The sequence below is a fragment of the Kocuria sp. LUK genome (assembly GCF_021012935.1).
In the GTDB taxonomy this organism is placed as follows: Bacteria; Actinomycetota; Actinomycetes; order Actinomycetales; family Micrococcaceae; genus Kocuria; species Kocuria flava.
In genome coordinates this window covers 285,786-342,510 of the sequence record NZ_JAJMZI010000005.1, presented here as the reverse complement: position 1 = coordinate 342,510, position 56,725 = coordinate 285,786, and the positions used below count along the sequence as shown (strand labels likewise).

At 76.3% G+C, this 56,725-nt stretch carries 48 protein-coding genes and 2 tRNA genes (2 of these 50 only partly in view); 29 read left to right on the top strand and 21 right to left on the bottom strand.

Annotated features, from left to right (window positions below):
• The 4 genes from LQU92_RS11515 to LQU92_RS11500 all read left to right on the top strand — a co-directional run.
• Positions 1-509, top strand: the 3' portion of a protein-coding gene (locus tag LQU92_RS11515) for an SURF1 family cytochrome oxidase biogenesis protein (RefSeq protein ID WP_230780838.1). It extends 445 nt beyond the left edge of the window; 509 of the gene's 954 nt are visible here — the last part of the coding sequence; its start codon lies beyond the left edge, outside the window; it ends in the stop codon at positions 507-509.
• Positions 506-1,102, top strand: a complete 597-nt coding sequence (locus LQU92_RS11510; protein ID WP_230780836.1) for a DUF3817 domain-containing protein — start codon at positions 506-508, stop codon at positions 1,100-1,102. The genes LQU92_RS11515 and LQU92_RS11510 overlap by 4 nt, the downstream gene beginning before the upstream one ends.
• A gap of 63 nt (positions 1,103-1,165) precedes the next feature.
• Complete coding sequence (gene guaA, locus LQU92_RS11505) at positions 1,166-2,764, top strand: glutamine-hydrolyzing GMP synthase (RefSeq protein ID WP_230780834.1); 1,599 nt, start codon at positions 1,166-1,168, stop codon at positions 2,762-2,764.
• 113 nt (positions 2,765-2,877) lie between these two features.
• On the top strand, positions 2,878-6,693 hold the full coding sequence (locus LQU92_RS11500; RefSeq protein WP_230780832.1) for a hypothetical protein: 3,816 nt from the start codon (positions 2,878-2,880) through the stop codon (positions 6,691-6,693).
• Between the two features lie 455 nt (positions 6,694-7,148).
• Here LQU92_RS11500 and cpaB read toward each other — a convergent pair whose 3' ends face one another.
• The 3 genes from cpaB to LQU92_RS11485 form a co-directional block, all read right to left on the bottom strand.
• Positions 7,149-7,904 carry a Flp pilus assembly protein CpaB gene (cpaB, locus tag LQU92_RS11495; RefSeq protein ID WP_230780830.1) on the bottom strand — a complete coding sequence of 252 codons (756 nt, stop codon included), beginning with the start codon at positions 7,902-7,904 and terminating at the stop codon, positions 7,149-7,151.
• Positions 7,905-8,078: 174 nt separating this feature from the next.
• Positions 8,079-8,408, bottom strand: a complete 330-nt coding sequence (locus LQU92_RS11490) for an FmdB family zinc ribbon protein (RefSeq protein WP_230780828.1) — start codon at positions 8,406-8,408, stop codon at positions 8,079-8,081.
• A gap of 57 nt (positions 8,409-8,465) precedes the next feature.
• Positions 8,466-9,167, bottom strand: a complete 702-nt coding sequence (locus LQU92_RS11485) for a 5-formyltetrahydrofolate cyclo-ligase (RefSeq protein WP_230780826.1) — start codon at positions 9,165-9,167, stop codon at positions 8,466-8,468.
• A gap of 190 nt (positions 9,168-9,357) precedes the next feature.
• On the opposite strand from LQU92_RS11485, the gene galU reads away from it, so the two are divergent.
• The 4 genes from galU to LQU92_RS11465 all read left to right on the top strand — a co-directional run bounded on the left by galU (position 9,358) and on the right by LQU92_RS11465 (position 14,247).
• Positions 9,358-10,272, top strand: coding sequence for a UTP--glucose-1-phosphate uridylyltransferase GalU (gene galU, locus LQU92_RS11480; protein WP_058859303.1), 915 nt, complete (start codon positions 9,358-9,360; stop codon positions 10,270-10,272).
• A gap of 14 nt (positions 10,273-10,286) precedes the next feature.
• Positions 10,287-10,919, top strand: a complete 633-nt coding sequence (locus LQU92_RS11475; RefSeq protein WP_230780825.1) for a GNAT family N-acetyltransferase — start codon at positions 10,287-10,289, stop codon at positions 10,917-10,919.
• A 160-nt stretch (positions 10,920-11,079) separates the two neighbouring features.
• Complete coding sequence (locus LQU92_RS11470; protein ID WP_374229698.1) at positions 11,080-11,994, top strand: hypothetical protein; 915 nt, start codon at positions 11,080-11,082, stop codon at positions 11,992-11,994.
• Positions 11,995-12,246: 252 nt separating this feature from the next.
• Positions 12,247-14,247 (top strand): CYTH and CHAD domain-containing protein, encoded by a 2,001-nt coding sequence (locus LQU92_RS11465; protein ID WP_230780822.1) that lies wholly within the window; start codon positions 12,247-12,249, stop codon positions 14,245-14,247.
• 105 nt (positions 14,248-14,352) lie between these two features.
• Here the strand turns inward: LQU92_RS11465 and LQU92_RS11460 are convergent.
• A tRNA-Ala gene (locus LQU92_RS11460) sits at positions 14,353-14,425 on the bottom strand.
• A 145-nt stretch (positions 14,426-14,570) separates the two neighbouring features.
• Here LQU92_RS11460 and LQU92_RS11455 point away from each other — a divergent pair.
• On the top strand, positions 14,571-15,506 hold the full coding sequence (locus LQU92_RS11455) for a LysR family transcriptional regulator substrate-binding protein (protein WP_230780820.1): 936 nt from the start codon (positions 14,571-14,573) through the stop codon (positions 15,504-15,506).
• A gap of 10 nt (positions 15,507-15,516) precedes the next feature.
• On the opposite strand, the gene LQU92_RS11450 is transcribed toward LQU92_RS11455, so the two are convergent.
• On the bottom strand, positions 15,517-15,837 hold the full coding sequence (locus LQU92_RS11450; protein WP_101851953.1) for an antibiotic biosynthesis monooxygenase: 321 nt from the start codon (positions 15,835-15,837) through the stop codon (positions 15,517-15,519).
• Positions 15,834-16,865, bottom strand: coding sequence for a mechanosensitive ion channel family protein (locus LQU92_RS11445; protein ID WP_101851954.1), 1,032 nt, complete (start codon positions 16,863-16,865; stop codon positions 15,834-15,836). The genes LQU92_RS11450 and LQU92_RS11445 overlap by 4 nt, the downstream gene beginning before the upstream one ends.
• Positions 16,866-16,998: 133 nt before the next feature.
• Here LQU92_RS11445 and LQU92_RS11440 point away from each other — a divergent pair, with 133 nt between their 5' ends.
• Positions 16,999-17,703: a DedA family protein gene (locus LQU92_RS11440; RefSeq protein WP_058859956.1), complete on the top strand. Its 705-nt coding sequence runs from the start codon at positions 16,999-17,001 to the stop codon at positions 17,701-17,703.
• Between the two features lie 7 nt (positions 17,704-17,710).
• On the opposite strand, the gene LQU92_RS11435 is transcribed toward LQU92_RS11440, so the two are convergent.
• A complete protein-coding gene (locus LQU92_RS11435) occupies positions 17,711-18,751 on the bottom strand; it encodes a magnesium and cobalt transport protein CorA (protein ID WP_230780818.1) in 1,041 nt (346 codons plus the stop codon).
• Positions 18,752-19,011: 260 nt separating this feature from the next.
• Between LQU92_RS11435 and LQU92_RS11430 the strand changes: the two genes are divergently transcribed.
• From LQU92_RS11430 to LQU92_RS11415, 4 genes are all read left to right on the top strand, one after another.
• Entirely contained in the window at positions 19,012-19,539 is a 528-nt protein-coding gene (locus LQU92_RS11430) for an NUDIX hydrolase (protein ID WP_308071628.1), read from the top strand.
• A complete protein-coding gene (locus LQU92_RS11425) occupies positions 19,536-20,657 on the top strand; it encodes a glycine betaine ABC transporter substrate-binding protein (RefSeq protein WP_230780816.1) in 1,122 nt (373 codons plus the stop codon). Before LQU92_RS11430 ends, LQU92_RS11425 begins: the two co-directional genes overlap by 4 nt.
• Before the next feature lie 64 nt (positions 20,658-20,721).
• Positions 20,722-21,939, top strand: coding sequence for a pyridoxal phosphate-dependent aminotransferase (locus LQU92_RS11420; RefSeq protein ID WP_058859295.1), 1,218 nt, complete (start codon positions 20,722-20,724; stop codon positions 21,937-21,939).
• A 44-nt stretch (positions 21,940-21,983) separates the two neighbouring features.
• The gene (locus tag LQU92_RS11415) at positions 21,984-22,853 is read left to right on the top strand and encodes a PPK2 family polyphosphate kinase (protein WP_230780814.1); all 870 of its coding nucleotides are present in this window, start codon (positions 21,984-21,986) and stop codon (positions 22,851-22,853) included.
• 14 nt (positions 22,854-22,867) lie between these two features.
• Here LQU92_RS11415 and LQU92_RS11410 read toward each other — a convergent pair whose 3' ends face one another.
• Complete coding sequence (locus LQU92_RS11410) at positions 22,868-23,137, bottom strand: exodeoxyribonuclease VII small subunit (RefSeq protein WP_230780811.1); 270 nt, start codon at positions 23,135-23,137, stop codon at positions 22,868-22,870.
• A gap of 65 nt (positions 23,138-23,202) precedes the next feature.
• A complete protein-coding gene (xseA, locus tag LQU92_RS11405; RefSeq protein ID WP_230780809.1) occupies positions 23,203-24,504 on the bottom strand; it encodes an exodeoxyribonuclease VII large subunit in 1,302 nt (433 codons plus the stop codon).
• Positions 24,505-24,584: 80 nt separating this feature from the next.
• On the opposite strand from xseA, the gene LQU92_RS11400 reads away from it, so the two are divergent.
• Both LQU92_RS11400 and LQU92_RS11395 read left to right on the top strand, forming a co-directional pair.
• Positions 24,585-25,511 (top strand): hypothetical protein, encoded by a 927-nt coding sequence (locus tag LQU92_RS11400; RefSeq protein WP_230780807.1) that lies wholly within the window; start codon positions 24,585-24,587, stop codon positions 25,509-25,511.
• Positions 25,512-25,521: 10 nt separating this feature from the next.
• Positions 25,522-26,604 (top strand): 4-hydroxy-3-methylbut-2-enyl diphosphate reductase, encoded by a 1,083-nt coding sequence (locus LQU92_RS11395; protein ID WP_101853088.1) that lies wholly within the window; start codon positions 25,522-25,524, stop codon positions 26,602-26,604.
• A 21-nt stretch (positions 26,605-26,625) separates the two neighbouring features.
• On the opposite strand, the gene LQU92_RS11390 is transcribed toward LQU92_RS11395, so the two are convergent.
• The 3 genes from LQU92_RS11390 to LQU92_RS11380 all read right to left on the bottom strand — a co-directional run bounded on the left by LQU92_RS11390 (position 26,626) and on the right by LQU92_RS11380 (position 29,673).
• A complete protein-coding gene (locus LQU92_RS11390; RefSeq protein ID WP_101851961.1) occupies positions 26,626-27,885 on the bottom strand; it encodes a DNA recombination protein RmuC in 1,260 nt (419 codons plus the stop codon).
• A 64-nt stretch (positions 27,886-27,949) separates the two neighbouring features.
• Positions 27,950-28,711: an ABC transporter permease gene (locus LQU92_RS11385; RefSeq protein ID WP_101851962.1), complete on the bottom strand. Its 762-nt coding sequence runs from the start codon at positions 28,709-28,711 to the stop codon at positions 27,950-27,952.
• The gene (locus tag LQU92_RS11380) at positions 28,708-29,673 is read right to left on the bottom strand and encodes an ABC transporter ATP-binding protein (RefSeq protein WP_230780805.1); all 966 of its coding nucleotides are present in this window, start codon (positions 29,671-29,673) and stop codon (positions 28,708-28,710) included. Before LQU92_RS11380 ends, LQU92_RS11385 begins: the two co-directional genes overlap by 4 nt.
• Positions 29,674-29,948: 275 nt before the next feature.
• Here LQU92_RS11380 and ychF point away from each other — a divergent pair, with 275 nt between their 5' ends.
• A complete protein-coding gene (ychF, locus tag LQU92_RS11375; RefSeq protein ID WP_230780803.1) occupies positions 29,949-31,034 on the top strand; it encodes a redox-regulated ATPase YchF in 1,086 nt (361 codons plus the stop codon).
• A gap of 23 nt (positions 31,035-31,057) precedes the next feature.
• On the opposite strand, the gene arfB is transcribed toward ychF, so the two are convergent.
• The gene (gene arfB, locus LQU92_RS11370) at positions 31,058-31,498 is read right to left on the bottom strand and encodes an alternative ribosome rescue aminoacyl-tRNA hydrolase ArfB (protein WP_230780801.1); all 441 of its coding nucleotides are present in this window, start codon (positions 31,496-31,498) and stop codon (positions 31,058-31,060) included.
• 106 nt (positions 31,499-31,604) lie between these two features.
• On the opposite strand from arfB, the gene fdh reads away from it, so the two are divergent.
• The 3 genes from fdh to nrfD are packed head-to-tail and all read left to right on the top strand — an operon-like array spanning position 31,605 to position 37,081.
• The gene (gene fdh, locus LQU92_RS11365; RefSeq protein ID WP_230780799.1) at positions 31,605-34,988 is read left to right on the top strand and encodes a formate dehydrogenase; all 3,384 of its coding nucleotides are present in this window, start codon (positions 31,605-31,607) and stop codon (positions 34,986-34,988) included.
• Positions 34,989-35,993: a 4Fe-4S dicluster domain-containing protein gene (locus tag LQU92_RS11360; RefSeq protein WP_230780797.1), complete on the top strand. Its 1,005-nt coding sequence runs from the start codon at positions 34,989-34,991 to the stop codon at positions 35,991-35,993.
• Entirely contained in the window at positions 35,990-37,081 is a 1,092-nt protein-coding gene (gene nrfD / locus LQU92_RS11355) for an NrfD/PsrC family molybdoenzyme membrane anchor subunit (RefSeq protein ID WP_230780795.1), read from the top strand. Before LQU92_RS11360 ends, nrfD begins: the two co-directional genes overlap by 4 nt.
• Positions 37,082-37,352: 271 nt before the next feature.
• Here nrfD and selD read toward each other — a convergent pair whose 3' ends face one another.
• A complete protein-coding gene (gene selD, locus LQU92_RS11350; protein WP_230780793.1) occupies positions 37,353-38,369 on the bottom strand; it encodes a selenide, water dikinase SelD in 1,017 nt (338 codons plus the stop codon).
• A gap of 193 nt (positions 38,370-38,562) precedes the next feature.
• On the opposite strand from selD, the gene LQU92_RS11345 reads away from it, so the two are divergent.
• The 3 genes from LQU92_RS11345 (at position 38,563) to selB (ending at position 41,807) form a co-directional block, all read left to right on the top strand.
• A tRNA-Sec gene (locus tag LQU92_RS11345) sits at positions 38,563-38,657 on the top strand.
• A gap of 46 nt (positions 38,658-38,703) precedes the next feature.
• Positions 38,704-40,020: an L-seryl-tRNA(Sec) selenium transferase gene (selA, locus tag LQU92_RS11340; RefSeq protein ID WP_230780792.1), complete on the top strand. Its 1,317-nt coding sequence runs from the start codon at positions 38,704-38,706 to the stop codon at positions 40,018-40,020.
• A 2-nt stretch (positions 40,021-40,022) separates the two neighbouring features.
• Positions 40,023-41,807 (top strand): selenocysteine-specific translation elongation factor, encoded by a 1,785-nt coding sequence (gene selB / locus LQU92_RS11335; protein ID WP_230780791.1) that lies wholly within the window; start codon positions 40,023-40,025, stop codon positions 41,805-41,807.
• A 305-nt stretch (positions 41,808-42,112) separates the two neighbouring features.
• Here the strand turns inward: selB and LQU92_RS11330 are convergent, their stop codons facing one another.
• From LQU92_RS11330 to LQU92_RS11315, 4 genes are all read right to left on the bottom strand, one after another.
• Positions 42,113-42,397, bottom strand: a complete 285-nt coding sequence (locus LQU92_RS11330; protein WP_101851977.1) for a hypothetical protein — start codon at positions 42,395-42,397, stop codon at positions 42,113-42,115.
• Positions 42,398-42,606: 209 nt separating this feature from the next.
• Positions 42,607-43,455 (bottom strand): SRPBCC family protein, encoded by an 849-nt coding sequence (locus tag LQU92_RS11325; RefSeq protein ID WP_230780790.1) that lies wholly within the window; start codon positions 43,453-43,455, stop codon positions 42,607-42,609.
• A gap of 102 nt (positions 43,456-43,557) precedes the next feature.
• Positions 43,558-43,890, bottom strand: a complete 333-nt coding sequence (locus tag LQU92_RS11320; RefSeq protein ID WP_230780789.1) for a hypothetical protein — start codon at positions 43,888-43,890, stop codon at positions 43,558-43,560.
• Positions 43,891-44,050: 160 nt separating this feature from the next.
• Positions 44,051-44,752: an alpha/beta family hydrolase gene (locus LQU92_RS11315; RefSeq protein ID WP_230780788.1), complete on the bottom strand. Its 702-nt coding sequence runs from the start codon at positions 44,750-44,752 to the stop codon at positions 44,051-44,053.
• Between the two features lie 153 nt (positions 44,753-44,905).
• Between LQU92_RS11315 and LQU92_RS11310 the strand changes: the two genes are divergently transcribed.
• Together LQU92_RS11310 and LQU92_RS11305 are read left to right on the top strand one after the other, a co-directional pair.
• The gene (locus LQU92_RS11310) at positions 44,906-45,535 is read left to right on the top strand and encodes a mismatch-specific DNA-glycosylase (protein WP_230780787.1); all 630 of its coding nucleotides are present in this window, start codon (positions 44,906-44,908) and stop codon (positions 45,533-45,535) included.
• Positions 45,536-45,569: 34 nt separating this feature from the next.
• The gene (locus tag LQU92_RS11305; protein ID WP_230780786.1) at positions 45,570-47,246 is read left to right on the top strand and encodes an amidohydrolase; all 1,677 of its coding nucleotides are present in this window, start codon (positions 45,570-45,572) and stop codon (positions 47,244-47,246) included.
• A 145-nt stretch (positions 47,247-47,391) separates the two neighbouring features.
• Here the strand turns inward: LQU92_RS11305 and zupT are convergent, their stop codons facing one another.
• Entirely contained in the window at positions 47,392-48,177 is a 786-nt protein-coding gene (gene zupT / locus LQU92_RS11300) for a zinc transporter ZupT (protein WP_230780785.1), read from the bottom strand.
• A 128-nt stretch (positions 48,178-48,305) separates the two neighbouring features.
• Here zupT and LQU92_RS11295 point away from each other — a divergent pair, with 128 nt between their 5' ends.
• The gene (locus LQU92_RS11295) at positions 48,306-49,184 is read left to right on the top strand and encodes an aminoglycoside phosphotransferase family protein (protein ID WP_230780783.1); all 879 of its coding nucleotides are present in this window, start codon (positions 48,306-48,308) and stop codon (positions 49,182-49,184) included.
• Between the two features lie 175 nt (positions 49,185-49,359).
• On the opposite strand, the gene LQU92_RS11290 is transcribed toward LQU92_RS11295, so the two are convergent.
• Positions 49,360-50,127: a YoaK family protein gene (locus LQU92_RS11290; RefSeq protein ID WP_101851982.1), complete on the bottom strand. Its 768-nt coding sequence runs from the start codon at positions 50,125-50,127 to the stop codon at positions 49,360-49,362.
• Between the two features lie 295 nt (positions 50,128-50,422).
• On the opposite strand from LQU92_RS11290, the gene LQU92_RS11285 reads away from it, so the two are divergent.
• Positions 50,423-53,260 (top strand): cation-translocating P-type ATPase, encoded by a 2,838-nt coding sequence (locus tag LQU92_RS11285; RefSeq protein ID WP_230780781.1) that lies wholly within the window; start codon positions 50,423-50,425, stop codon positions 53,258-53,260.
• Between the two features lie 12 nt (positions 53,261-53,272).
• Here LQU92_RS11285 and LQU92_RS11280 read toward each other — a convergent pair whose 3' ends face one another.
• Positions 53,273-54,862, bottom strand: a complete 1,590-nt coding sequence (locus LQU92_RS11280; RefSeq protein ID WP_230780779.1) for a cation:proton antiporter family protein — start codon at positions 54,860-54,862, stop codon at positions 53,273-53,275.
• 233 nt (positions 54,863-55,095) lie between these two features.
• Between LQU92_RS11280 and LQU92_RS11275 the strand changes: the two genes are divergently transcribed.
• Together LQU92_RS11275 and LQU92_RS11270 are read left to right on the top strand one after the other, a co-directional pair.
• On the top strand, positions 55,096-56,526 hold the full coding sequence (locus tag LQU92_RS11275) for an MFS transporter (RefSeq protein WP_230780777.1): 1,431 nt from the start codon (positions 55,096-55,098) through the stop codon (positions 56,524-56,526).
• Positions 56,523-56,725, top strand: the start of a protein-coding gene (locus tag LQU92_RS11270; protein WP_230780775.1) for a DNA glycosylase AlkZ-like family protein. The gene runs 1,291 nt beyond the window's last position; 203 of the gene's 1,494 nt are visible here — the first part of the coding sequence; its start codon is at positions 56,523-56,525; the stop codon falls past the right edge of the window. Before LQU92_RS11275 ends, LQU92_RS11270 begins: the two co-directional genes overlap by 4 nt.

Below are 56,725 nucleotides of genomic sequence, written 5' to 3'. Positions count from 1 at the left end.
CCCCGGAGAGCCCGCTGCCGGGGGAGGACCTGCCCGCGGACCAGGTGGCCACCGTCTCCCCGGCGCAGCTGACCAACCGCTGGGACCGGCCCCTGCACGCCGGCTTCGTCGCCGCCTTCGCGGAGAGCCCGGCGGAGCAGGGCCCCCAGGTCGGCGAGGACGGCGCGCTCACCGCCGACCCGCGGCTGCTGAGCCCGGAGCTGTCCCGGCTCGAGATCGACCAGCAGCCCACGGACGAGTCCGTGAACCTGCTCAACCTCTTCTACGCCGTCGAGTGGGTGGTCTTCGCCGGGTTCGCCCTCTACATCTGGTGGCGCTTCGTGCGCGACGAGCACCTGCGGGCCCGGCACCCCGAGGAGTACTACTACCTCGACGGCGACTACCACTACGACGACGCCAGCGGGCGCTACTACTACTACGACCCCGCCGCGGGGGAGTACTACTGGTTCGACGACCAGCCCCGCGACGGACGAGACCGCACCCAGGACAGGACCGGAGCCTCCTCATGACCGAGCCCACGCAGCCCACCCCGCCCGAGACCCCGCGGCCGAAGGAGCGCACCGACGGCGTGCGCGTGGCCCTGCCCGAGGACGCGGCGCCCGAGCGCGCCGCCGCCCCCGGGCGCGTGCCGCGCCGGGCCGCCGGGCTCCAGGCACGGCGCCGCTTCGGCGGCACCGAGGCGCAGATCCGCGGTGCCCTGCGGTTCTACATGGTCTGCGCCTGGATCTCCGGCACGTTCCTGCTGCTGCTCGTCGCGGAGATGATCACCCGCTACGGCCTCGGACACGACCTGATCGCCGGGGGGACCGACAAGCTCACCGGCGCCACCGTGCCCCTGGGCTGGCAGGACCTCGAGGTCGAGAACCTCGCCGGCGGGGTGAACATCTCCACGTGGATCCTCATCGTGCACGGGTGGTTCTACGTGGTCTACCTGATCTCCTGCTTCCGGATCTGGACGCTGATGCGCTGGCCCTTCCCGCAGCTCGTGGTGATGGCCCTCGGCGGCGTGGTGCCGTTCCTGTCCTTCGTTGTCGAGCGCAAGATCCACGCCTCCACGACCGCCGAGCTGCGCGCCAACCCCCAGGCCGCCAAGCGCTACTGAGCCCACGGGCCCCGTCCGCGGCGCGGGCGCGGCCGTCCGCGGCCCCCGGCCGCCTGCCCTAGGATGGAGGGCGTGACCGAGACACCTGAGACCCGCACCGATCTGGAGCAGCGGCCGGTCCTGGTGGTCGACTACGGCGCGCAGTACGCGCAGCTGATCGCCCGCCGGGTCCGCGAGGCCAACGTCTACTCCGAGATCGTTCCCCACACCCTGCCCACCGAGCAGATCCTGGCGAAGAACCCCGCCGCGATCATCCTCTCCGGCGGCCCGTCCTCGGTGTACGCGGAGGACGCCCCGCAGCAGGACCCCGCCCTGTTCGAGGCCGGCGTGCCCGTGTTCGGCATCTGCTACGGCTTCCAGGCCATGGCCCAGGCCCTCGGCGGGACGGTGGCCCACACCGGGGCCCGCGAGTACGGGGCGACCACCGCCACGGCCGTGGACGCCTCGATCCTCGAGGGCGCGCCCGGCACCCAGACGGTGTGGATGAGCCACGGCGACTCCGTGGTCGAGGCCCCTGCCGGCTTCGAGGTGCTCGCCTCCACCGAGACCACGCCCGTGGCGGCGTTCGCCGACGAGAAGCGCCGGCTCTACGGCGTGCAGTGGCACCCCGAGGTCAAGCACTCCGTGCACGGCCAGCAGGTCCTCGAGCGCTTCCTGTTCGCCGGCGCCGGGGTCGAGCCCAGCTGGTCCACCGGCAACATCATCGAGGAGCACGTCCAGCGCATCCGCGAGCAGGTCGGCTCCGCCTCCGTGATCTGCGGGCTCTCCGGCGGAGTCGACTCCGCCGTGGCCGCCGCGCTCGTCCAGCGCGCGGTCGGCGACCAGCTCACCTGCGTGTTCGTCGACCACGGGCTGCTGCGCGAGGGCGAGGCCGAGCAGGTCGAGACCGACTTCGTGGCCGCCACCGGCGTGCGGCTGCACGTGGCCGAGGAGAAGGAGCGCTTCCTCGGCGCCCTCGCCGGGGTGACCGATCCCGAGCAGAAGCGCAAGATCATCGGCCGCGAGTTCATCCGCTCCTTCGAGGCCGCCGCCGAGGAGGTCGCCCGCAGCGCCGCCCAGGAGGGCGAGCCCGTGCGCTTCCTCGTCCAGGGCACCCTCTACCCCGACGTCGTCGAGTCCGGCGGCGGGGAGGGCGCGGCCAACATCAAGAGCCACCACAACGTGGGCGGGCTGCCCGAGGACCTGCAGTTCGAGCTCGTGGAGCCGCTGCGGACCCTGTTCAAGGACGAGGTCCGCGCCGTGGGCCGCGAGCTCGGCCTGCCCGAGGAGATCGTCGGCCGCCAGCCCTTCCCCGGCCCCGGCCTGGGCATCCGCATCATCGGCGAGGTCACCGAGGACCGCCTCGCGGTGCTGCGCCGCGCGGACGCGATCGCCCGCGAGGAGCTCACCCGCGCCGGGCTCGACGAGGAGGTCTGGCAGATGCCGGTCGTCCTGCTCGCCGACGTGCGCTCCGTGGGCGTCCAGGGCGACGGCCGCACCTACGGCCACCCGATCGTGCTGCGGCCGGTCTCGAGCGAGGACGCGATGACCGCGGACTGGTCGCGGCTGCCCTACGACCTGCTGGCCCGGATCTCCAACCGCATCACCAACGAGGTCGAAGAGGTCAACCGGGTGGTCCTGGACGTCACGTCCAAGCCCCCGGGCACCATCGAGTGGGAGTAGCCCCGCAGGGCCCCACCACGCACCACCACCCCCGGTCGAGCGGTCCGCACGGACCGCTCGACCTCGTGCACGACCGGCGCCCGGCCGCGGGGCCGCGGCGCAGGAGGGACACCATGCCGATCGTCTCCGACCGCACCCCGCGGGGTGCCCGGGAGCAGGGACCCGCCCCGGAGCCGACCGGGCGGGTCTCCCTGCAGCCCTGGACCCGGCAGATGGACGCCTACACGGGCCCCGACACGCTGCTGGACTTCAACCAGGTCGACAACGTCTGCCTCGACCTCACCGAGGCCAACTCCTCGGGCCAGGCGCAGCTGCTGATGAGCCGGCCCACCCGGCTGTCCACGATCGTCCACGACCGCGAGCAGTACGCGGCGGCCTCCCGCGCCGCGCGCTCGCTGCGCACGAAGATCCACGAGCTCTCCGTCCACCACGGCCTCGACGCCGCCTACCTCGCGACCGGCACGGCCTCCTGGCTGGCCCGGCCCCGCGGCTCGGACCCCACCGGCTCCGGGCAGCGCCGCTTCATCGCCCCGGTGCTGCTGGCGCCCGTGGCGCTGCGGTGGCGGGCCGACCTGGAGGACTTCGAGCTGCAGATCGTGGGCCGGGCCCGCCTGAACCCCGCCATGGTGCGTCGGCTGGCCGCGGAGCACGGCGTGGACCTCGCCGGGGCGGACCTCGCGCGCCTCGCCCACGGCACGCGCCGGCTGGACCCGGCCCCCGCCCTGGAGACCCTGCGCACCCTCGCCGGCGCGGTCCCCGGGATGCACGTCGAGCACCGGCTGCTCGTCTCGACCTTCGCCGACCTCCACGACCGCCCGGCCGACTCCTCGGTCGAGGCCCGCACCGACGTCGTGCGCGACCTCGCCCGGCTCAAGGACCCCACGGTGGGGCGGATGCCGCAGGCGCGGGAGGTCGTCAGCACGGCCCCGCCGACCGACGAGCGCGACCCCGCGGACGAGCTGCTGCTCGTCGACGCCGACGGCCCGCAGCAGGAGGTCCTCGACCTGGCCGCGCAGGGCCACTCGTTCGTGGTCACCGCGCCCCCGGGCACCGGGCAGATCGACACCGCGGTCAACACCGTGGGCACCCTCGTGGCGGCGGGCCGCACGGTGCTCGTGCTGGGGGAGCGGCGCACCACCCTCGCCGCGTTCCGCCGCCGGGTCGACGCCCTCGGGCTGGGCACCGCCGTGCTGCCGCTGTCCTCGCAGGTCTCACCGGCCGAGGTCGCCGAGCAGCTGATCCGGGCGGTCGCCCGCAACGAGCGCGCCGAGCGCCCGGAGCTGGGGGAGCTGCACGCCGCGCTGCGGGAGTCCCGGGACCGGCTCGCCGAGCACGTCCGGTCGCTGCACACCGTGCGCCCCCGGTGGCAGGCCTCCCCGTACCGGGCGGTGCAGGCGCTCGCCGAGCTCACCGCCCGCCGACCGGCCCCGGCCACCGCGGTGCGCTTCCCGCCCTCGGTGCTCGACGCCCTGCGGGACCGGGACGAGGCCGTGGCCCGGCTCGAGCACGCCGCCGAGCTCGGGGCCTTCGACGCCGGGGTGCTCGCGGGCCCGTGGAGCGGGGCGCGGCTGGTCAACGACGACGAGGCCCGCCAGGCCCACCGGCTCGCCCAGTCGCTGCTGCTGGAGCTGACGACTCTCGAGACCGGCATGCGCCACCTGCTCTCGACCTCGGGGATGCGGGCCGGTGCCACGGTGCCCGAGTGGGGCCGGCAGCTGCGGCTGATGCAGGAGGTCCGGGACTCGCTGACCCGCTTCACCCCGGACGTCTACGACCGCCCGGTCACGGACCTCGTGGCCGCGACCGCCCCGGCGGGGTGGCGGCGGGAGCAGGGGATCGAGATGACCGGCCTGCAGCGCTCCCGCCTGCGCAAGGCCGCCAAGGAGTACATCCGCCAGGGCGTGCACCTGTCCGACCTGCACAGCGCGCTGCTGCGGGTGGAGTCCGAGCGGCAGCGCTGGCAGGAGTGGGCCACGAGCCGGCGCCACCCGGCGGTCTCCGAGCGGGTCGACGAGATCGCGGCCGTGCACGCCCGGTTCGTGGAGGACCTCGAGGGGCTGTCCATCGCCCTCGAGGGCGCGCCGGCGGGGGCCGGGCTGCTCGGCCGGCCCGTCCAGGAGCTGCGGGAGGTCCTCGACGCCCTGATCAACGACGAGGCCAACCTCGAGCGCCTGCCCGAGCGCACCGTCCTGCTCGACGAGCTGCGCGGCCGGGGCCTCGGCGAGCTGATCGACGACCTCGTGCGCCGCGGCGTGCCGCGCCACGAGGTCGCGGCGGAGTTCGACCTGGCCCGCTGGCAGTCGGTGCTCGAGGCGATGGTCTCCGGCGACGAGTTCCCCGCGGCCGAGGGCGGGCCCGCGCTGCGCCGGCTCGAGTCGGCCTTCCGCCGTGCCGACGCCGCGCACGTGGCCTCCGGAGCCGGGCGGCTGCTGTGGCAGCTGGCGGAGCGCTGGCGGCGGGCCGTGCGCACGGGCCCGCGGGCCGCGGTGGCGCTGCGCGGGATGCTGCGCGCGGGGGCCGCCCCGCTCGAGGACGTCCTCGCCGAGGCGGGGGAGCTCGTGGACGCGCTCGTGCCCGTGTGGACCGCCAGCCCGCTCGTGCTCTCCGCGGCGCTGCCCGAGGAGCACGCCTTCGACGCCGTGGTGGTGCTCGACGCGGAGAGCTCCCCGCTGGCGGCGGTGCTGCCCGCGATCACCCGGTGCGAGCAGGTCATCGCGTTCGGCGACCCGCACGTGGGCCGGCCCCGGCCGTTCACCGTGGCGCCCACGGCCGGGTCCTCGGCCCAGCCCGTCGTGGAGGTCGACAGCGCCTTCGACGCCCTCTCCCGCGTGGTCCCCGGGCGGCTGCTGCGCACGATGCACCGCTCGATGGACCAGCACGTCTTCGACCACCTCAACGAGCACTTCTACGGGGGCCGGCTCACCCGGCTGCCGCACGGGGAGTCCCTCACGGGCACCACCCCCGTGCTCGACGTCGAGTACGTGCCCGACGGCATCGGCGCCCTGACCGCCGGGATCGAGGGCATCCAGGCGCCGGCGGCGGAGGTGCGCCGCGTCGTCGAGCTCGTCTTCGAGCACGCGGCCCGTCACCCCGACCGGTCCCTGGCCGTGGTCACGCCGAGCGCGGTGCACGCCGCCCGCATCGCGGAGGGCGTGCGCCGCCGGCTGCGGGAGGAGCCGGACGCGGCCGCGTTCTTCGCGCCCGGGCCCGAGTCCTTCCGCGTGGTGGACCTGCACCGGGCGGCCGGGATCGTGCGCGACACCGTGATCCTGGCCCTCGGCTTCGGCAAGACCGCCAACGGCCGCACGGTGCCCTACCTCGGCCAGCTCTCGGAGAAGCACGGGCGCCGGCACTTCGTGCTCGCCGTCACCCGGGCCCGGCACGCCACGCGGATCGTGACCTCCCTGCACCCCGGGGAGGTCGAGAGCAAGGGCCTCCAGCACGGCGCCCGCGACTTCGTGCGCGTCCTGGCGGCCCACCTCGGGAACGGGGCCGACGACGCCGGGCGCACGACCGCCGGCACCCACGAGGACGCACTCGTGGTCGACCTCGCCCGCCGGCTCGAGCGGCAGGGCGCCTCCGTGCGCCTGGACGTGGCCGGGGAGCTGGACCTCGTGGCGTGGGCGCAGACCGAGTCGCTGTCCGCCGGGGCCCTGCCCGCGCGCCGGGGCGGCGCCGGGCCCCTGCGCATCCCCGTCGCCGCGCAGTCCGACGGCTCCCGCACGGAGCTGTCCGTGCGCGAGCGCTCACGGCTGCGCCCGCAGCAGCTCGAGCGCACGGGCTGGAACCACCTCACGCTGTGGACCGTCGAGGTCTTCACGGACCCCGACACGGTCGCCGACCTGATCCGCCGCTACCTCGGCCTGCCCCCGCGCCCCGGGGCCCGGCCGGGACCTGATGCCGGGGAGCAGGACCGACGTGCCGGCTGAGCCGCCGGCCGGGCACCGGGAGCAGCCGCGGGACCTCGCCGGCCGCGGAACCGGGCCCGGTGCACCGGCGGACGGGGACGAGGCGGCGCGTTCCGGCGCCGGCGCTCCGGCCGCACCGGACCCCGGCGCGCCGGCGGAGGCGCCGCGCGCCGACGCCCCGTCGGCGCCGGCCGCCGGACCCGACCCCGACGCGGGCACTCCGGCCGGCCCGGCCGCCGGACCGGAGTCCGAGACCGGCGCCCCGGCGGGCGGCGCCGCGGCGGGGGCAGCGCCCGCCGACACCCCCGGGAGGCCGCTCGCCGGCGGCCCGGTCCGGCGCCGGCGCGGACCGCGCCGTGCGACCGGCGGCACCGCGGCCGGCGCCGAGCCGCGGCTGGCGGGCCTGGGCGCCCCGCCGCCGGTGCCCGAGGAGGACCGGGAGCGCGACCGGGACGGGCACGCCCGCGAGGAGTGGCTCAGGGCCCAGCGGCCCCCGCACTGGGACTGAGCGCGCCGGTCCCGCCCGGACCCTCCGGCCCGGACGGCCCGGGCGCGGGCACCAGCACGACGGTCGTGCGGCCGCCGCCCGCGGCGCCGGCCAGGCGCACCGCGTCCTCGTGGGCGGCCCCGACCACCAGCAGCCCCCGGTCCGCGGCGGCCCCGGCGTCCCCCGCCAGCAGCCCGCCGTCGCCCGGCGGCGGGTCGGCGGCGACCCAGAGCACCGGCAGCCCGCGGCCGAGGACGTCGCGGTGCGCTCCCGCGGCGTCGGGGGAGTGCACGACGTCGACGTGGTCCCCGGCGCGCACGTGGCGCAGCGCGCCGGGGTCGTCGATGCGCAGGGTCACGGCGGTCTCCCCCGGAGGTCGTCCGGCCAGGAGCCCGGGTCCCACCACGGCGGTCGCGGTCAGCGGCTGCCCCGGCACGACCGCCCCCGCGAGCGTTCGGCCGGCCAGCTCGGCCGGGTCCGCCGCGGCGCCCTCGGGGGCCAGTGCGCGGGGGTAGGCGGCGACGGCCAGGTCCTCCGCGGTCACGGGGCTGCCGGCGGGCAGGGTGCGGACGGCGACCACCACGGGCACGGTCGGCCCGTCCGGCGGGGCCAGGCGCAGCACCGCGAGGGTCAGAGCGGTGCTGAGCAGGGCCGCCGCGACCAGGCGCCGGCGGCGGGAGAGCGCGGTGCGCAGGTGCAGGGAGAGCGGATAGCGGCGGCGCGGGGAACGGGCGGTGCGGCTCATGCGCCGGACGCTAGCGCCGCCCGGCCCACGGCCGCCGCGCGGCAGCGGTCCTGGGGGAGCCGGCGGCCGCCCGGGCCGCGGTGGAGCGCGGACGCCGGGCCGTCGCACGGCCGGGCCCAGGGGTCCCCGTGCGGGGTCGGTGCGGGCACCGCGCCCCCGCACGGGGACCGGGGCTCAGGACGAGGAGGAGGCGCTCCCGGCGGCCGCGGGCGCGGGGGTGCTCCCGGCCGAGCCGGCGGAGGAGCCCGAGGAGGACGAGGCGCCCTCCGCGGCCCCGGTGGACGTCCCCGAGGACGACGGCGCGGCGGAGGAGCTCCCGGAGCCGCTCTCGCGGGAGTCGGTGCGGTAGAAGCCGGAGCCCTTGAAGACCACGCCCACGGTGTTGAACTTCTTGCGCAGCGCGCCGCCGCACTGCGGGCACTCGGTCAGGGCGTCGTCGCTGAAGGACTGGCGGATGTCGAAGGCGTGGCCGCAGTCCTTGCAGCCGTAGGCGTAGACGGGCATGGATCCTCCTGGGACGGTCGGCGCCGGACTGGCACTCGAGGGATGCGAGTGCTGATTCTACCGTGCCGGGGCGCCCGTCCACGCCGCGGGGCCCTCGCCGCCGGGGGCGCCGTCCGCGCCGTCCCGGAGGATCTCGGTGCCGCCCTCGGTGAGGGCGAGCCCGACCGGGGCGTCGAGCGGCTCGAGGGGCAGCCCGCCCGCGGGCAGCACCTCGTCGGCGAACACGCACACGGCGGTGCGCAGCTCGGGGTGGGCCGTGCGCGGCAGGTCCGCCAGGAAGCGGTCGTAGTAGCCGCCGCCGAAGCCCAGGCGCCCGCCGTCCCGGGAGACGGCCAGGGCCGGGACGAGCAGCAGGCCCACCGAGCGCATCACCTCCGCCCCGTGGCGGGTCCCGGCGGGCTCGCGCAGCGCGGCGAGCCCGCCCTCGTGCACGGCCGTCCCGGGCGTCCACCGGGCCCAGGCCAGGCGCCGTCCGGGCTCGCACACGGGCACCCACACCCGGTGCCCCCGGCGGTGGGCCGTGGTCAGCGCCGGCTCCAGCGGCGGCTCCGTGGGCATGGGCAGGAAGGCGGCCAGGTCCAGGTGGGACCGGTCCGCGAGCAGCTCTGCGACGTGCCGGTCGAAGCCCCGGGCGGCGTGCTCCCGGGCGGCCCGGGACCGGCGGGCCCGGGCCGCCCGCAGCCGCCGGCGCAGGCGGGCCTTGGCCTCGGCGGTGTCCGCGGGGGCGGCGTCGTGGGCGGGGGCCTCGGGGTCGGTCATCGTCGTCCTTCGCTGCTGCGGTCGGGCCGGCGCCCGGAGGGGTCGGCTTCCGCCGGGGCCCGCCCCGGCAGGAGCGGGCCCGGCGGGCGGGCGCGCCGGTGCTGTGAGGCTAGCCGCGGCCCCCGCGCCGTTCAACCGGCGCGGCCGGTTCCTCCGCTGGCCTGGAGCGCCGATCCGTTAGCCTGTGCCCATGAGTGGAAATCCCAACCCCCGCACGGTCCGGAAGGCCGTGATCCCCGCCGCCGGCCTCGGCACCCGGTTCCTCCCCGCCACGAAGGCCATGCCCAAGGAGATGCTCCCGGTCGTGGACCGGCCGGCGATCCAGTACGTCGTGCAGGAGGCCGTCGACGCCGGGCTGGACGACGTCCTGATGATCACCGGCCGCTCCAAGCGCGCCCTCGAGGACCACTTCGACCGCGTCCCGGTCCTGGAGCGCCAGCTCGCCGAGTCCGGCAAGGAGAAGCTGCTCAAGGAGGTCGAGCACGCCTCCGAGCTCGGCGAGATCCACTACCTGCGCCAGGCCGACCCCAAGGGCCTGGGCCACGCGGTGCTGCGCGCGAAGATCCACGTGGGCGACGAACCGTTCGCGGTGCTGCTGGGCGACGACCTGATCGACGCCCGCGAGGACCTGCTGCGGGAGATGATCGCGGTGCAGGAGCGCACCGGCGGCTCCGTCGTCGCCCTCATGGAGGTGCCCCGCGACCAGGTGAGCTCCTACGGCTGTGCGGCGGTCGTGCCCGTGGAGGGCGAGGAGTACGTGCGGATCGAGGGGCTCGTCGAGAAGCCCTCCCCGGAGGAGGCCCCGTCCAACCTCGCGATCATCGGCCGCTACGTCCTCCACCCCGGCGTCTTCGAGGTCCTCGAGAACACCCCGCCGGGCCGCGGCGGGGAGATCCAGCTCACCGACGCGCTGCAGACCCTGGCGACCCGCGAGGGCGAGGGCGGCGGGGTCTACGGGGTCGTGTTCAAGGGCCGCCGCTACGACACCGGCGACAAGCTCAGCTACCTCAAGGCCAACATCATCCTCGCGACGGAGCGGGACGACCTCGGCCCGGAGCTGTCCGAGTGGCTCAAGGAGTACGCCCGCTCCCTGCCGGCCGGCTGACGGACGCGCCGGTCGTGGCAGGAGCGTTCCGCTGGCCCGTGACCGTCTCCTGGGGGGACCTCCGGCTGCGCCCGCTGGGCCGGGGGGACCGCCGGGAGTGGGACGCGGTGCGCTCGCGCAACCGCGAGTGGCTGGACCCGTGGGAGGCGACCAACCCCGTCCCGGGCGGCGGGTCGCCGAGCTTCGCGCACTTCGTGCGCACCCTCGACCAGCAGGCCCGGCAGGCGACGGCGCTGCCGTTCGTGATCACCGAGCGGGCCCCGGGCACCGACCGGTTCGACCTCATCGGACAGCTCACGGTCTCCGGGATCTCGTGGGGGTCGTTCCTCTCCGCGACGCTGGGCTACTGGGTGGACCAGGAGCAGGCGGGCCGCGGCGTGGCGCCCATGGCCGTCGCGATGGCCACGGACTACTGCTTCCAGGGCCTCGGGCTGCACCGGATGGAGATCAACATCCGCCCGGAGAACACCAAGTCCCTGCGCGTCGTGGAGAAGCTCGGCTTCCGGGACGAGGGGCTGCGCAAGGACTTCCTGCACATCGGCGGACGCTGGACCGACCACCGCAGCTTCGCGCTCACCGCCCCGGAGGTGCCCGAGGGGCTCGTCCGCCGCTTCACCGGCTCGGATCGGCCCGCCGTGTGGCGGTGAGCGCGCCGCGCGTCCACAGGTGCCGTCCCCGCGGACCGGCGCGGTAGTAGGCTGTCGCTCACGGGAGCCCCGGCCCCCGCACGCGCCGGCGGGTCCCGTCGGCGTCCGCACAGCGCCCGCCCGTCCCGGCGGGCGGACGAACGAGGCAGGACCGCGAACGATGATCTGGGTGAGCAGCTCGGCCGTGCTGGCGGTGGTGTGCGCCCTGTCCCTGTACTGGGTCGTGCCGCGATGGCAGCGCCGCCGGACGGAGCCCCCGGCCGGTCACGGCGCCGCGCCCGTCGACGTGCTCCCCGCGGCGGGAACCGCGCCGCCCCAGGACGACCCGGCCCGGCCGGGCGCCCCCGTGTCCCTCCGACGAAGGACGACCATGGCGACCAACGACACCTCCCCCCGGCGCCCCGGCGGCGCCGCCTCCGCCCGCCCCGGGCACCTGCGCGTGAAGTGGGACCGGGTCGGCGTCCTCCTGGCCGGGTGCGCGGCCCTGCTCGCCGCCGCCGTCACCGCCGTCGTGGCACCGTTCTCGGCGGCCGTGGGCTGGGCGTGGCCGGTGCTCCTGCTCCTGCTGGGCACAGGCTGCGTCGTGGCGCTGCGCCGCCTCGCCGTGCGCGAGCACGCCGCCGCCCGCAGGGCCCGCCCCCGTCGCGCGGTGGCGGCTCCCGCGGCGGAGGACCCCCACGCGCCGCGCGAGGACGTCGCCCTGTTCGACCACGAGCACGCCGTGGCCGAGGAGGAGCGGGCGCAGGGGCTGCGCCGGGACCAGGAGCTCGACCTGCCCGCCGAGCACGAGCAGCCCGTGGCCGGCCCCGCCTTCACGGTCGAGGAGCTGCGGGCCGAGGCGCTCAAGGTGGCCCGCGCCGCCGACGGCGAGCAGCGGACGTGGGAGCCCGTGCCCGTGCCCCGGCCCACCTATGCGCAGGCCCCGGTGGTGCACCGGCCCGAGCCCGAGCCCCTGCAGGTCCCGGAGCGCCCGGCCGCCCGCTCGAGCACCCTCAAGGACGCCGCGCGCGCCGGTGCGGACGACGGCCGGAGCACCCTCGACCTGGACGACGTCCTCCGGCGCCGCCGGGCCTGAGCCGCACCGCCCGCCGGAGACCGCCGGCCGCAGCGCCCCCGCCCCCACCGGGTGGGGGCGCTGCCGTGTCCGGGTCCCGCGGTGCGTCGTGGGAGAGCGGCGGGTCGAGGCCGTGCGGCGGGTCGGGAGGTGCCGTGCGTCGGCACCGGGTGCCCGGGCCCGGGCCGTGCTGCGGGTCCGGGCGCCCCCGGTATCATCGCGGCAGACCCGGCGGGCGGCCCGCCCTCCCGGCCGCGACGCAGGAGGCAGGACATGACCGCAACGACCCACCGCGAGATCGAGCGCAAGTATGAGCTGCCCGAGGGCGCCGGGACCCGGGTCGACTGGGGCCTGCTGGAGGGACTGGGCGTCGCCGCGGAACCGGTCGAGCACCGCATGGAGGCGGTCTACTACGACACCGAGGACATGGCCCTGGGCCGCCGCCTGGTCGCCCTGCGGCGCCGGCGCGGCGGCGCCGACGACGGCTGGCACGTCAAGCACCACGAGCCCTCGGGCCGCCACGAGCTGCAGGTGCCCCTCCTGCGCTCGCCGGAGCGGATGCCGGCGGCCGTGCGCGGGCTGCTGGCCGGGCTGACGGGCGGGCGCCCGCTGGTCCCGATCGCGACGCTGCGCACCGTGCGCCGCGTCCTCGTGCTGCGCGGTCCCGAGGGAACCGACCTCGCGGAGGTCGCCGCGGACGACGTCGAGGCCGTCGACGAGCGCACCGGCACCGTGCGCACCTGGGCGGAGTGGGAGGTCGAGCTCCTGGACGGCACCCTCCCCGAGCAGCGGCAGGAGGAGGTCTTCGCCGCGGTGGAGGCGGTGCTGCGCGCCGCGGGTGGGAGGCCCTCGGCCTCCCGGGCGAAGATCGCCCGCGCCCTCGGGGCCGAGGACCCGGAGGAGGGGACGGCGGTCGACGACGACGGTGCTGCCGTCGCCGCGGCCGCCGCCGACGGGGGCGGCCGGCCGCAGCAGGGCAGCGGCACGGAGGGCAAGGGCACGAAGGACAAGAAGGACAAGGGCAAGGACAAGGGCAAGGACAAGGGCAGGGGCGAGAAGGGCGAGAAGAGCAGGGGCGGGAAGAAGAGGAGCATCCGTCCGGAGAGCAGCGGCACGACGGGTGACGGCACGGACAGCGGCGCGAAGCACAGCAGCACCCAGGCCGGGGGGAAGGACAAGCCCGGCGCGGAGCGCGTCATGACCGGGGCGGCGGACGCCGGGAGCGCCCCGGCGAACGGGGCGGGTCCCGGGACGGGGGAGGAGCTGCTGCGCACGCTCCTGGGCGAGCTGGCCGAGCGCCTCGTGCTCTGGGACTTCAAGGCCCGTCTGGCCGTGCCCGACGCCGTGCACCAGATGCGGATCGGGTCCCGGTCCCTGCGCAGCGTCCTGCGGGCGGCGGCGCCGCTGCTGGAGGGCACGGCCGGGGATGAGCTCGCCCTGCGGCTGCGCGAGCTGGCCCGCGCGCTCTCGGCGGCCCGGGACGCCGAGGTGACGGCGGAGCTGCTGCCCGCCCGGGCGGCGGAGCTCGGCGGAGGCGTGCCCGCCGCAGGGGTCGCGTCCCTGCGGCGCACCGCCCAGGAGCAGGCGGAGAAGGCGACCGCGGGGGTCCGCCGCCGGCTCGGCGGCCGGGAGCACCTGCAGCTGCTGGCCGACGTCCAGGCGTTCGCGGCCGCCCCGCCCGTCACGGACGCAGCGCGGGCGCTGCCGGCGCGGGACGCTGCCGACCGGATGCTGGTGCGCTCCCTGCACCGGGTCGAGCGGGTCGCCCGCCGGGCGCTCGAGGAGGAGGCGGCAGGAGCGCCGGGCGCGGCGCAGGACGCCGGAGCGGACCCCGGGACGGCGGCCGGAGCGCCGGGCGCGGCGCAGGACGGCGGCCGGCCCTCCGGCGCCGGGCCGGCCTCGGGCACGGACGCCGGCGCGGATGCGGAGCTGCGGTGGCACCTGGGACACCTGCACTCGGTGCGCAAGGCGGTCAAGCGCGTCCGCTACGTCGAGGCTGCCCTGCGCGACGCCGGGGTCCGGCCGCACAAGGCCGTCCGCCGCGCCGCCGCGGACGCCCACGAGTACCAGGACGCACTGGGGCGGATCATGGACGCCGTGGTCCTCGAGCAGTGGCTGGCCCGCACCGCCCGCTCGCTGCGCACGGCGCGGCAGGACCGCTACGCGGTCGGGCTGCTGCACGGCGCCGAGCTGGTCCGCCTGCGCACCGGGGCCGACGGCGGCCGGGAGCTGCTCGAGGTGCTGCTGGCCCAGCTGGAGGAGGACCTCGGCTGAGGCAGGAGCCGGCCCGGACCCGGGCCGGCGCGCCGCCGGAACGCCCCGGGACGGACGACGGCCCCCGCCCGGCGAGGTGCCGGACGGGGGCCGTCGTGCTGTGCGTGGAGCTAAGGGGAATCGAACCCCTGACCTTTTCATTGCGAACGAAACGCTCTACCAACTGAGCTATAGCCCCGGAAGCAACGTCGTTCATCTTATACATCCGCCCGCCTTTTCGCATCCCGGGTCCCGGGCGCGCCGCGGGCCCCGGCGGCGTGGGCGGCGCGGGCCCGGGCACCCGCGGACCGCGCGGTGGCCGGGCAGTCGGTAGATTGGCGGCCATGACCGCAGTGCCCGGGCCGGGACGGCCCGCCGACGAGACCCCCACCGGGGACACCCCGCCCGAGAACGCCCCCGCCGGCGAGGACGGTGCGAGCGGCGCCCCGGCGCCCGCGGACCTCGCGGTCGCCTTCGTGCCGGGGGTGATGCCCGGCAAGTGGTTCTTCCGCTGGCGCGACCGCAACCCCGGGCGGACCCTCGAGGAGCTCCCGCTGGAGACCGAGGACTGGGCGGCGGAGCTGGCCTCCGGCCGCGCCCACGCCTGCTTCGTCCGGCTGCCGGCCCATCCGCGCCCGGGCGTCGACGACCTCGCCGCGCTGCGCCGCGAGCACCGGGCGGTGGAGCTCTACGCCGAGCAGCAGGTCGTCGTGCTGCCGCGCGAGCACGAGCTGACCCTGCTCGACGAGGTGCCCGTCACCGAGCTGGTCGGCGAGGTGCTGCTGCAGGACCCCGCGTCGCTGCCCGAGCGCCAGCGGCTGCGCCCGGCCGGGGCCGCCGACCCGCCCCTGCCCGCGGTCGAGCGGGTCCGGGACGTCATCGAGCTCGTCGCGGCCGGGCTCGGGCTGGTCGTGGTCCCGATGTCGGTGGCCCGCCTGCACCACCGCAAGGACCTGGAGCACCGCGTCGTCCCGGACGCGGCGACGGTGACCGTGGCGCTGGTCTGGCCCCAGGACCTCCCCGACGAGCGCGAGGAGCTCGTGCAGGACTTCGTGGGCGTGGTCCGCGGCCGCGGGCGCAACAGCTCCCGCGGCGCCCGCACCGACCCCGCCCGTGACAGCGGCGCGGAGCGGGGGCGGGCGGCGGCGTCGTCGGCCCGGGGGAGGAGCGGTGGCGCCAAGGACGGCCGGGGCGCGGGACGCGGGACCGGGCGCGGCCCGCGGCCGGGGGGCGGCCGGGGCCGGCGGAGCGGTCAGGGCCGCGGCTCGGGCCGGCGCTGAGCCCGGGCGGCTACCGGCTCAGGGCCACCGTGTAGGACCACAGCTCCGAGGCGGTGCCCACCGGGCGCGGACGCCCGCCGTCCCCCTCCGCGGACCCGCCCCCGTGGGAGCGGGCGAAGTGCTGCGAGGAGGTCCACGCGGCGAACGACTCCTCGTCGGCCCAGCGGGTCAGCACGAGCCACTGGGTGCGGCCGTCGGAGGGGCGCAGCAGCTCGAAGCCCTCGAAGCCGGGCACCCCGGCCATCGAGTCGCCGCGGGCGGCGAAGCGCCGGCCCAGCTCGTCGCCGGAGTCGGCGGGGACGGTGATGGCGTTGATCTTCACGATGCTCATGCGCCCGATCCTGGCACACCGCCGTCCCGGCGCACCGGGCGCAGCTGCCCCGTCTCGGGCGGACCGGCCGGGCCGGCCCCGTCCTGGCGCAGCACGGTCTGGTTGACCAGGGGGATGTGCAGGCCCTCGCGGTCGAGCATCTTCTTCAGCCGCAGGCGCAGGGCGCGGGCCACGTCCCACTGCTTGAGCGGCACGGTGCGCACGGCCACGCGCACCGTCAGGGACTCGCCGGTCACGGCCTCCACGCCCCACACCTCGGGGTCCTCGGTGACGTACTCGCCGACCTTCGGGTCGTCGCGCAGCAGCGCGGCCTCGTGCACGATCAGCTCGCTCAGCAGCTCCACGTCGGTGTCGTAGGGCACGGGCAGGTCGAGCACGCAGCGGGCCCAGCCCTGGGACTGGTTGCCGACGCGCAGGATCTCGCCGTTGCGCACGTGCCACAGCGTGCCGTCCACCCCGCGGACCTGGGTCACGCGCAGGCCCACGGACTCCACCGTGCCGGTGGCCTCCCCGAGGTCGACGACGTCGCCGATGCCCAGCTGGTCCTCCGCCACCATGAAGATCCCCGACAGGTAGTCCTTCACGAGGGACTGTGCCCCGAAGCTCAGCGCCACGCCGGCGATGCCGGCCGAGGCGAGCACGGGCCCGATGTCGTAGTCGAGCTCGGAGACGACCATGAGCAGGGCCACGGCCCAGATCACCACGGTGGACACCGAGGAGAGCACGGAGCCGATGGTGTGGGCGCGCTGGGCCTGCCGGGCCCCGGCGAGCCCGGCGTCCTCGACCCAGCGCGGCCTGCCGCTCTCGAGCCGGCGCACGATCCGGGAGCGGGTGCCCCGGGCGATCCCGCCGGTGACCCGGCGGATCAGCAGGCGCACCACCGCGCTGAGCAGGACCGCGCCCAGCAGGACCACGAGGATCCGCAGGGGCTTGTCGAGCCAGAACTCCCACAGCGGGTCGACGGCGGCGGCCAGCGGGGAGGACGGCAGGGCGGGGGCGGGCAGGGACGACGGAACGGGGGAGAGCATGGGGGAAGCGTAGCGCCGCGGACGGGGCGGGGGCCGCGTCCCGGCGGGGCCTCCCAGGACACGCCCGGGAGCGTGCGGCACAATGGGCGGCGGCCTCCCGTGCCCGCCGCCCGCCCCCGACCCCGAGGACCCCATGAACCCGAGCACCCTGCTGCCCGTCGTCGAGACCGCCGCGGACCCCGCGGCCGAGGGCCTCGGCGGCGTCGCCGACTGGGCCGTGAGCGTCATGGAGGCGATCGGCGCCCCCGGCGCCGGGCTGCTGGTCGCGCTGGAGAACCTCTTCCCGCCGCTGCCCTCCGAGGTGATCCTGCCCCTGGCCGGATTCACCGCGAGCCGCGGCGACTTCTCCCTGTTCGCCGCGATCTTCTGGACGACCCTGGGCTCGGTGGTCGGGGCCGCGGCGCTGTACTGGCTCGGGGCGGCGCTGGGCCGCCGCCGGCTGCGCGTGATCGTGGACCGGATGCCCCTGGTCGACCTCCACGACCTCGACCGCACCGAGGCCTGGTTCGAGCGCCACGGCCGGGCGACCGTCTTCTTCGGGCGCATGGTGCCGATCTTCCGCTCGCTGATCTCGATCCCCGCCGGCGTGGAGCGGATGCCGTTCCTCGTGTTCGTGCTGCTGAGCACCGCGGGCTCGCTGCTGTGGAACACGGTCTTCGTGCTCGCCGGGTTCTACCTCGGGGAGAACTGGCACGTCGCCGAGCAGTACGCCGGGATCTTCTCCCGCGTCGTCGTGGTGGTCGTCGCCGCGCTCCTCGTGTGGTGGGTGCTCAAGCGGGTGCTGCGCAACCGCCGGGGGCTCTCCGACGCGGCCCGCCGCGAGCGCGGGGAGTCCTGACCCGGCCTCACAGCCACTTCTTGAGCTTGAACACGATGTAGAGCGCCACGCCGGTGACCAGCATCAGCCCCAGGGCCATGGGGTAGCCCCAGGCCCAGGCGAGCTCGGGCATCCGGTGGAAGTTCATCCCGTAGACGGAGCCGATCACGGACGGGGCGAAGAGGATCGCCGCCCAGGAGGAGATCCGCTTCATCTGCTCGTTCTGCTCGATCGCCGCCTCGTTCTGCCGGGCCGCCAGCAGCGCGGAGTCGAGCATGAGGGCGTTGGTGAGCGAGGCCTGGAAGGACTCGATCTTGTTGTTGACGAAGATCACGTGGTCCAGCACGTCCCGCAGACTGTGCCGCAGCTCGACGTCGGAGCCCGCCTGCCCCAGCTCCTCGAGGAACTGCTGCAGCTCCATCTCCAGCGGGGCCACGGCGCGGTGGAAGGCGCTGACCTCCCGGGTGAGCTGGTAGATGCGCTGGGAGACGAAGCCGTCGCCGGTGGCCTCGACGAGGGCGTCGGAGATCTCGTCCACGTCGTTCTCGACGCCCTCGACCACGGGGTAGTAGTCGTCGACCGTCTGGTCGAGCACCGCGTGCAGCACCGCCTCGGAGCCCCTGCTCAGCAGCCGCGGCTGGGACTCCACGCGCGCCCGGACCCGGCCGACGTGGGCGTGCTCGGAGTGGCGGACGGTGAGGACGAAGTCGGGGCCGGTCACCACGTGGATCTCCCCGAAGTCCACGGTCTCGGTCGCGTCGAGGTAGACGGCAGGGCGCAGCACCGTGAACAGGACCTCGCCGTAGCGGTCCAGCTTGGGGCGCTGACCGGCCTGCCGGATGTCCTCGACGACGAGCTCGTGCAGCCCGAAGTGCTCGGCGACCGCCCCCAGCTCGGCCTCGGTGGGCCGGTGCAGCCCGATCCACGCCAGCACGCAGCGCTCGCCGGGCTGCCCGCACGAGGGGTCCTCGGCGCGCAGCCGGTCGAGCAGCGCGAAGGTCTGCGCGAGGTCCTGCGGCTCGGCGAGGCGCTGACCGCCCCGGTAGACGACGTTGTCGACGATGCTCACCCCGCCATTGTCACCCCGCGGCGCCCCGCCGGCGGCCGTGACCGGTCGGGGCGGGAGGAGCGAGGGCCCGGGCCCGGCGCACCGGTCCCGGGCCCTCCGCGGGGAGCGGCGGTCTCCCCGCCGTCCCACCCTCGTCGCCGTGCCCCGGGCGCGGCAAGGCGGCGTCGGGCCGCGTGCGCGGGACGTCCGGGGCGGTGCGCGGCGCGGACGGCGCGCCGGTGGCACGGGAAGCGGGCGGGGGCGTTCCTAGAATGGAGCCCATGAGTCTTTCCATGGACACCCGGGTCGGTGCCTACGCGGTGGTCGTCCGGGACGGGGCGGTGCTGCTGAGCCACTGGAACCCCCGCCGCCCCGGCGTCCCCGGAGGGTGGAGCCTGCCCGGCGGCGGGATGGAGATCGGCGAGCAGCCCGCCGAGGCCGCGGTGCGCGAGGTCCGGGAGGAGACCGGCTACACGGTGGAGCTCGACGAGCTGCTGGGCGTGCACAGCCGGCACATGGTGGCCGGGGAGCGGCTGGACGGGCTGGCCCGGCCGTTCCACGCGCTGCGCGTCGTCTACCGGGCCCACGTCGTGGCCGGGTCGCTGACCCACGAGGTCGGCGGCTCCTCCGACGAGGCGCGGTGGGTGCCGCTGCCCGAGGTCGCCGGGCTGCCCCTCGTCGGCCTGGTGCCCGTGGCCCTGGCGATGGCCGGCCTGATCGCGGAGGATCCGGGAAGCACCGGCCCGGCGAGCACCGGCCCGGCGAGCACCGGCCCGGCGAGCACCGGCCCGGCGGGGGAGGGCCGATGACCCGCTGGGCCGCCTCCCCCCGGGGCCGCGCCGACCGTTCCGGGACCCGCCGGTCCTGGGCCCGCCGCGCCGCGCCCCCCGGGACGCGCCCCTCCCGGGGGGCGCGGGGTGCTGCCGCGCTCGCCGCGCTCGTCCTCCTCGCGGGGTGCACGGCTCCGGCGCCGCAGGAGCCGCAGCCCTCGCCGTCGGGCACCGCGGCCGCGCCCATCCGGATCGCGACCGGGCCCACGGACCAGACCGCGGTCCTGGCCCACGTCTACGCCGAGCGCCTGCGGGCGGCGGGCTTCGAGGCGTCCGTCGAGGACACGGGCGAGGACCCGGCGGGCCACCTCGCGGCCCTCGAGCGCGGAGAGGTCCGTCTCGCGGCCGACTACTCCGGGCACCTGTACCTGCGCCTGCGCTCGCAGCAGGTCCCCGTGCCCGGGGCCACCCCCACGGCGGCCCCGGGCGCCACGCCCTCGGCCGCCCCCACCGACCCGGCGCCGGAGGGCGGGCTGGCCGCGGACCTCTCCGAGCTGCTGGGCCTCGGGGACGCCCGGGCCGACGACGACGACGTGCTCGCCGGCGTGCGCGAGGTCCTGCCCGAGCACCTGCGGGTGCTCGCGCCCGCACCGGCGGAGAACCGGGTGGCGGTGGTCGTCACCCGGCCCACCGCGGTCGAGCTCGAGCTCTCCGACCTCGAGGACCTCGCCCCCGAGTGCGCGCAGCTGGTGCTCGGCACGGACCGCGCCTTCGTCGCCCGGCCGGAGGGCCGCGAGGGCCTCGAGGACGCCTACGGGTGCACCCCCGAGCGGGTGGTCCCCCACGGGTCGACGGAGGAGCTGGTCGGGGCCCTGCTGGCCGACGAGGTCGGGGCCGCCGCCCTGTTCACGGCCTCCCCGGAGATCGAGGACAACGCGCTCGTGGTGCTCGGGGACCCGCTGGACGTCTTCGTTCCGCAGCAGGTCGTGCCCGTGGCGGCCCGTGACCTGCCCGACGAGGCCGTGCGGGTGGTCGACGAGGTCTCGGCGGCGGTGGACACCGAGGACCTCGTGCTGATGACCCGGATGACCACGGCGCAGGACCCCTACACCCCGGAGGAGACGGCGCAGTACTGGCTGCGCGAGGAGCGGGACTGAGCCCGCCCTCAGGACACCCGGGCGCCTCCGGGGTGCCGGGCGACCTGGGAGTAGGGTGGAGCGCATGGCAGTGGTCAAGCAGTCCGAGAAGCTGAAGAACGTCCTCTACGACATCCGCGGGCCCGTCCTGGAGCAGGCGGAGCGCATGGAGGCGGAGGGCCACCGGATTCTCAAGCTCAACATCGGCAACCCTGCCCCCTTCGGCTTCGAGGCGCCGGACGCGATCCTCGTGGACATGATCAAGAACCTGCCCGACGCGCAGGGCTACTCGGACTCCCGGGGCATCTACTCGGCGCGCACCGCGGTGGTGCAGTACTACCAGACGCGCGGGATCATGAACCTCGACACCGACGACGTCTACCTGGGCAACGGCGTCTCCGAGATGATCACGATGTCCCTGCAGGCGCTGTGCAACCCCGGCGACGAGATCCTGGTGCCCTCCCCGGACTACCCGCTGTGGACGGCCTCCGTGGCCCTGTCCGGCGGCACCCCGGTGCACTACCGGTGCGACGAGGACAACGGCTGGAACCCCGACCTCGAGGACCTCGCGGCGAAGATCACCCCGCAGACCCGGGGCATCGTGATCATCAACCCGAACAACCCCACGGGCGCGGTCTACTCGCGGGAGGTGCTGCAGTCGATCGTGGACCTCGCCAAGGAGCACGAGCTGCTGCTGTTCTCCGACGAGATCTACGAGAAGATCACCTACGACGGCGCGCAGATGATCAACACGGCCACCCTCACGGGCGAGGACGTGCTGTGCCTGACCTTCTCGGGGCTGTCCAAGGCCTACCGGGTCGCCGGCTACCGCTCCGGGTGGCTGGCCATCACGGGCCCGAACTGGAAGGCCGAGAGCTTCATCGAGGGCGTCAAGCTGCTCGCCAACATGCGCATGTGCGCCAACGTCCCCGCCCAGCACGCCATCCAGACGGCACTGGGCGGGTACCAGACGATCAACGACCTCATCCTGCCCGGCGGGCGACTCAAGGCCCAGCGCGACCTCGCCCACCGGCGGCTCAACGAGATCGACGGCATCACGTGCGAGCAGGCCGACGGCGCGCTCTACCTCTTCCCCAAGCTCGACGTCGAGAAGTTCGGGATCGTCGACGACGAGAAGTTCGCCCTGGACCTGCTCAAGGAGCAGAAGATCCTCGTCACCCACGGCCGGGCCTTCAACTGGCCGGACCCGGACCACTTCCGGCTGGTGACCCTGCCCTCGGTCGAGGTGCTGGGCACGGCCCTGGACCGGATCGAGGAGTTCCTCTCCAGCTACCGCCAGTGACCGACCGGCCGGCCCGCGCGGCCGGTCCCGCCCAGGAGGCCCGCATGAGCGAGCACGGCACCCGCCCCGCCCCCGGCTTCGCGCAGGACATCCGCACGCTGCTGCGCGCCCGCCCCGGACTCTCCCTCGCGGCGGTGGACACCTCCGCGACCCCGGGCTTCGCCGGGGGCAAGAAGCTGGGCACGGCCCTGCGCGCGGGCCGCGAGCCGGAGCTGACCCGGCTGCAGCGGCTGATCTACGCCAACGCGACGGCCGGAGCCCGGCACCGGGTGCTGCTCGTGCTCCAGGGGATGGACACCTCCGGCAAGGGCGGGATCCTCCAGCACGTGCTGGGCGGGCTGAGCCCGCACGGCGTGCACACCCACGGCTTCGGGCGGCCCACCCCCGAGGAGGCCGCCCAGCACTTCCTCGTGCGGGTCCGGCGGCAGCTGCCGCGCCCGGGCGTGATCGGGGCCTTCGACCGCTCCCACTACGAGGACGTGCTCGTGCCCGTGGTGCACGGGGCGCTGGGGGGCCGGCAGCTCGAGCGCCGCTACGCCGAGATCCGCGAGTTCGAGCAGGAGCTGGCCGAGGACGGCACGATCGTGGTCAAGGTCTTCCTGCACCTCGGCCTCGCGGAGCAGCGCGAGAACCTCCTGGCCCGGCTGGCGGACCGCACGAAGCAGTGGAAGTTCGACCCCTCCGACCTCGAGGCCCGGCAGCGGTGGGACGACTACCAGGCCGCATACGAGCGCGCGATCGCGGCGACCGACGCCGACCACGCCCCCTGGTACGTGGTGCCCACGGACCGGAAGTGGTACGCCCGGGCGGTGGTCCAGGACCTGCTGATCACCGCGCTGGACGGCCTCGGCCTCGACTGGCCCGCCCCCGACTACGACGTGGCGCGGATGCGGCGGGCGCTCGAGCGCGGCTGAGCGCCCGCCGGTGCTCAGCCCTGCTCGCCGGCCTCCAGGTCCTCCCCGGCCTCGGCGCGGCGGGCACGGGCGGCCTCGAGCCGCTCCCGGGCGCCGTCGAGCCACTGCTCGCACCGGGCGGCCAGGGCCTCCCCGCGCTCCCACAGGGCCAGGGACTCCTCGAGGGACGTGCCGCCGGCCTCGAGCCGGGTGACGACCTGGACCAGCTCCTCCCGGGCCTGCTCGTAGCCCATGGTCTCGATGTCGGTCAGGTCGGGTGCTGCGGGGTGGTCGGTGCTCGCCATGGGTGCGGCCTCTCGTGCGGTGGGACGGGGAACGGTGGAGCTCGGGGGCGGGGAGCCGGGCGGGCTCACGCAGGACCGGGGCGCTCGCCCGGGCGCCGGGCGGAGACCGTCTCGGCGCGCACGCCCAGCTCGCCGGCGGCCAGGCGCACGCCCAGGGCGTCCCCGGGCCGCACCGCGGCGGCGTCGGCGACCACGGAGCCCGTGCCGTCGACGACCACCGCGTAGCCGCGCTGGAGCGTCTCCTGCGGGGACAGGGCGCGCACCCGGGCGCGCAGGTGGCGCACGGCGTCGCGCTCGCGCAGGGTGCGGGCGTCGACGGCGGCCAGCGCCCGGGTGCGCAGCCGGTCGACGTCCTCCTCGCGCAGCAGCAGCATGCTCTCGGGCTGGGCCAGGGCCGGACGGGAGCGCACGGCCGCGAGTCCGGAGGCCTCCCGGTCCAGGAAGGAGCGCACGGCCCGGTCGAGGGAGGCGCGGGCGCGGGCGACCCCGGCGCGCTCCTCGACGACGTCGGGGACGATGCGCTTGCCGGCGTCGGTGGGGGTGGAGGCCCGCAGGTCGGCCACCCAGTCCAGCAGCGGCTGGTCGTTCTCGTGCCCGATGGCGCTGACCACGGGGGTGCGGGCGGCGGCCACGGCGCGCACGAGCGACTCGTCGCTGAAGGCCAGCAGGTCCTCGAAGGACCCGCCGCCGCGGGCGATCACCACGACGTCGACCTCCGGGTGGGCGTCGAGCTCCTGCAGGGCCCGGGTCACCGCCCGGACCGCGCCCGCGCCCTGCACGGCGACCTCGCGGATCTCGAAGCGCACGGCGGGCCAGCGCAGCGTCGCGTTGCGCACGACGTCCTTCTCGGCGTCCGAGTTGCGCCCCGTCACGAGCCCGATCCGCCGGGGCAGCAGCGGCAGGGGCTTCTTGCGCGCGGGGTCGAAGAGCCCCTCCTCGCCCAGCGCGCGGCGCAGCCGCTCCAGCCGCTCGAGCAGGTCCCCCAGGCCCACGGGGCGGATCCCGCGTCCGAGCATCGACAGCCGGCCGGTCTTCGTCCAGAAGTCGGGCTTGAGCTGGGCCACGACCCGCATGCCCTTCTCGAGGGGGCGGTCGAGGTGGGCGGTCTCCGCGGCGAAGAGGGTCACCGGCACCGAGATCTCGTCCTCGACGTCGCGCAGGGTCACGTAGGTGACCCGCGCCCGGCGGTTGAGCTCGATGATCTGGCCCTCGACCCAGGTCGGGGCGCACCGGGCGATGTAGGCGTGCAGGTTCTCCGAGAGCAGCCGCAGCGGCCACGGGTTCTCCGGCGTCGTGCGGTCGGCGCGGGCGGGCAGCTCCCGCTCCCGTCCCCCGGGGGGCTCCTGCTGCGGCTGGGCGAAGGTCATGGTCCATGCTTACCACCCGTGGCCGACGCGGCACCGCCCGCGTCCACCGGGGCCGCGGCGCCCCTGCGTACAGTGGTGCGGTGACCTCCCCCGCCTCCCCCCGTGCCCGACGACGGGCCACCACCGTCCTGCGCACCGGCCTCGGCACGGTGCTCGCCCTCGCCGCGGCCGGTCTGGTCGCGGTCCTCGTGCCCCTGCACTGGGCCGAGGACACGGTCGTGTCGCAGGAGGGCTTCACGCGCACCGCCGGGGTGCTCGCCGAGGACGCGGCGTTCCAGGAGGACCTCGCCCGCGCGGCGGTGCGGCGGGCGGTCGGGACCGTGCTGGGGGAGCGCAGCTCGGGCATCGGCTTCCTGGACCGGATCGTGGCCGACACCGCACGGAAGGCCGGCGACGCGGCCGCGGGACTCTCCGCCCAGCCGGCCTACCAGCAGGCCTGGCGCGACGCGCTCGTGCGCACGCACGCGGCGAACGTGCCGCAGGACGGGGGGACGCCGCCGAAGGACCTGGTCCTGGACGTCCAGCCGCTGCTGCGGGCCGCCGACGCCGCCCTGCAGGACGCCCTCGGGCGGGACCTGGGGCTGGCCGAGCGCGAGGGCCGGCTGACGGTGCCCGGGTCCGGGACCGGCCGGATGATCGAGACGGGCACCCGCCTGACCGACCTGGCCGTGCCGCTGACGGCGGCCGCCGTGGTCCTCGGGATGCTCGCCCTGCTGGTCGCCCGGCACCGCTTCGCCGTGCTCGGGGTGCTGGGCCTGGGCTCCCTCGCCGGGCTGGGGCTGGTCTGGGCCGCCGCGCAGGAGGCGGTGCGCCGGATCTCGGGCCCGCTGGGCGCGGACCCGCTGGTGTGGCTGGTCTCCGACCGCGTCCTCGAGCTGCTCACCCACTCGCTCGCCGAGCGGATGGCTGCGGCCGCCTGGGCCGCCGGGATCACGGGCGCCGTGGGCGTGGCCGGGGCGGTCGTGGTGTCGTCCGTGTCACGGCGCCGGAGGCGGACCACCGCGTAGCATGGGCCCCATGCCCACGACCGTTGACCTCGCCATGCCCACCGTCCCCCGCCGGCGGCGCTCGCCGGAGGAGGTGGCCGCCGCCGCGCCCGTGGCCGGCCCGCGGAAGGTGCTGCTCGCGTCCCCCCGCGGCTACTGCGCCGGGGTGGACCGCGCCGTGATCGCGGTGGAGAAGGCGCTGGAGCACTACGGGGCGCCCGTCTACGTGCGCAAGGAGATCGTGCACAACAAGTTCGTCGTCTCCTCCCTGGAGGAGCAGGGCGCCGTGTTCGTCGACGAGACGGACGAGGTCCCCGAGGGGTCGCTGCTGATCTTCTCGGCCCACGGCGTCTCCCCGGCCGTCGTGGAGTCCGCGAAGGAGCGCGAGCTGCGCACCATCGACGCCACCTGCCCGCTGGTCACCAAGGTCCACCGCGAGGCCGTGCGCTTCGCGCGCAACGACTACGACATCCTGCTCATCGGCCACGACGGCCACGAGGAGGTCGAGGGCACCGCGGGGGAGGCCCCCGAGCACATCCAGGTCGTCAACAGCCCCGACGAGGTCGACCGGGTCGTGGTCCGGGACCCGGAGCGGGTCGTGTGGCTGTCCCAGACGACGCTGAGCGTCGACGAGACCCTGGAGACCGTCCAGCGGCTGCGCGAGCGCTTCCCCTCCCTGCAGGACCCGCCCAGCGACGACATCTGCTACGCGACCTCCAACCGCCAGACCGCGATCAAGAGGATCGCCCCGGACGCCGACCTCGTGATCGTGGTCGGCTCGGCGAACTCCTCGAACTCCGTGCGGCTGAAGGAGGTCGCCCTCGAGTACGGCGCCCGCCGCGCCGAGCGCGTGGACTTCGCCAACCAGGTGGACGAGGCCTGGTTCGAGGGCGTCGCCACGGTGGGCGTGACCTCCGGGGCCTCCGTGCCGGAGGTCCTCGTCCAGGACGTGCTGCGCCTGCTCGCCGAGTACGGCTACGGCGAGGTCGAGGAGGTCGTCACCGCCGAGGAGGACGTCCTGTTCTCCCTGCCCAAGGAGCTGCGCGCCCGGCTCACCGCGGCCGGGGACACCTCCCACCGGCTCGGCGGCCGCGGGGCGCGCCCCACCCGCTGAGCCGCGGGCGCACTCGTCCGCTCAGCCCGCCGCGCGCTCGTCGAGCTGCTCCGGCGGCTGCACCGCCCCGGTGAACTCCGGGGCCGTGAGCGGCCGCGGCGCGACCACGAGCGGGGACGTGCTCAGCCGGTCGTCCTCGGCCAGCGTGGGGTCGAGGTCGTTGATCCGCCGGGCCGTGGGGAACACCCGGGTCTCCACGGAACCGGCCAGCCGGTTGTAGGTCTCGACCGACTTCTGCAGCGACCGGCCCATGTCGTCGAGGTGCTTGCCGACCGTGCCCAGCCGTTCGTAGAGCTGCCGGGAGAGGTCGAAGAGCTCCTTGGCGTTCTCCGCCAGCCCGTGCTGGCGCCACGTGAACGCGACGGCCTTGAGCGAGGCCAGCAGCGAGACCGGCGAGACGAGCGCCACGTTGCGGCCCGCGGCGTGGTCCAGCAGGGTCGGGTCCGCGTCCAGGGCCGCGGACAGCGCCGACTCGGCGGGCAGGAAGCACAGCACGAGCTCGGGGGAGGACTCCCGCGCCTCCCAGTACTTCTTCGAGGCCAGCGCGTCCACGTGCCCGCGAACGGCCTTGGCGTGGGCGGTGAGCTGCGCCCGGCGTCCGGCGTCGTCCCCGGCGTCCTGGGCGCGCAGGTAGGCGGCCAGGGGCGCCTTGGCGTCCAGGACGATGTCGCGGCCCCCCGGCAGGTGCACGACCATGTCCGGGCGGATCGCGCTGCGCTCGCCGTCCGCGGTGGTGCCCGTGGAGGCGACCTGCTCCCGGAAGTCGACGTGGGCGGTCATGCCGGCGGCCTCGACCACGCGGCGCAGCTGCACCTCGCCCCACGTGCCCCGGGCCGAGCCGGAGCGCAGCGCCGAGGACAGCGACGTGGTCGCGGTGCGGAGGTGGTCGCCCACCTCGCGGGTGTGGGCCAGGGCCTGGGCGATGCCCCCGTACTGCTCGGCGCGGTCCCGCTCGAGCGCCGCCACGTGCTCCTCGACCGAGCGCAGCTGGTGGGCGACCGGCGCGAGGGCCCGCAGCACGTTGTTGTCCTGCACGGAGCGGGCGTCGGCGTCCCGCAGCCGGTCCTCGAGCTGGGCGCGGGCCTCGACGGCGGCGGCGCGCTCGGCGGCCAGGTCCACGAGCCGGTCCTGGACGGCGGCGAGCTCGGCCTGCAGCCCGGCCCGCTCCTGCTCGCCCGCCCGCGCGTCCCGCGCGGCGCGGGTCCGCGCCACGACGGTGCCCAGGAGGGCCCCCACCAGCAGGGCGAGCAGGACGAGGACGACGGCGAGGCTGACGGTCATGCCCAGCAGTGTGGCACGCCCGCCGGACACCGCACGGCAGCGGCACCGCGCGGGGAGTGCGGCCTCAGCGGCGCGCCGTGGTGCGGCGCAGGGCCAGCAGCACCACGGCGGCGAACACCGCGGTCCACACCCCGGTGTTCAGCACCAGCGCCCACAGGGGGTCGGACTCCACCGGCGGACCGCTCGTGGCCACGACGTCGCCCTCCACGAGCGGGTACCGGGCCAGCCCGGCCAGCCCGTAGAGCGGGGTGAAGCGGGCGATCTCGAGCATGAGACCGGAGAGCGGGACGAAGAGGTTGCCGAAGAAGCTGAGCACCACCAGCAGCCCGGAGGCGGCGCTGACCGCGGACTCGGAGCGGAACAGCAGCCCGGCCGCCAGGCCGTAGAGGGCGAACACCGAGGACCCCGCCACGACGATCGCCCCGGTCGCGGGCCAGCGCCAGCCGCCCAGCTCGGCGCCGGTCAGGGCCCCCACGGCGTAGACCGCGAGCACCGGAAGGACCGCCATGGCCAGGGCCACGGCCACCTTGGCCACCACGTACCCGTGCCGCGGCGCGGGGGTGAGCCCGAGCTGCCGGCCCCACCCCCGGGCCTGTTCCACGGCGGCGGCGCCGGCGATCGAGGTCGTCGCGGTCACGGCCCCGTAGACGGCCATGGAGATCATGTTGTACCCGCCGGCGTTGCCGTGGCCCACCGGCAGGTCGGAGAAGTCCCCCAGCGCCGTGAACATCACGTACAGCACGGCGGGCAGCACCACGACGAAGAACGTGCTGGAGACCATGCGCACGTTGCGGCGCAGGTCGTGGGCGGCGTAGGCGAGGCTCACGGTGCTCCTTGCTCGGGTCGGTCGCTCTGCGGGTGCGGTCGGTCGGCGGTGAGGCCCAGGAAGGCCTCCTCGAGACCGGCGTGGGCGATCTCGAGCTCGCGGGCGTGCGGGGTCGCGAGCAGGTGGCGGGCGATGGCGTCCGTGTCGGGGCCGGTGAGCCGCACCCGCCCGCCGGCCGGGTCCAGTGGGCTCGCCCCGGGGACGACGACGGGCCGGGGACCCGTCCAGCGGAAGCTGACCACGCGGGTGCCGGCCAGCGCCCGGACCTCGGCGGTGGCGGCGTCGGCCACGACGCGCCCGTCCTTGAGCACCACGGTGCGCACGGCGAACTCCTCGGCCTCGTCGAGGTAGTGGGTCGCGAACACGACCGTCCGGCCGCGCTCCGCCTCGGCGTGCATCGCGGCCCAGAACTCGCGCCGGGCGCGCACGTCCATGCCCGCGGTGGGCTCGTCGAGGACCAGCAGGTCCGGCTCGGGCAGCAGGGCCAGGGCGAAGCGCAGCCGCTGCTGCTGCCCGCCCGAGCACCGGGAGACCTTCCGCCGTGCGAACCCGGCGGCCCCGGCCCGCTCCAGGGCCTCGTCCACGGGCAGGGGGTCCCGGTGCAGGGTCGCGACCATGGCCACGGTCTCCCGCACGGACAGGTCGTCGAGCAGCCCGCCCGTCTGCAGGACCGCGCCGATCCGCCCCGCCCGCACGCTCTGGCGCGGTGCGGCGCCGAGGGTCCGCACGGTTCCCTCGTCGGGGTCCGTGAAGCCGAGCACCATGTCGAGCAGGGTGGTCTTGCCGGCGCCGTTGGGCCCGAGCAGCGCGACGACCTCGCCGCGCCCCACGCGCAGGTCCACGCCGTCCACGGCCCGCACCCGCTGCCCGCCGCGCCCGAAGCCCTTCCGGGCGCCGGCGACCTCGACGGCCGGGGCCTCGGCGGGACTCGCGGTCGGGCGGGTGCCGGGGGAGGAGCTCATGGGACGACTCTGCGCCACGACGGGCCGTCCCGCACGCCGCGCGGGCCGCGACACGCCCAGCATCCCGGTCCGGGGCCCGGCCGCCGTCGGGCGGCGCTGTTCCCGGGGGTCCGGGCCCGTCGCCGGCAGGCACCGCTGTCCGCGGGGAGCCGGGCGCGGCCCGGGCCCGTCGCGGGCGGGCGACGCCGTTCCCGGGGAAGCTGTGCGCAGAGCACTGTTCCCGGGCCCCGGCGCCGGCGGGCACCGGCCGCGGGCGGCCGGTAGGATGGACTCCCGTGGCTCTTACTATCGGAATCGTCGGACTGCCCAACGTCGGCAAGTCCACCCTGTTCAACGCGCTGACCCGCAACACCGTCCTGGCGGCGAACTACCCGTTCGCGACCATCGAGCCGAACATCGGCGTGGTCAACCTGCCGGACCCGCGCCTGGACCGGCTGGCCGAGATCTTCGGCTCCGAGCGGATCCTGCCCGCCACCGTCTCCTTCGTGGACATCGCCGGCATCGTCAAGGGCGCCTCCGAGGGGGAGGGGCTGGGCAACCAGTTCCTCGCCAACATCCGCGAGGCCCAGGCGATCGCCCAGGTCGTGCGCGCCTTCGACGACCCGGACGTGATCCACGTCGACGGCGAGGTGAACCCCGCCTCCGACATGGAGACCATCAACACCGAGCTGATCCTCGCGGACCTCCAGACCCTGGAGAACGCGATCCCGCGCCTGGAGAAGCAGGTGAAGATCAAGAAGGCCGACCCCGCCAAGCTCGCCGCGATGCAGCAGGCGCAGGGGGTCCTCGAGCGCGGGGACACGATCTTCGCGGCCGCGGAGAAGGAGAAGCTGGAGGTCGAGCAGCTGCGCGACCTGAGCCTGCTCACCGCCAAGCCCTTCATCTACGTCTTCAACGCCGACGACGGCGTGCTCGGCGACGAGGCGAAGCAGCAGGAGCTGCGGGAGCTCGTGGCACCGGCCGACGCCGTGTTCCTCGATGCCAAGCTCGAGGCCGAGCTCGTGGAGCTGGACGAGGAGGAGGCCCGCGAGATGCTGGAGATGTCCGGGCAGGACGAGGCCGGTCTCGACAAGCTAGCCCGGGTCGGCTTCTCCACCCTCGGGCTGCAGACCTTCCTCACCGCCGGGCCCAAGGAGTCGCGGGCCTGGACGATCCCCGTGGGCGCCACCGCTCCGCAGGCCGCCGGGGTGATCCACACCGACTTCGAGCGCGGGTTCATCAAGGCCGAGATTGTCTCCTTCGAGGACCTCGACGCCGCCGGATCCATGGCCGAGGCCAAGGCCGCGGGCAAGGTCCGGATCGAGGGCAAGGACTACGTCATGCGCGACGGCGACGTGGTCGAGTTCCGCTTCAACGTCTGAGCCGACCGGACGCCGCGCCGGGGTCAGTCGAGCCCGGGGCGCCGGCGGTGCTGCTTGACCTCGGCGCGGCGGCGCTTGCCCTCGAGCCGCCGTCGCCGCGAGCCGTTCGTGGGCCGGGTCGGGCGCCGGGCGAGGGGCGGGACCAGGGCCTCGCGCAGCAGCGCGGACAGGCGCTGCCGGGCCGCGGCGCGGTTGCGCCGCTGCGCACGGTGCTCCCCGGCGCTGACGGTGAGCACCGTGCCCGCCAGCCGCCCGGCGAGCCGGTCGAGGATGCGCTCGCGCTGGGCCTCGTCGAGCGCGGACGTGGTGGCCAGGTCGAGGGAGAGCTGCACCCGGCTGTCGGCGGTGTTCACGCCCTGGCCGCCCGGCCCCGAGGCGTGGGAGAAGCGCTCGACCAGCTCCGCCGCCGGCACCCTGAGGCCGCGGGGCGCGCCGGGGCCCGGGGGCACGTGCAGATCGTCCACCCCACCAGTGTGCCGCACGCACTCCCGCCCGCCGGTGCCGGGTGCGCCCGGCGCGCCCCCGGCCACGGTCGCCCCGCTGTGGCCTCCGACACGCTATGGTGAGCCCATGGCACGGTTCAGCCCCCTGGAGTGGCCGGTTCTCCGGCAGCTGCGCTCGGGCGACCTGCTGGGCCGAGGCCCGGCGGTCACCTCGGAGCGCACGCGCAGCACGGCCCCGCGCACCACGACCGCGGACCGCGTGGTCCAGAGCGTGTGCCCCTACTGCGCGGTCGGCTGCGGCCAGCGCGTGTTCGTGCGGGACGAGAAGGTCGTCCAGATCGAGGGGGACCCGGACTCGCCGATCTCGCGCGGGCGCCTGTGCCCCAAGGGCGCGGCCAGCGAGCAGCTGGTCAACGCGCCGGGCCGGCAGACGGAGGTCCTCTACCGGGCGCCGCGGGCCACCGAGTGGCAGCGGCTCGACCTCGAGACCGCCGTCGACATGATCGCCGACCGGTTCCTGGAGGCCCGCCGCAAGGGCTGGCAGGACCGCGACGAGCAGGGACGGCTGCTGCGCCGCACGATGGGCGTGGCCTCCCTGGGCGGTGCGACGCTGGACAACGAGGAGAACTACCTCATCAAGAAGCTGTTCACCGCCGCGGGCGCCGTGCAGATCGAGAACCAGGCCCGTATTTGACACTCCGCGACGGTTCCCGGTCTGGGAGCCTCGTTCGGTCGCGGCGGCGCGACGCAGACGCTGCAGGACATGGCCAACGCCGACTGCATCGTCATCCAGGGCTCGAACATGGCCGAGTGCCACCCGGTGGGCTTCCAGTGGGTGACTGAGGCCAAGGCGCGCGGCGCGAAGGTCATCCACGTGGACCCGCGGTTCACGCGCACCTCGGCCGTGGCCGACGCCCACGTGCCCATCCGCGCGGGCTCGGACATCGTGCTGCTGGGCGCGCTGATCAACCACGTCCTCACCCACGACCTGTGGTTCGAGGAGTACGTGCGCGCCTACACCAACGCCGCCACGATCGTGCACGAGGACTTCCGCGACGCCGAGGACCTCGACGGGCTGTTCTCCGGCTTCGACCCCGAGAGCGGCCAGTACGACATGCGCTCGTGGGCCTACGCGGAGCGCGACGGCGGGCACGTCGAGGGGCCGTCGCAGGACCCCGAGCACGGGGCCGAGGCCGTCGACGAGGCGGCCGGCCACGAGCTCGGCAGCGGCGGGGCGCCGATGGAGCACGCGCGCATCGCCCGGGACGAGACCCTGGAGCACCCGCGCACGGTGTTCCAGATCCTCAAGCGCCACTACGCCCGCTACACCCCGGAGATGGTGCAGGAGGTCTGCGGCATCGGGCCGGAGGACTTCGCGATGCTCGCCCGGACGATCACGGAGAACTCCGGGCGCGAGCGCACCACGTGCTTCGCCTACGCGGTGGGCTGGACCCAGCACAGCCTGGGCTCCCAGTTCATCCGCACCGCCTCGATCCTGCAGCTGCTGCTCGGCAACATGGGCCGGCCCGGCGGGGGGATCATGGCGCTGCGCGGGCACGCCAGCATCCAGGGCTCCACCGACATCCCCACGCTGTTCAACCTGCTCCCCGGCTACCTGCCCATGCCCAGTGCCGGCACGCACGACACGCTGCAGGAGTACCTGGACGCGATCGCCTCCAAGAAGCAGAAGGGCTACTGGGCCGAGGCCGACGCCTACACGGTCAGCCTGCTCAAGGCCTGGTGGGGCGAGGCGGCGACCGCCGAGAACGACTGGGCCTACGACTACCTGCCGCGTCTGACCGGCGCGCACGGCACGTTCCAGACGCTGACCCGCATGCTCGACGACGAGGTCGACGGCTACTTCCTGCTCGGCCAGAACCCCGCGGTGGGCTCGTCCAACGGCCGGATGCAGCGCATGGCCATGTCCCACCTGAAGTGGCTGGTGGTGCGCGACCTGAACCTCATCGAGTCGGCGACCTGGTGGAAGGACGGCCCGGAGATCGCCTCGGGCGAACTGCGCACCGAGGACATCGAGACCGAGGTGTTCTTCCTGCCCGCGGCCACGCACGTGGAGAAGTCCGGCACGTTCACCCAGACCCAGCGGCTGCTGCAGTGGCGCCACCAGGCCGTGGCCCCGCCGGGGGATGCCCGCAGCGAGCTGCAGTTCTTCCACGAGCTCGGCCGGCGAATCCGGCAGCGCCTGGCCGGTTCGACCGACGAGCGCGACCGGCCGCTGCTGGACCTCACCTGGGACTACCCGCTCGACGAGCACGGCGAGCCGGACCCCGAGGCGGTGCTGGCCGAGATCAACGGCCACCACCTCACCGGGCCGCAGGCGGGCCGGCCGCTGTCCTCCTACACCGAGATGCGCGCCGACGGCTCGACCGCCGGCGGGTGCTGGATCTACACCGGGGTCTACGCCGACGGCGTCAACCGGGCCGCCGCGCGCACACCGGCCGCGCAGCAGGTGCCCACGGCCCCCGAGTGGGGCTGGGCGTGGCCGGCCAACCGCCGCATCCTCTACAACCGCGCCTCCGCCGACCCGCAGGGCCGGCCGTGGAGCGAGCGCAAGAAGCACGTGTGGTGGGACGAGGACCAGCGCCGCTGGGTGGGCCTGGACGTCCCGGACTTCCCGGTCGACCGGGCCCCCGGTTCCCGGCCCGACCCGGACTCCGGCGGTGCCGCGGCGCTGGCGGGCGACGACCCGTTCATCATGCAGGCCGACGGGAAGGGGTGGCTCTACGCGCCCAAGGGCGTGGTCGACGGCCCGCTGCCGACCCACTACGAGCCGCAGGAGTCCCCGGTGGACAACGCGCTCTACGCCCAGCAGCGCAGCCCCTCCCGGGTGCTGTTCGCGCGGGGGGACAACCTGAGCGCCCCGAGCGACGACGACCCGGGCGCGGGGGTCTACCCGTACGTGTTCACGACCTACCGGCTCACGGAGCACCACACGGCCGGGGGCATGAGCCGCTGGCTGCCCTACCTCTCCGAGCTCCAGCCGGAGATGTTCTGCGAGGTCTCCCCGGAGCTGGCCGCCGAGCGCGGGCTCGAGCCCTACGGCTGGGCCACGATCGTCTCGCCCCGGGCCGCGATCGAGGCGCGCGTGCTGGTCACCGAGCGGATGAGCCCGCTGACGGTGCGCGGGCGCACCGTGCACCAGATCGGGCTGCCCTACCACTGGGGCGTGGGCCGGGACGCCGTGGTCAGCGGGGACGCCGCCAACGACCTGCTCGGGCTCACGCTCGAGCCCAACGTGCAGATCCAGGACTCCAAGGCCGGCACGTGCGACATCCGTCCGGGGCGCCGCCCCCGCGGCCCTGCGCAGCAGGAGCTCGTGGAGCAGTACCAGCGGCGGGCGGGACTGACCACGGCCACGGGCAACACCCGGCTCGACGTCCCCGTGCCCGATCCCGGCGCCACCGCCGAGGAGGAGGGCGCGGCCCACGAGAACCCCGCCGGGAACGTGGACATCGCGCCGGAGCCGCCCGAGAACCCGAGGAGGGAGACCTAGATGGGCCAGCTGTCCGGTCCCACCGACCCCACCGCCGACGCCCGCTGGGAGGACCCGAGCCCGCGCAAGGGCTTCTTCACGGACACCTCGATCTGCATCGGGTGCAAGGCCTGCGAGGTCGCGTGCAAGGAGTGGAACCACAACCCGCAGGACGGGCCGCTCGAGCTGCTCGAGTCCTCCTACGACAACACCGGGTCCCTGGGTGCCAGCACCTGGCGCCACGTGGCGTTCGTCGAGCAGGACAAGGAGCGGCTCGAGGAGGCGCGCGAGTCCGGGCGCAAGCTCGTGAGCCTCGGCATGCCGCGCGTCGGCCCCCCGGAGGAGCGCCCGCAGCCGTCCGCGGGGGACACCACCCCGCCGGACACCCCGGAGTTCCGCTGGCTGATGTCCTCCGACGTCTGCAAGCACTGCACCCACGCCGGGTGCCTCGACGTGTGCCCGACCGGGGCGCTGTTCCGCACCGAGCACGGCACCGTGGTGGTCCAGGACGACGTGTGCAACGGGTGCGGCACCTGCGTGGCCGGCTGCCCGTTCGGGGTGATCGAGCGGCGCACCGACGGCACGGCCGCCCCGCGCACGGAGCGCGACGGGCAGCCGGGCACGCAGCGCCGGCCCGAGGTCAAGAACGTGGGCGTCGCCCAGAAGTGCACCCTGTGCTACGACCGCATGGTGGACGACCAGACGCCGGCGTGCGCGCAGACGTGCCCCACGACGTCCATCAAGTACGGCGAGCACGAGGACATGGTCGAGACGGCCCGGCACCGGGTCGCCGAGCTGCACGCCCAGGGGCGCACCGAGGCCCGGCTCTACGGCGCCAACGAGCTCGACGGCGTCGGCGGCACGGGGTCGGTGTTCCTGCTCCTCGACGAGCCGGAGGTCTACGGGCTGCCGCCGGACCCCCGGGTGCCGACCGCGGACCTGCCCCGGATGTACCAGCGGGCCGGTCTGGCCGCGGCCGGGCTCGTCGCGGCCGCGGCCGTTGCCTTCCTGGGAGGCGGCTCGTGAGCACCTCCGCCTTCGACGGCTTCCGTCCCCCCGAGCCGCCGCGGCGCCCGCGCGGCCCCGGACGGCGGCGGGGCCGCCACCGGGCCGGCGGGGGCGACGGCTCCCGCGAGATGCCCATGGTCCCCGAGGCGCAGTTCGGCTCCTACTACGGGCGCCCGGTGGTCAAGCCCGCGCCCTGGGGGGACGAGGTCGCGGCGTACCTGTTCCTCGGCGGCGTGGCCGGCGGCTCGGCGCTGCTGGCGCTCGGCGCCCAGCTCACCGGCCGGGACGAGCTGCGCCGCAACGCCCGGCTGGGCTCGGTGACCGCTCTCGCCCTGGGCGGGGCCGCCCTGGTCGCCGACCTCGGCCGGCCGGAGCGCTTCCTGCACATGCTGCGCACGTTCAAGCCGACCTCGCCCATGAGCATGGGCACGTGGATCCTCAGCGGTTTCGGGGCCGGCATGGGCACCGCCGTCGCGGCCGAGGCCGACCGGATGACCGGGTCCCGGCTGCCGCTGGGCCCGCTGCGCCCGGTGCTGCGCGTCGTGGAGGCCCCCGCCGGCGTCGGCGCCGCGGTCCTCGCCGGCCCGCTCGCCGCCTACACCGCGGCCCTGCTCTCGGACACGGCCACGCCGACCTGGAACGCGGCCCGCGAGGACCTGGCGTTCGTCTTCGTCAGCTCGGCGGCCCTGGCCTCCGGCGGTCTGGCGATGGTCACGACCTCGGTCCCCGAGGCGGGCCCGGCCCGGCGGCTGGCCGTGCTGGGCGTGGCCGGGGAGCTGGTGGCCACGAAGCTGATGGAGCGGCGGATGGACCCGGTCGCCGCCGAGCCGCTGCACGAGGGCCGGGCCGGCACCATGCTCGCCTGGAGCGAGCGGCTGGCCGTTGCCGGCGGGCTGGGGACGCTGCTGGGCGGTCGCCGCCGCACCGTGGCCGCGGTCTCCGGGCTGGCCCTGCTGGCGTCCTCGGCGCTGACCCGCTTCGGCGTGCTGGAGGCCGGGCTGCGCTCGGCCGAGGACCCCCGCTACACGATCGAGCCGCAGAAGGCGCGCCTGGCCGCCCGGCGCGCCGCGGGCGTCGTGGACGACGCGATCACCACCGCCGGCTGAGCCGGGCCGCGGCCGCCCCCGCCGAACCGTCCCGGTCGCGGTCACCCGCACGGGCATGGCACGGTCACCCGGGTGGGTCCCGGCCGTGGTCGCCCCGTGGTCCGCGCCCCGGCCGCGGTCGCCCCTGTGGGCGGACCCGGCCGTGGTCGCCCCGTGGCCCGCGCCCCGGCCGCGGTCGCTCCCGTGGGCGGAACCGGCCGCGGTCGCCCCGTGGCCCGTGCCCCGGCCGCGGCCGCTCCTCGCCCCCGGGGACCGGACCGGGCCGCCGACGTCAGCGGATCTCGAGGCCCGTTCCGGCGACCGTGTGCCCGACGACGGGGTGGCCCGGCAGCTCCCCGACGACGAGCAGCCCGCCGGAGGTCTGGGCGTCGGCCAGCAGCAGGAGGTCGTCCTCGGTGACGTCGCCGCCGGTGCGCAGGTGCGGACGGACCCAGTCGAGGTTGCGGCGGGTCCCGCCGGAGACGAACCCGTCCCGCAGGGCCTGCGCCGCCCCGTCGACGAGGGGCACGGCGCGGCGGTCCAGCACGGCACCGACCCCCGAGGCCCGGCACAGCTTGTGCAGGTGGCCCAGCAGGCCGAAGCCCGTCACGTCGGTGGCGGCGCGCACCCCGGCCGCGAGGGCGGCCTCGGCGGCGTCCCGGTTGAGCCGGGTCATGGTCGCGACGGCCTCCGGGAAGACCTCGCCCGTGCGCTTGTGCCGGTTGTTGAGCAGACCCAGGCCGATGGGCTTGGTGAGGGTCAGCGGGAGACCGGGCTCGGCGGCGTCGTTGCGCAGCAGCCGCTGCGGGTCGGCCACGCCCGTGACCGCCATGCCGTACTTGGGCTCCGGGTCGTCGACGGAGTGCCCGCCGATCACCGGGCAGCCGGCCTCCGCGGCCACGGCCAGCCCGCCGCGCAGCACCTCGGAGAGCAGCTCCATCGGCAGCACCTCACGGGGCCAGCCCACGAGGTTGATCGCGACCACCGGGCGCCCGCCCATGGCGTAGACGTCCGAGAGGGCGTTGGCCGCGGCGATCCGGCCCCAGTCGTAGGCGTCGTCGACGACCGGGGTGAAGAAGTCCGCGGTGGACAGCACGGCGAGGTCCTCGCGCACCAGCACGGCGGCGGCGTCGTCGCCGTCGTCGAGGCCCACGAGCACACCGGCGCCGGCCTGCCCGGTGAGCCCGCGCACGGCGTCCTCGAGCTCGCCCGGCGGGATCTTGCACGCGCACCCGCCGCCGTGGGCGAAGCCCGTCAGCCGGGGCGCCTCGGGGCCGGGGAGCGGGGTCTGGGTCCTGGTCTCGGTCACGGCGCCAGCCTACCGGCGGCCGGTGCCGCCGGACCGCACGCGGTCCGCCGGTGCGCTGCCCGCCCCGGAGGTCCGCCGCAGCGGGGGCGGCAACCCTGCCGAAGCGGCCGTCGGCGGAGGCGCGTGCGGGCGGCCGGGTCCGCCCCGGACCGGGGCGCCGGTGCGCTGCCCGCCCCGGTGCTACATTGACGGCGGAGGCGTCCGGGTCCTGGTGGGCCCCCCGGTCTTCAAAACCGGTGAGGCCGAGCACCTCGGCCTGGCGGGTTCGATTCCCGTCCGCCTCCGCCAGCTTCCGCTCCCCGCGCTCCCGCGCGCCCCGCGACGAGGAGGTCCCGTGGCCCAGGACGACCCGCGGCGCTCGATCCCGCGCACGGATCAGCTGCTGGGCCTGCCCGCGGTCGAGCGGGCCCGCGAGCGCCTCGGCGAGCACGTCCTGCGGGACGTCGTGCGCACCGCCCAGCAGCGGGCGCGGCGGGGCGAGATCACCCCCGGGGAGGTCGCCGCCGCGGTCGGGGCCGCCGTCGCCGCGCGGACCGCCACGGCGCTGCGCCCGGTGCTCAACGCGACCGGGGTCGTCGTGCACACCAACCTGGGCCGGGCCCCGCTGTCCGCGGCGGCGCGCGAGGCGCTCGCGGCGGCCGCGGGCTACGTCGACGTCGAGCTCGACCTGACCACCGGGGCCCGCTCCCGCCGCGGGACCGCGGCGCGGGCGGCCCTGCTCGCGGCCTGCCCGGCCGCGGAGGAGGCCCTGGTCGTCAACAACGGGGCGGCCGCGCTCGTGCTGGCCACCACGGCCCTGGCGGCCGGGCGCGAGGTCGTGGTCAGCCGCGGCGAGCTCGTGGAGATCGGGGCCGGCTTCCGGCTGCCGGAGCTGATCGCCTCCACCGGGGCCCGCCTGCGCGAGGTCGGCACGACCAACCGCACCCACCCCGAGGACTACGCCCGCGCGATCGGCCCGGACACCGGGTGCCTGCTGAAGGTCCACCCGAGCAACTTCCGGGTCGAGGGCTTCACCGCGGAAGTCGGCACGGCCGGGCTGCACGAGCTCGCCGCCGCGCACGGGGTCCCGCTCGTGGCGGACCTCGGCAGCGGCCTGCTGGTCCCGGACCCGGCGCTGCCGGGGGAGCCCGACGTCACGACCGCGCTCGAGGACGGGGCCGACGTCGTGGTCGTCAGCGGGGACAAGCTGCTCGGCGGCCCCCAGGCGGGAGTCCTGCTGGGCCGGGCCGAGACGATCTCCCGGCTGGCGGCCCACCCGCTGGCCCGCGCGGTGCGCGCCGACAAGCTGGCCCTCGCGGCCCTGGAGGCGACCCTCACGGGCGGCCCGCCGCCGGTGGCCCGCGCCCTGCACGCGGATCCGGAGCGGCTGCGCGCCCGGGCCGAGGAGCTCGCCGCGGCGGTGGGCGCCCCCGTCGTCGCCCACGACGGCCGCGTCGGCGGAGGCGGCGCGCCCGGGGTGCCGCTGCCCGGGTGGGCCGTGCGCCTGCCCGAGGCCGCCGCGGCCCCGCTGCGCGCCGGGGAGCCCGCGGTGCTGCCGCGCGTGCACGGCGGGGCGTGCCTGCTGGACCTGCGCTGCGTGCCCGAGGCCGACGACGCCCGGCTGCGCGCGGCCGTGCGCACGGCGCTGGCCGGACTCGGCGGGGAGGGCTGAGCGTGCACGTCGTCGCCACGGCCGGGCACGTCGACCACGGCAAGTCCACGCTCGTGCGGGCGCTCACCGGGATGGAGCCCGACCGGTGGGCGGAGGAGCGCCGCCGCGGCCTGACCATCGACCTCGGCTACGCCTGGACGGCCCTGCCCTCGGGCCGGGACGTCGCCTTCGTGGACGTGCCCGGGCACGAGCGGTTCCTCGGCAACATGCTGGCGGGGATCGGCCCGGCCCCCGTGGTGTGCTTCGTGGTCGCGGTGGACGAGGGCTGGCAGGCCCAGTCGGAGGACCACCGGGACGCGGTGGCGGCGCTGGGCATCGAGCACGGGGTCGTGGTGCTCACCCGGGCCGACCGCGCCCCCGGACGCGCCGGGGCCGTGCGCGAGCAGGTGCGGGCGCGGCTCGCGGGCACGGGGCTGCACGACGCGCCCGTGGTGACCGTCTCGGCGACCGAGGGCACGGGCCTGGACGAGCTGCGCACCGTGCTCGACGACGTCCTGGACCGGGTCCCGGCCCCGCCGGCCGCGGGCCGGCTGCGGCTGTGGGTGGACCGGGCGTTCACGGTGGCCGGTGCGGGCACGGTCGTCACCGGCACGCTCGCCTCGGGGACCCTGGCGCGCGGGGACCGGCTGCAGCTGCTCGGCCGCGCCGGGGAGCGGACGGTGGGCGTCCGGAGCCTGCAGAGCCGCGGGGCCGACCGGGCGGGCCTGGAGCCGGTGGACCGGGCGGCGCTGAACCTGCGCGGGGTCGCCGCCGACGAGGTGCACCGGGGCGACGCCCTGGTCACCCCCGGCGCCTGGCCGCTGACGGGGCTGCTGGACGTGCGCCGCACCTCGGGCCCGGCCTTCCCGGCGGTCGCCGAGCAGCTCGTGCTGCACGCCGGCACGGCGGCGGTGCCCGTCCGGCTGCGCCCGTTCGACGACGACCACGCCCGGCTCTCCCTGGACCGCCCCCTGCCGCTGGTGCTGGGGGACCGGGTGGTGCTGCGCGGCTCCGGCCAGGGCGCCGTGCTCGGCGGGGCGCAGGTGCTCGACGCCGATCCGCCGGCGCTGCGCCGGCGCGGGGACCGGGGCCGCCGCGCCGATCAGCTCGCCCGCATGGACCCGTCCGGTGACGCGCTCCTCGAGGTGGCCCGGCGCGGGGCCGTGCAGCCGGCGCGCCTGCGGCGGCTGGGCCTGCCCGCGGAGCGGGCGCCCGAGGGCGTGCGGGTGCTGGGGGACTGGTGGGTCCACGAGCCGGTCCTGGCGGGGTGGCGGCAGCGGCTGCGGGCGGCGGTCGAGCAGCTGCACGAGCGCGACCCGCTGGCGGCCGGCCTGTCCCGCGGCGCGGCCCGGGACCTGCTCGCCCTGCCCGACGCCGCGCTGCTGGAGCCCGTGCTCGAGGGGACCGGGCTCGAGCAGGAGGGCGGGGTGCTGCGCGTGCCCGGGCGCCGCCACGAGCTCGGCCCGCTCGAGGACGCGGCGCTGCGGCTGGAGCACCGGCTCGCGGCGGAGCCCTTCCGCGCCCCGGAGTCCGACGACCTGGCGGCGCTGCGGCTGGGCGCGCGGGAGCTGGCCGCGCTCGAGCGGGCCGGCCGCGTGCTGCGGCTGGGCGACGGCATCGTCGTGCTGCCCTCGGCGCCGGCGCTGGCGATGCGCGAGCTCGCCCGGCTGCCGCAGCCCTTCACGACGAGCCAGGCGCGCCAGGCACTGGGCACCACCCGGCGCGTGGTGATCCCGCTGCTCGAGCACCTCGACGGCCGCGGCTGGACCCGCCGGCTCGACGCCGGGCACCGGACCGTCGCACGCTGAGGCAGGGCGGCGGGGCCGTGCCCTGAGGCGGTCTCGGGGGACGGCGGGCTGCGGACGTGTCCCGGGGCGGTCTCGGGGGACGGTGCGCTGCGGCTGTGCCCTGATGCGGTCTCGGGAGACGGCGCGCTGCGGCCGGGTCCTGGGGTCGGTGCCCGGGGCGGTGCGCCGAGGACGTGTCCTGAGGCGGTCTCGGGGGACAGTGCGATCCGGTCCCGCCTGGCTCGGCGCGCTACGGCCGGTCGGCGCGGCCGTGCGCCCGGACCGCGGCCGTGGGGGCGGCGCGGTGCGGGCGCACGGCAGTCCGGTCAGCGGCCGAGCAGCCGCAGGGCCTCGCTGATCCGGTCGCGCAGTACCAGCGCCTGCTCGGGGGTCCAGGCGTCGTGGCCGATGTGCAGGACGGAGCCGTCCCGGTGGGCGTAGCTGCCGTCGCGGGAGCTGATGACCTCCCAGGTCTCGAGGAGGACGACGGGGGAGGGGCCGGCGACGGACCGGGCGGGCAGCTCCCGGTAGTTGGTGACCGTGTCGGGATCGGTCCGTTCCTGGTGGGTGGCCCAGTGCGGGCGGGGGACGAGAGCCGTGTTCTCGCTCATGGGATGCCTTTCCATGGGGGGTACTTCCATGTTGATGCATGAGAACCGGGATGGTCGTGCGGCGTGGCCGGGATCACGTCAAATACCTGCGGGACCTGCCGTCGTGTCCGGGCGGGGCCGCGGCGGCCCGGGCGCGGACCGCCCGGACGACGCGCGGGCCCCCCGCCGGGGATCCGGCGGGGGGCCCGCGGTGCTGTCCGTGCGTCCGCTCAGCGGGGGCCGGCGGGGTGGTCCCCGTCCTCGACGGAACGGTCCGTCACGGGCTCGATCCGCTCGGTCGCGGGCTCCTCGACCGGCGACGCGACGTCGTAGGCGGTCTCCGGCCGGGTGGCCTCGCCCGTGGAGCGCTCCCCCGGCACGGGGACCTCGCGGGAGATCTCGGTCTGCCCGGAGACCGGGGCGGCCGGCGTCTCGCGCGGGGCCTCCAGGGTGACCGGCTCGTCGTCGCCGGAGTCCTTGGAGCGGGCGGCCACGGCGGCCGCACCGGCGACGGCCGCCGCGGCGGCGGCTCCGGCGGCCACGGCCTTGCCGGAGATCCCGGCCCCGCCGTCGTCGCCCCGGGAGGCGGCGGCGTCGCGCACGTCGGGCGCACCGGGAGCGGCCCCGGGGCGGATCGCGCCGCGCCAGGCGCCGGTCGCGTAGCCCTCGTCCTCGATGAAGGCCTTGAAGCGCTCGAGGTCCTTCTCCGCGCGGGAGCCGATGACGCCCAGCGCGTCCCCGGCCTTCTCGACCGGCCCCTCGGGCTCGTAGTCCAGCTCGAGGTGGACGCGCGTGCGGCCCTCGCCGGCGTCCTCGAAGGTCACGGCCCCGGCGTTGGTGGCGCCCTCCGTGGCGGCCCACGCCACCTTGCGCTCGGGGACCTGCTCGAGGATCCGGGCCTGCCACTGCCGGCGCACACCGCCGATCTCGGCGACCCACTCCAGGCGGTCGTCCTCGAGCTGGCGGACGCTCTCGACCCCGCTCATGAAGTGCGGGAACTCCTCGAACTGCGTCCACTGGTCGTACACGGTGGCGAGGGGGACGTCGACGACGACGGTCTTCTCGACCTTGGTGCTCATGGCCTCTCCTTCGGGGTCGGGCGGACAGGGGGCGAACCGGTCGGATTCGCCAGTGTGCTTACGGTATACCCGGAGGAGGCGGCTCGGCCAGACCCGCAGGGCTCACCGCGGGCCGGTGTGCTCCTCGGGTGCCGCGTGCTCCCCGGGGCCCGGGTTCTTCCCCGGTGCCGTGTCCTCCTCGGCGCCGGCGTAGTCCTCGAGGTCGACGAGGACGGCCTGCCCGGAGTGCGTGGCGTGCAGGGCCACGGCGAGGCTCTCGAGGTCGTCGTCGTCGAGGTGCTCGGACGGCAGGTCGAGCGCGTAGCGCGTCTCCCCGTCCACCTCCAGCGGGGTGATCTGGGCGGGTCCCGCGGTGAGGTCGACCACCGTGGCGGGCGGTCCGCCGGCGTCCCCGGGGGTCTCGGAGGGTGCGCCGGTGCTGGGCGAGGTGCTCATGGGGTGCCGTCCTGGTGCTCGGGGCCCTGCAGGGCCGTCGGGGGGAGTGCGGGCCGCGGTGGCGTGCGCCGGGCCGCGGGTGCTGCGGCTCGGACTATCGTCAGAGTACTGACGGACCGTGAATGCGCAAGGGGGGCACGGCCGGTCGCCGACCCCGTGCTCAGGGGCGGGCAGCGGCGGCCACGAACTCCGCGACGGCCCGGCACAGCAGGTCCGAGACGCCCGCGGGGCCGAGGGCGGCGCGGCGGCCGGTGCGCAGGGCGTGGTCGGCGCCGTCCACGGGGAGCACCCCGATGCGGCCGGCGGTGTCACCGGCGGCCGCGGTGACCTCGTCGGCCGAGCCGAAGGGGTCGCGGGTGCCCTGGAGCACGAGCACGGGAACGTCGGGACCGAGCAGCTCCTCCGCCCGGCTGCGCTCCGGACGGCCGGGCGGATGGAGGGGGAACGCCAGGCACACGACCGCGGCCGCGCCGGTGGTCCCCGCCGTGCGGCAGGCGACGCGCGCGCCGGCGCTGCGCCCACCGGCGACCACGGGACGTCCGTCCGCCAGCTCGGCGACGGCGGGGGCGGCGGCGAGCCACCCGGCGTCGAGGGCGGCGGGACGGGGTGCGACCCGGCGGCCCGCCACCACCCACGGCTGCTCGTGGCGCACCACGGTGATCCCGTGCCCGGGCAGGCCCTCGGCGAGGGCCGTGAGGTCGGGGGCGCCGGCCCCGCCGCCGGCGCCGTGGCCCAGCCACAGCACGGCGCGCGCCTGCGGGAGCGGCGACCCGTCGTCGTCGAGGGCGGGGGAGACGAGCAGCCGTCCGGGGCCGGCCTCGGAGGGGACGGGGATCGTCAGGGCGTCGTGGGTCTCGGGCACGACCCCCACCGTAGCCGGACGCCGGGCGGTGCCCGGACGATCCCGGGGCACCGGACGGCCGGGGGCCGGGCCCGCGAGGTCCGTGGGCGCGAAGCGCGGGTCCGCAGCAGGGGCGGTCCACGGCGCACCGGGAGGACGGCCTAGCATGACGGCATGGCCTCCCCGCGCCCTCCCCGTCCCGGCCGGCCGTCCCGTGCGCAGCTCGAAGCGGCCCGCGGGACCACGCTGCCCGACCTGCTCGGCCCCGGTCTGCGGCTGCTGGTGTGCGGGATCAACCCGAGCCTGTGGGCCGCCGCGACGCAGGCGCACTTCGCCCGCCCCGGCAACCGGTTCTGGCCGGCGCTGCACGAGGCGGGGCTCACCGGTCACCTCGTCGACTGCTCGGCCGGGATGACCGCGGCCGACCGGGCGCACGTGGTGGCCCGCGGCATCGGGATCACCAACCTCGTGGAGCGGGCCACGGCGCGGGCGGACGAGCTGGACCCGCAGGAGTTCGTGGCGGGCCGCGAGCGCCTGGCCCGCATCGTGGCGGAGCACCGCCCGGCCGTCGTGGCGGTCGCCGGCGTGACGGCCTACCGGCACGCCTTCGCCGAGCCGAGGGCCGTGCTGGGCCCGCAGGAGCAGCTGCTGGAGGGCGCCCGGCTGTGGGCGCTGCCCAGCCCGAGCGGGCTCAACGCGCACGCGAGCCGGGCGGATCTCGCGGCGGCGTTCGCCGCGGCGGGCCGTGCGGCCGGCCTGCTGCCCGGGAGCCCTGCCGGCGGCGACGGGACGACCCCCGGGTAGGATCCGCCGGGCAGGCCGGAACGGAAGGACGGACATGAACGGCACCGACAGCACGGCCGGGACGCCCGGAGAGCAGCGCCCGGACCTCCCCGACAGCGCCCCCGGCGCCGCCGCGGAGCCTCCGGGCGCCCGCGCCTTCGTCAACGGCAAGGTCTTCACGGGGACGGGGCCGGAGGACTTCGTGAGCGCCTTCGTCGTCGAGGACGGGCACTTCACGTGGACGGGCCCGGACGAGGAGGTGCCCGCGGGCCTGCCGCGCACGGACCTGGGCGGTGCGACCGTCCTGCCCGGCCTGCTCGACGTGCACACCCACCCGATGTTCATGGCGGTGCTCGCCGACAGCGTCCCGCTGCTGCCGCCGACCGTGGGCTCGTGCGCCGACCTCGTCGCGGCGCTGCGGGCGCACCCGGCGGCCGGGACGGACCCGGAGGCCTGGATCACCGGCTTCGGCTACGCCGAGACCCGCTGGCCGGACGGGCCGCCCACCCGGCGGGCGCTCGACGCGGTCTCGGCCGACCAGCCCGTGCTCGTGCGCCGCGCCGACGGGCACAGCGGCGTGTGCAACTCCGCGGCCCTGCGCCTGGCGGGACTGGACCGGAACAGCCCCGACCCGGAGCACGGCCACTACGGGCGGGACGCCGGCGGGGAGCTCACGGGGGAGCTCGTCGAGCTCGCGGCGGTGGAGTCCGTGGCGCGGCTGGTCCCCGAACCGGACCGGGCGGAGATGGTCCGCCGCCTCGTGGCCCTGGACCGGCACTTCCTGGCCCAGGGCATCGTGGGCCTCGTGGAGTGCTTCGGCGACTTCGCCGACGACGCGCTCGGCCTGCTCCGGGAGGCCCGGCAGCAGGGGTGGCGCCCCCGCACCGGGGTGTTCCTCGGCTGGCAGCCGGGCGGGCTGCCGGAGCTGACCGCGCAGGACCGCCGCGGCGAGATCACGGTGGCCGGCACGAAGCTCTTCCTGGACGGCGCCTTCTCGAACCGCACCGCCTGGACGGACCGGCCGTACCCCGACTCGTGCAGCCACGGGATGCGGACCTGCACCGACGAGGACCTGCTGGCGGCGGTCGCGTGGGCGCGCCGCAACGGGGTGCAGGTGGCCGTCCACGCCATGGGGGACCGGGCGGTCGGGCACGTGGTCGAGCTGCTGGGGGACCTCGAGCCGTGGATGGGCGAGCACCCGTCGGTGCGGATCGAGCACGCGACCCTCGTGCCCGCCCCGGTGCTGGAGCGGATGGCCTCCGCGCGGATGGTCTTCGGCGTGGTCAGCCACAGCATCTTCCTCTACGCCGAGCACGACGCGTACGACGCGGCCCTCGCACCGGACCAGCGGGAGCACGCCTACCCCCTCCGGTCCTTCCACGAGCGGCTGCGGCACGCGGCGCTGGCCTCCGACGCGCCGACCACCGCGTGGGCCCGCGCGGACGACGTCTTCCTCTCGGTGGCCGCGGCGGTGCGCCGCCGGGACCACGGGGGCGGGGACTTCGGGCGGCGGGAGTGCCTCAGCGTCGGGCAGGCGCTCGAGCTCTACACGGGCCGTGCGGCCGCGGTCGCCGCGCTGCCCGGGCTCGGGAGCATCCGCCCGGGCCACGAGGCGAGCTTCGTGGTCCCCGACCGGGACCCGTTCACCGTGGCGGAGGAGGAGCTGGCGGGGATCGGGATCAGCAGGACCTGGTGGCGCGGCCGGCTCGTCCACGACCGATGGCCCGCCTGACCCGGGGTGGTCGTCCGCGGAGCCGCCCGGTCCGCCGTTGCCTCCTGGCCGCCTGCCGGTCCCGGGGCCGCCGTCCGCGGACCAGGCCGCTCCGGCGTCGCCTCCGGGGCGCCCTCCCGAACCGGGGCCGGGGGCACCGCGCCGGTCAGAGGAACAGCAGCAGGCTCAGCGCCATGACCCCCATGCCGGCGACCAGACCGTAGATCGACAGGTGGTGCTCGCCGTACTCCCGGGCCGTGGGCAGGAGCTTGTCCAGGGAGACGAACACCATGATCCCCGCGACGCCGGCGAAGACGACCCCGAAGACGGTGTCGGTCATGAACGGGCGCAGCAGCAGATAGCCGAGGATCCCGCCCACCGGCTCGGCCAGGCCGGAGAGGAACGACCACTGGAAGGCCTTCCGCCGGCTGCCGGTGGCGTGGTGGATCGGCACCGACACGGCCACGCCCTCCGGGACGTTGTGCAGGGCGATCGCGACGACCACGGGGATCGCCAGGGAGGGCTCCTGCATCGCCACGACGAAGGTCGCGAACCCCTCGGGGAAGTTGTGCAGGGCGATCGCCAGGGCCGTCATCGTGCCCATGCGCATCAGCCGGCGGCTGCGCCCGTCGTCGTCGTGCGGGTACTCGTGCGGGTTCGCGCGGGCGGGCACGAGCCGGTCGATCACCGCGATCAGCAGGATCCCGCCGAAGAACCCGCCCACCGTGGCCCACGCGCCCGCGCGGGCCCCGAGCACCGCCACGAGCGAGTCCTGGGCCTTGACGAAGATCTCGACGAGCGACACGTAGATCATCACGCCCGCGGAGAAGCCCAGGCTCACCGAGAGGAACTTGGCGTCCGTGCGGCGGGTGGTCAGGGCGAGGAGGCTGCCGGCGCCCGTGGCCAGCCCTGCGAACAGCGTGAGCGCGGAGGCGAGCAGGAAGTCGTTCACGGGCGGGCTGTCCTCGTTCCTCCGCGGGGCTGGGCGCTCGCAGTCTAGCGAATGCCGCGCGCCGGTCCGGCCCCGCGCCGCTCGTGGTCCCCGGGTCGCGGACGCGGCACGGGGCCACAATGGCCGGTGTGACGCACGAGACCGGAGCACCCGCCGCGGACGCCACCTGGGCCGCCCGCGCCGAGGAGGTCGCCGCTGCCCGCCGCACCGCGTGGCAGCTCCTCCCGGACGGTCCGCCCGTGCTCGACGACGACGCCCTGGCCCGGCCCGTCCGCACCGAGGCGGGGGAGCCGGCGCAGCTGCGCGTCCTGCGGCCGCGGCCCGGCGACGGGCACGACCACCTGGCACTGCGGCAGTGGAACGGGCGGGGCACCGTGCGGCTGCTGCGCGCCGACCCGGCCGCGGGCGTGCTGCTGGTCGAGCGGACCCGGGACCGGGACCTGGGGTCGCTGCGCGGGGACGAGACGTGCCGGGTGCTCGGGGAGCTCGTAGCCGGGCTGGCCCGGCCGCCGCGCCCGCCGTTCCCGGCACTGTCGGCGCTCGCGGCGGAGTGGTCGGCGCGCCTGGAGGACGGCACGGACCTCGACGCCCGCTTCCCCCGCCGGTTCCGGCTCCAGGCGGCGACCGCGCTGCGACGGCTGCGACGCGATCCGCTGGACACCGCGCTGCTCCCGGGGGACCTGGTGCCCGCCGCCGTCCGCGCGGCGGACCGGGCCCCGTGGCTGGCCGTGCGGGCCCGCCCTCGGCTGGCCACCGTCGAGTGGGCGCTCGTGCCCGGTCTGTGGCCGCCCGGGGACGATCCCCGCGGACCCAGACCCGGGGAGCTGACGGACCGGGCGGAGGCGCTCGCGCTCGCAGCGGGCGCCGACCCCGACCGGGTGCGCGCGTGGGCGGTCGTGCGGGTGGCGGTGGCCGCCGCGGAGCAGGCCGGTCGGCCCGGGGCGGAGCCGGTCCGGGAGCTCGGGCGGCTCGTGCGGCTGGCGAAGGCGCTCCAGTCCGGGGCGTGAGCGCCTCCGGGCCCGGGGAGAGGGCCGGGGGCTCGGCCGGGGAGAGGCATGGAGGCCCGTGCCGGGCCCGCGCCGGGCCGGGGAGAGGCCCCGGGGTCCGTGCCGGGCCCGGGCGCGGCCGGTGCGGGCGGCCGTGTCCCTGCCGGGGGAGACGGCCGCGCGGTGCGCCGCGGTCTCAGGCGCGGGACGGACGCGGCGGGCGCGGCCGGCGCAGACCCAGGTCGGCGGCGAGGGGGCGCCACGCCGCCACGAGCAGCGTCAGGGCCGTGGGCACGAGCACCGGGAACCCCACGGCGAGGTAGCCGAGCGCGCCCAGCACCCCGCCGGCGAAGAACAGGCCCACGAGCGCGGCGAGCAGCCGCAGCTTGGCCGCGTCTCCGGTCACGGGGTCCGCGGCCGGGAGCCGGTTGCGGTAGGCGAACTTGCCGAGCTCGATGCCGATGTCGGTGATCATCCCCGTCACGTGCGTGGTGCGGATGGTGGCCCCGGAGATCTTGGTGATCACGGCGTTCTGCAGTCCCATCGTGAAGGCGAGCACCGGGATGAACAGCAGGTCGCGGTGGGCCCAGGTCAGGGACTCGGCGAGCAGGCCGAACAGGAGCATGAGCAGCCCCTCGAGCAGCAGCACGTTGGCGAAGCGGCTGTGCAGCCGGCGCCGCCGGGCCCAGTTGAACATCAGGGCGCAGCAGGCGGCCCCGGCCGTGAAGGCGACCAGGGCGAGCAGCCCCGCGAGCACCAGACGGAGATCGCCCAGCACGAGGTGATCGGCGACCATGGCGGTCAGCCCGGTCATGTGGGACGTGTAGACGGCCACCGCGACGAAGCCCACCGAGTTGAGCACGCCCGCCACGAGGGCCAGCAGGTAGGCGAGGTGCCGGTTGAGCGCGGGCGTGCGGCGGGGCCCCGCCACGTTGAGCAGGTAGCGGTCGATCCGGACCCTCATGCCCGCGAGCCTACCGCCGGGCCGCCGGAGGGCCGGTGACGCGCTGCGCGGCGGGCGTGGGGCGGGACGGTGCTCACGGCGGGACGGCGTCCCTGCGGTGCGACGCCCATGGCGGGGCGGTGCTCATGGCCGGACGGCGTCCCCGCGGTGCAGCACCCGGGCCCGGGCGTGGGGGCGCCCACGGCGGGACGGCGTCCCCGCGGTGCGGCACCCGGGCCCGGCCGTGGGGGCGGCCACGGCACGGGCGGAGGACGGGCAGGGGGCGCGGCGGCCGCCCCCGGCGCACAATGGGGACGTGGCTGTCGAGACCGGTCCCCGCGTCCCCGATCCATCCCTCCGTCCGGCGCACGAGGTGCTCGCGGAGCTGGGCACGGACCCCGAGCGCGGCCTGAGCGGCGCCGAGGCGGCGGCCCGGCTCGCCCGCTACGGTCCCAACGAGCTGCGCCCGGTGCCGCCCGTGCCGCTGTGGCGGCGCCTGCTCGCACGCTTCCGCGACCCCCTGGTGACCCTGCTGCTGGTGGCGATCGTCGTCTCCCTGGGCGCGTGGGCGGTCGAGGGTGCGCGGGGGCTGCCCGTGGACGCGCTCGTGATCGCGGCGGTGGTGCTGCTCAACGCCGTGCTGGGGCTCGTGCAGGAGGTCCGGGCGGAGGACGCCGTGGCCGCCCTGGCGGAGCTGACCGCGGCGAGCTCGACCGTGCTGCGCGACGGCCGGCTCACGACCGTCCCGTCGGCGGAGCTGGTCCCGGGGGACCTCCTGGTCCTCGCCGAGGGGGACGCGGTGGGCGCGGACGCCCGCCTGCTCAGTGCGGCGGCGCTGCGGGTGCAGGAGGCCTCCCTCACCGGCGAGTCGGAGGCGGAGCTGAAGGACCCCGCGGTCCTGGCCGCCCCGGCGGTGCTGGGCGACCGCACCGACATGGTCTACAGGGGCACGGCCGTGGCCCAGGGCGTGGGACGGGCGGTCGTGACGGGGACGGGCCCGGCCACCGAGATGGGCGCCATCGCGGACATGCTCGAGCGCACCCGCGCCGAGGAGACCCCGCTGCAGAAGGAGATCGCGGCGGTCTCCCGGTCGCTGGGCCTGCTCGTGGTGGCGGTGGCCGTCGTCGTCATGGTCGCGGTCGTGCTCGTGCACGGGGTCTCGGGGCCCGGGGACCTCGTGACCGTGCTGCTGCTCGGGGTGTCGCTGGCCGTGGCGGCGGTGCCCGAGGGGCTGCCCGCCATCCTCTCGCTCGTGCTGGCGCTGGGGGTGCGGGCGATGGCGCGGCGCAACGCGGTGCTCAAGGACCTGCACTCGGTCGAGGCCCTCGGTGCCGCCTCCGTGATCTGCTCCGACAAGACGGGAACGCTCACCCGCAACGAGATGACGCTCACGCGCGTCGTGACCGCCTCCGGGACGGCGGCGCTGTCGGGGACGGGCTACGGGCCCGAGGGCGGTGCGAGGGTCGTGTCCGGCGCGCACGCCCCGGTCCTGGTGGAGGCGCGGGCGGTGCTCGTCGGCGGGGCCCGGGCTAACAACGCCCAGCTCGACGGCTCGGGCGGGCAGTGGACGGCCCAGGGGGATCCCACCGAGGCGGCGTTCCTGGCCGCGCTGCCGAAGCTGCCGGGCGCCGCCGACGCGGCGGCGGGCTTCGGCCGGCTCGCCGAGGTCCCCTTCACCTCCGAGCGGCGGATGATGTCGGTCGTGGACGAGGAGACCGGAACCGGTGAGCACCGGCTGTTCACGAAGGGCGCCCCGGACGAGCTGCTCGCCCGGTGCAGCGGCGTGCTGGTCGGGGACGCGGTCGAACCCCTCGACGCGGCCCGGCGCGCGGCGGCGGCGGGGGCGGCCGAGGCCCTCTCGGCCGAGGCGTTCCGGGTGCTGGCCGTGGCGGCGCGGTGCCTGCCCGGCACGGGGGAGGAGCCCGCGGCCGGAACCGGCGTGCTCGACGTCCCGGCCGGGGACGGCCTCGAGCACGACCTCGTCTGGCTGGGCGCGGTGGGGATCATCGACCCGCCGCGGGAGGAGGCCGGGGCCGCCGTCGCCCGGGCGCGCGCCGCCGGGGTGCGCACCGTCATGATCACCGGCGACCACCCCGCGACGGCGGGCCGGATCGCGGCCGACCTCGGGATCGCAGCGCCCGGCGGACCCGTGCTCACCGGCGCGCAGCTCGACGCCCTGACCGACGAGGAGCTCGTGGCGGCGGCACGCGGCACCGCCGTCTTCGCCCGGGTGGCGCCGGCGCACAAGCTGCGCATCGTCGCGGCCCTGCAGGCGGACGGCCACGTCGTGGCGATGACCGGCGACGGCGTCAACGACGCGCCGGCCCTCAAGGCCGCCGACATCGGTGTGGCCATGGGCATCACGGGCACGGAGGTGACCAAGCAGGCCGGGCGGATGGTGCTGGGCGACGACGACTACGCGACGATCGTGGCCGCCGTCCACCAGGGGCGGGTGGTGTTCGACAACATCGAGAAGTTCCTGCGCTACCTGCTCTCCTCCAACATCGGGGAGGTCGCCACGGTCTTCCTCGGCGTGGTCCTGGCCGGGGTCCTCGGCCTGACGGGGGCGGGCGACGGGACGGTGGCCCTGCCCCTGCTCGCCACCCAGATCCTGTGGATCAACCTCGTCACGGACTCCGGCCCGGCGCTGGCCATGGGGGTCGACCCGGAGCTCGACGACGTCATGGCCCGGCCCCCGAGGCGCCCCGGGGACCGGATCCTCGACCGGGCGATGTGGCTTCGGGTCGGCCGGGTCGGGCTGGTCATGGCGGGGGCCGCGCTGCTCACCCTGGACGTGCTGCTGCCGGGCGGGCTCGTGGCGGGCCACGAGTCGCTCGAGCTGGCCCGCACCGCGTCCTTCACCACGCTGGTGCTGGCGCAGCTGTTCAACGCCCTGAACTCCCGCTCCGGGACCAGCAGCGCGTTCCACCGGCTGTTCACGAACCGGTGGCTGTGGGCGGCGCTGCTGCTCGGTGCCGGGCTGCAGGTGCTGGTGGTGCACCTGCCGCCGCTGCAGGCGGCCTTCGGCACGCGTCCCCTCGAGCCGGCCCACTGGGTGCTGGCCGTCGGCGCGGCCTCGCTGGTGCTGTGGACGGAGGAGCTCGCGAAGCTCCTCCGGCGGGTGCGGGCCCGGGAGCCGGCCGCGGGGTGCTGAGCGGGCGCCTGCTCAGCCGTCGGCGTCCCGCTCGCCCAGGGACTCGAGCGTCTCGGAGGCCAGGGCGATGCCGGCGCCGCTGTAGAGGTTGAACACGGTGCGCACGCCGCGGGCCCGCAGCTCCTGCACCTCGTCGTCGTACTGGGCCACGGCCGCGACGGCGCCGGAGAAGCCGCCGGCCGTCAGCTGCTCGAGGGCCACGAGGTTGGAGCCGTGGAAGGGCATGGCCAGCACGGCGATGCGCACGTGCCCGGTCGCGATCACGCGCTCCCAGAACTCCTGGTCGGTGGCGTCGGCCTCCTGCACGTCGAGGCCGGCCGCGCACAGCCGCTCCACCCGGTCCGTGGAGTTCTCGATGCCGACGACCGTGTAGCCGTGCTCCTCGGCGAACTCCCGGTAGGCGGCCTGGCCGACCCGGCCCATGCCGAGCACGAGCACCTCCGCGTGGCCGATGTCGATGGGCCGGTCCTCGGGGTGCAGCCGGTGGTCCGGGTGCTCGGGCAGCCACCGGACGAGCCGGCCGGTCAGGGCCGAGCCGCGCCGGTTGACGAGGGTGGAGACCACGAAGCTGAGGGCGACCGCCACGGAGAGCATCACGAGCCAGTCCTCGACCAGCATCCCGGTGGAGACGCCGATGGCGCCGACGATCAGCGCGAACTCCGAGTAGTTGGCCAGGGTTAGGCCGGCCCGCAGAGAGGTGCGCCGGCGCAGGCCGAAGGCCCACAGCAGCCACACGAACAGCAGGGCCTGGGCGGGCAGCAGGGCCAGCAGCGCCGCGCCCATGAGGACCATCTCGGTGGTCGGCATGCCGTGGAAGCCGATCGAGACGAAGAACGCGACGAGCAGCAGGTCCTTCACGGTGAACAGCCGCCGGGACAGCTCGCTCGCGTTCGGGTGGGAGGCCAGCAGCGCGCCGACGAGCAGGGCGCCGAGGTCCCCCTTGAGCCCGACCGCGGTGAAGGCGATGTAGCCGGGGACCAGGGCCATGACGATCCCGAACAGGGCCTGCAGCTCGCCGTGGCCGAGCCGCTCCCACACCCGCCGGAACAGCCACGCGCCCGGCAGCAGGAGCAGCAGCGCGAACGCCCAGGGGCTCGGCGGGTGCCCGCTCGTCGCCGTGATGAACGCGACGGCGGCGACGTCCTGGATGACGAGGATGCCGATCGCGACCCGTCCGTAGAGGGAGGTCGTCTCGCTGCGCTCCTCGAGCACCTTGAACACCAGCACGGTCGAGGAGAAGGACAGGGCGAAGCCGGCCAGCAGCAGCGCCCGGGCCGTCTCCCCGGGTAGCTCGAGGTGCACCAGGGCGAGCAGGCCGAGGAAGCCGGCGGCGAGCGCCGAGCTGAGCACCATGTGGATCCCCGCGGTGGCCCACACCTCCTTGCGGAGCAGGGAGCGGACGTCCAGCTTCAGGCCGATGCCGAAGAGCATGAGGGTCACCCCGACGTCGGCGGCGCGGTCCAGGCCCGGCATCTCGGGGGTGCCCATGGCGTTGAGCACGAAGCCCGCGGCGAGGAAGCCGATCAGCGGGGGCAGCCGCACCGCGGCGGCGAGGGCACCGGCCGCGAAGACGACGACGAGGTACAGGGCGACCGTGGACACAGGGAGCTCCCTCGCCGGGCGGGACAGGAACCGGACCAGTCTACGGTCCGGGTGCGTGCCGGCGGCCCTCGTCGAGGCTCGGTGACGCGGCCGCACCGTCGTCGGGGCGCATCGCGGCCGCTGCGTGCCTGCCCCTAGAGTTGGGGCAGGAACTGGGAGCAGCACAACGGGGTCCGCGGAACCGGGGTGCGGACGAGCCGGGCGCGCAGCGGCGCCACGGGAAGGACCGGAGCATGCACGAGACCCCGCGGCCCGGCGGCGCCCCCGTCCGCACCCGGGCCGAGCGCCTGGACGGCCTGCCCTTCACCACGCAGCACCGCAGGCTGCTCGTCGGCTCGGGGGTGGGCTGGGCGCTGGACGCGATGGACGTGGGCCTGGTCTCGTTCGTCATGGCCGCGCTCGCCCAGCAGTGGGGGCTGGGCTCGGGCGAGCTGTCGCTGCTGGCCTCGATCGGTTTCGTGGGGATGGCGGTCGGGGCGAGCCTGGGCGGGCTGCTGGCCGACCGGCTCGGGCGCCGGCACGTGTTCGCGCTGACCCTGCTCGTGTACGGCCTGGCCACGGGGGCGTCGTCGCTGGCGGGGTCCGTGGCCGTGCTGATCGTGCTGCGCTTCGTCGTGGGCCTGGGCCTCGGTGCGGAGCTGCCCGTGGCCTCCACGCTGGTGGCGGAGTACGCCCCGCGCCGGATCCGCGGGCGGGTCGTGGTGTGGCTCGAGTCGTTCTGGGCGGTGGGCTGGATTCTGGCCGCCCTGGTCGGCTACTTCGTGGTGCCCGCCTCCCCGGACGGCTGGCGCTGGGCGCTGGTGATCGGGCTGGCCCCCGCGGTGTGGGCGGTCGTCGTGCGGTGGAGTCTCCCGGAGTCGGTGCGCTTCCTCGAGAGGGCCGGGCGCACGGAGGAGGCGGAGGCGGCCGTCCGGCTGTTCGAGCAGGCGCGCCCGGTGACCTGGCGCGGGACAGCACGGTCCCGCGGCCGGGACCGCGGCACCGTGGACTCCGGCGCGCCGGATCCCGGCGCCGGCGCGCCGGCCCTGCCCGGGGCGGAGCGGCCCTCGGCCGCGGCGGGGATCTGGGGGCCGGCCCTGCGCGGGCGGACCGCCGCGCTGTGGACGGTGTGGTTCTGCATCAACTTCGCCTACTACGGGGCGTTCACCTGGCTGCCGACGCTGCTGGTGCAGCAGGGGTTCACCCTCACCCGCTCCTTCGGCTACGTCCTGGTCATCACCCTGGCGCAGCTGCCCGGCTACGCGGCGGCGGCCTGGCTGATCGAGGTCTGGGGGCGGCGGCTCACGCTGGCGGCCTTCCTGGGTGGTTCGGCCGCGAGCGCGCTGCTGTTCGGCATCGCCTCGATGGGCACGGTCGTGCAGCCCTGGCAGGTGATCGCCTCCGGGATGGCGCTGTCCTTCTTCAACCTCGGCGCCTGGGGAGCGCTCTACGCGATCGGCCCGGAGCTCTACCCGACGGCCGTGCGCGGCACGGGCACCGGCGCGGCGGCCGCCTTCGGGCGCATCGCGTCGATCCTGGCGCCGCTGTCGGTGCCCCCGCTGCTGGTCCTGGGCGGCGAGCAGTACGACCTCATCGTGGTGTTCGCCGCGTTCGGCGCGGCGTTCCTCGTGGCGGCGGCGGCGGCGTTCGCCCTGCCCGAGCAGCGCGGCAAGGCCCTCGGATGACCGCCGGGGACGCCGGGGGCGCGGTGGGCCCCGCCGAGCCCGACCTGCCCGTCCTCACCGACCGGGAGATCGGCCTGGCCCGGCTGCTCGCGCACGGGCTGGCGGAGCCCGGAGAGCTCTCTCCGGACGAGGTCGTCCGGAGGCTCGGCGCGGTGCAGGCCCAGGACCTGCCCGGCGCTCTCGTCTCGGTGGGACTGCG

Bases quoted from the DNA above. Each gene is read 5' to 3' on its own strand.
- LQU92_RS11510 (WP_230780836.1), top strand. From the start codon at position 506: ATGACCGAGCCCACGCAGCCCACCCCGCCCGAGACCCCGCGGCCGAAG.
- guaA (WP_230780834.1), top strand. From the start codon at position 1,166: ATGGAGGGCGTGACCGAGACACCTGAGACCCGCACCGATCTGGAGCAG.
- LQU92_RS11500 (WP_230780832.1), top strand. From the start codon at position 2,878: ATGCCGATCGTCTCCGACCGCACCCCGCGGGGTGCCCGGGAGCAGGGA.
- cpaB (WP_230780830.1), bottom strand. From the start codon at position 7,904: ATGAGCCGCACCGCCCGTTCCCCGCGCCGCCGCTATCCGCTCTCCCTG.
- LQU92_RS11490 (WP_230780828.1), bottom strand. From the start codon at position 8,408: ATGCCCGTCTACGCCTACGGCTGCAAGGACTGCGGCCACGCCTTCGAC.
- LQU92_RS11485 (WP_230780826.1), bottom strand. From the start codon at position 9,167: ATGACCGACCCCGAGGCCCCCGCCCACGACGCCGCCCCCGCGGACACC.
- galU (WP_058859303.1), top strand. From the start codon at position 9,358: ATGAGTGGAAATCCCAACCCCCGCACGGTCCGGAAGGCCGTGATCCCC.
- LQU92_RS11470 (WP_374229698.1), top strand. From the start codon at position 11,080: ATGATCTGGGTGAGCAGCTCGGCCGTGCTGGCGGTGGTGTGCGCCCTG.
- LQU92_RS11465 (WP_230780822.1), top strand. From the start codon at position 12,247: ATGACCGCAACGACCCACCGCGAGATCGAGCGCAAGTATGAGCTGCCC.
- LQU92_RS11455 (WP_230780820.1), top strand. From the start codon at position 14,571: ATGACCGCAGTGCCCGGGCCGGGACGGCCCGCCGACGAGACCCCCACC.
- LQU92_RS11450 (WP_101851953.1), bottom strand. From the start codon at position 15,837: ATGAGCATCGTGAAGATCAACGCCATCACCGTCCCCGCCGACTCCGGC.
- LQU92_RS11445 (WP_101851954.1), bottom strand. From the start codon at position 16,865: ATGCTCTCCCCCGTTCCGTCGTCCCTGCCCGCCCCCGCCCTGCCGTCC.
- LQU92_RS11440 (WP_058859956.1), top strand. From the start codon at position 16,999: ATGAACCCGAGCACCCTGCTGCCCGTCGTCGAGACCGCCGCGGACCCC.
- LQU92_RS11430 (WP_308071628.1), top strand. From the start codon at position 19,012: ATGAGTCTTTCCATGGACACCCGGGTCGGTGCCTACGCGGTGGTCGTC.
- LQU92_RS11425 (WP_230780816.1), top strand. From the start codon at position 19,536: ATGACCCGCTGGGCCGCCTCCCCCCGGGGCCGCGCCGACCGTTCCGGG.
- LQU92_RS11420 (WP_058859295.1), top strand. From the start codon at position 20,722: ATGGCAGTGGTCAAGCAGTCCGAGAAGCTGAAGAACGTCCTCTACGAC.
- LQU92_RS11415 (WP_230780814.1), top strand. From the start codon at position 21,984: ATGAGCGAGCACGGCACCCGCCCCGCCCCCGGCTTCGCGCAGGACATC.
- LQU92_RS11410 (WP_230780811.1), bottom strand. From the start codon at position 23,137: ATGGCGAGCACCGACCACCCCGCAGCACCCGACCTGACCGACATCGAG.
- xseA (WP_230780809.1), bottom strand. From the start codon at position 24,504: ATGACCTTCGCCCAGCCGCAGCAGGAGCCCCCCGGGGGACGGGAGCGG.
- LQU92_RS11395 (WP_101853088.1), top strand. From the start codon at position 25,522: ATGCCCACGACCGTTGACCTCGCCATGCCCACCGTCCCCCGCCGGCGG.
- LQU92_RS11390 (WP_101851961.1), bottom strand. From the start codon at position 27,885: ATGACCGTCAGCCTCGCCGTCGTCCTCGTCCTGCTCGCCCTGCTGGTG.
- LQU92_RS11380 (WP_230780805.1), bottom strand. From the start codon at position 29,673: ATGAGCTCCTCCCCCGGCACCCGCCCGACCGCGAGTCCCGCCGAGGCC.
- LQU92_RS11360 (WP_230780797.1), top strand. From the start codon at position 34,989: ATGGGCCAGCTGTCCGGTCCCACCGACCCCACCGCCGACGCCCGCTGG.
- LQU92_RS11330 (WP_101851977.1), bottom strand. From the start codon at position 42,397: ATGAGCGAGAACACGGCTCTCGTCCCCCGCCCGCACTGGGCCACCCAC.
- LQU92_RS11325 (WP_230780790.1), bottom strand. From the start codon at position 43,455: ATGAGCACCAAGGTCGAGAAGACCGTCGTCGTCGACGTCCCCCTCGCC.
- LQU92_RS11320 (WP_230780789.1), bottom strand. From the start codon at position 43,890: ATGAGCACCTCGCCCAGCACCGGCGCACCCTCCGAGACCCCCGGGGAC.
- LQU92_RS11310 (WP_230780787.1), top strand. From the start codon at position 44,906: ATGGCCTCCCCGCGCCCTCCCCGTCCCGGCCGGCCGTCCCGTGCGCAG.
- LQU92_RS11305 (WP_230780786.1), top strand. From the start codon at position 45,570: ATGAACGGCACCGACAGCACGGCCGGGACGCCCGGAGAGCAGCGCCCG.
- LQU92_RS11290 (WP_101851982.1), bottom strand. From the start codon at position 50,127: ATGAGGGTCCGGATCGACCGCTACCTGCTCAACGTGGCGGGGCCCCGC.
- LQU92_RS11275 (WP_230780777.1), top strand. From the start codon at position 55,096: ATGCACGAGACCCCGCGGCCCGGCGGCGCCCCCGTCCGCACCCGGGCC.